64 protein-coding genes (1 of these 64 running past the window's edge) are annotated in these 54,604 nt (G+C 69.5%); 13 read left to right on the forward strand and 51 right to left on the reverse strand.

The genetic code is table 11. The features are described from left to right. A partial coding sequence (locus ABD366_RS02555; protein ID WP_344440997.1) for a class I SAM-dependent methyltransferase occupies window positions 1–399 on the forward strand: 399 nt, incomplete at its 5' end. 22 nt (window positions 400–421) lie between these two features. On the opposite strand, the gene ABD366_RS02560 is transcribed toward ABD366_RS02555, so the two are convergent. The 5 genes from ABD366_RS02560 to tsaB all read right to left on the reverse strand — a co-directional run bounded on the left by ABD366_RS02560 (window position 422) and on the right by tsaB (window position 4,123). Next, the gene (locus tag ABD366_RS02560; RefSeq protein ID WP_411293740.1) at window positions 422–1,450 is read right to left on the reverse strand and encodes an LCP family protein; all 1,029 of its coding nucleotides are present in this window, start codon (window positions 1,448–1,450) and stop codon (window positions 422–424) included. A 121-nt stretch (window positions 1,451–1,571) separates the two neighbouring features. Then, window positions 1,572–1,826, reverse strand: coding sequence for a hypothetical protein (locus ABD366_RS02565; RefSeq protein ID WP_324770199.1), 255 nt, complete (start codon window positions 1,824–1,826; stop codon window positions 1,572–1,574). Beyond that, window positions 1,823–2,926: a tRNA (adenosine(37)-N6)-threonylcarbamoyltransferase complex transferase subunit TsaD gene (gene tsaD, locus ABD366_RS02570; protein WP_324770198.1), complete on the reverse strand. Its 1,104-nt coding sequence runs from the start codon at window positions 2,924–2,926 to the stop codon at window positions 1,823–1,825. The genes ABD366_RS02565 and tsaD overlap by 4 nt, the downstream gene beginning before the upstream one ends. Beyond that, window positions 2,919–3,443, reverse strand: coding sequence for a ribosomal protein S18-alanine N-acetyltransferase (gene rimI / locus ABD366_RS02575; RefSeq protein ID WP_324770201.1), 525 nt, complete (start codon window positions 3,441–3,443; stop codon window positions 2,919–2,921). Before rimI ends, tsaD begins: the two co-directional genes overlap by 8 nt. A 23-nt stretch (window positions 3,444–3,466) precedes the next feature. Beyond that, entirely contained in the window at window positions 3,467–4,123 is a 657-nt protein-coding gene (gene tsaB, locus ABD366_RS02580; protein WP_324770197.1) for a tRNA (adenosine(37)-N6)-threonylcarbamoyltransferase complex dimerization subunit type 1 TsaB, read from the reverse strand. A 130-nt stretch (window positions 4,124–4,253) separates the two neighbouring features. Here tsaB and ABD366_RS02585 point away from each other — a divergent pair, with 130 nt between their 5' ends. After that, the gene (locus tag ABD366_RS02585; protein ID WP_324770196.1) at window positions 4,254–4,838 is read left to right on the forward strand and encodes a hypothetical protein; all 585 of its coding nucleotides are present in this window, start codon (window positions 4,254–4,256) and stop codon (window positions 4,836–4,838) included. A gap of 21 nt (window positions 4,839–4,859) precedes the next feature. Here the strand turns inward: ABD366_RS02585 and ABD366_RS02590 are convergent, their stop codons facing one another. From ABD366_RS02590 to alr, 4 genes are all read right to left on the reverse strand, one after another. Continuing rightward, a complete protein-coding gene (locus tag ABD366_RS02590; RefSeq protein WP_324770195.1) occupies window positions 4,860–5,066 on the reverse strand; it encodes a hypothetical protein in 207 nt (68 codons plus the stop codon). Window positions 5,067–5,273: 207 nt separating this feature from the next. Next, complete coding sequence (gene tsaE / locus ABD366_RS02595) at window positions 5,274–5,810, reverse strand: tRNA (adenosine(37)-N6)-threonylcarbamoyltransferase complex ATPase subunit type 1 TsaE (RefSeq protein WP_324770193.1); 537 nt, start codon at window positions 5,808–5,810, stop codon at window positions 5,274–5,276. Then, on the reverse strand, window positions 5,773–7,023 hold the full coding sequence (locus ABD366_RS02600) for an alpha/beta fold hydrolase (RefSeq protein ID WP_344441002.1): 1,251 nt from the start codon (window positions 7,021–7,023) through the stop codon (window positions 5,773–5,775). The genes tsaE and ABD366_RS02600 overlap by 38 nt, the downstream gene beginning before the upstream one ends. A 151-nt stretch (window positions 7,024–7,174) precedes the next feature. Further along, window positions 7,175–8,335, reverse strand: coding sequence for an alanine racemase (alr, locus tag ABD366_RS02605; protein WP_324767597.1), 1,161 nt, complete (start codon window positions 8,333–8,335; stop codon window positions 7,175–7,177). Between the two features lie 122 nt (window positions 8,336–8,457). Between alr and ABD366_RS02610 the strand changes: the two genes are divergently transcribed. The 3 genes from ABD366_RS02610 to ABD366_RS02620 are packed head-to-tail and all read left to right on the forward strand — an operon-like array spanning window position 8,458 to window position 11,355. Further along, a complete protein-coding gene (locus ABD366_RS02610) occupies window positions 8,458–9,039 on the forward strand; it encodes a TetR-like C-terminal domain-containing protein (protein WP_324767614.1) in 582 nt (193 codons plus the stop codon). Then, window positions 9,036–9,881, forward strand: a complete 846-nt coding sequence (locus tag ABD366_RS02615; protein ID WP_324767598.1) for an alpha/beta fold hydrolase — start codon at window positions 9,036–9,038, stop codon at window positions 9,879–9,881. Before ABD366_RS02610 ends, ABD366_RS02615 begins: the two co-directional genes overlap by 4 nt. 1 nt (window position 9,882) lies before the next feature. Further along, complete coding sequence (locus ABD366_RS02620; protein WP_324767599.1) at window positions 9,883–11,355, forward strand: NAD(P)H-hydrate dehydratase; 1,473 nt, start codon at window positions 9,883–9,885, stop codon at window positions 11,353–11,355. A gap of 302 nt (window positions 11,356–11,657) precedes the next feature. Here the strand turns inward: ABD366_RS02620 and ABD366_RS02625 are convergent, their stop codons facing one another. The 3 genes from ABD366_RS02625 to ABD366_RS02635 are packed head-to-tail and all read right to left on the reverse strand — an operon-like array spanning window position 11,658 to window position 14,183. Continuing rightward, window positions 11,658–12,029 carry a holo-ACP synthase gene (locus ABD366_RS02625; protein WP_324767600.1) on the reverse strand — a complete coding sequence of 124 codons (372 nt, stop codon included), beginning with the start codon at window positions 12,027–12,029 and terminating at the stop codon, window positions 11,658–11,660. Between the two features lie 35 nt (window positions 12,030–12,064). Beyond that, the gene (gene glmS, locus ABD366_RS02630) at window positions 12,065–13,918 is read right to left on the reverse strand and encodes a glutamine--fructose-6-phosphate transaminase (isomerizing) (protein ID WP_324767601.1); all 1,854 of its coding nucleotides are present in this window, start codon (window positions 13,916–13,918) and stop codon (window positions 12,065–12,067) included. Between the two features lie 10 nt (window positions 13,919–13,928). Further along, window positions 13,929–14,183, reverse strand: coding sequence for a hypothetical protein (locus ABD366_RS02635; RefSeq protein WP_324767602.1), 255 nt, complete (start codon window positions 14,181–14,183; stop codon window positions 13,929–13,931). Between the two features lie 195 nt (window positions 14,184–14,378). Between ABD366_RS02635 and coaA the strand changes: the two genes are divergently transcribed. Next, window positions 14,379–15,389: a type I pantothenate kinase gene (gene coaA / locus ABD366_RS02640; RefSeq protein ID WP_324767604.1), complete on the forward strand. Its 1,011-nt coding sequence runs from the start codon at window positions 14,379–14,381 to the stop codon at window positions 15,387–15,389. A 19-nt stretch (window positions 15,390–15,408) separates the two neighbouring features. Then, on the forward strand, window positions 15,409–16,359 hold the full coding sequence (locus ABD366_RS02645) for a DUF389 domain-containing protein (RefSeq protein WP_324767605.1): 951 nt from the start codon (window positions 15,409–15,411) through the stop codon (window positions 16,357–16,359). Here ABD366_RS02645 and glmM read toward each other — a convergent pair. From glmM to rplM, 3 genes are all read right to left on the reverse strand, one after another. After that, window positions 16,356–17,714, reverse strand: coding sequence for a phosphoglucosamine mutase (glmM, locus tag ABD366_RS02650; RefSeq protein WP_324767607.1), 1,359 nt, complete (start codon window positions 17,712–17,714; stop codon window positions 16,356–16,358). The two genes, ABD366_RS02645 and glmM, sit on opposite strands and share 4 nt — an antisense overlap. A 100-nt stretch (window positions 17,715–17,814) precedes the next feature. Continuing rightward, window positions 17,815–18,336: a 30S ribosomal protein S9 gene (gene rpsI, locus ABD366_RS02655; protein WP_018528376.1), complete on the reverse strand. Its 522-nt coding sequence runs from the start codon at window positions 18,334–18,336 to the stop codon at window positions 17,815–17,817. 42 nt (window positions 18,337–18,378) lie between these two features. Beyond that, window positions 18,379–18,822 carry a 50S ribosomal protein L13 gene (rplM, locus tag ABD366_RS02660; RefSeq protein WP_324767608.1) on the reverse strand — a complete coding sequence of 148 codons (444 nt, stop codon included), beginning with the start codon at window positions 18,820–18,822 and terminating at the stop codon, window positions 18,379–18,381. Window positions 18,823–19,092: 270 nt separating this feature from the next. On the opposite strand from rplM, the gene ABD366_RS02665 reads away from it, so the two are divergent. Continuing rightward, on the forward strand, window positions 19,093–19,938 hold the full coding sequence (locus tag ABD366_RS02665; RefSeq protein ID WP_324767609.1) for a hypothetical protein: 846 nt from the start codon (window positions 19,093–19,095) through the stop codon (window positions 19,936–19,938). 21 nt (window positions 19,939–19,959) lie between these two features. Here the strand turns inward: ABD366_RS02665 and ABD366_RS02670 are convergent, their stop codons facing one another. Beyond that, window positions 19,960–21,411: a cellulose binding domain-containing protein gene (locus tag ABD366_RS02670; RefSeq protein WP_324767610.1), complete on the reverse strand. Its 1,452-nt coding sequence runs from the start codon at window positions 21,409–21,411 to the stop codon at window positions 19,960–19,962. Window positions 21,412–21,652: 241 nt separating this feature from the next. Here ABD366_RS02670 and ABD366_RS02675 point away from each other — a divergent pair, with 241 nt between their 5' ends. Together ABD366_RS02675 and ABD366_RS02680 are read left to right on the forward strand one after the other, a co-directional pair. After that, complete coding sequence (locus ABD366_RS02675; protein WP_324767611.1) at window positions 21,653–22,924, forward strand: nucleotide sugar dehydrogenase; 1,272 nt, start codon at window positions 21,653–21,655, stop codon at window positions 22,922–22,924. Beyond that, window positions 22,921–24,837 carry a glycosyltransferase family 2 protein gene (locus ABD366_RS02680; protein WP_324767612.1) on the forward strand — a complete coding sequence of 639 codons (1,917 nt, stop codon included), beginning with the start codon at window positions 22,921–22,923 and terminating at the stop codon, window positions 24,835–24,837. The genes ABD366_RS02675 and ABD366_RS02680 overlap by 4 nt, the downstream gene beginning before the upstream one ends. 86 nt (window positions 24,838–24,923) lie before the next feature. Here the strand turns inward: ABD366_RS02680 and ABD366_RS02685 are convergent, their stop codons facing one another. Further along, entirely contained in the window at window positions 24,924–26,402 is a 1,479-nt protein-coding gene (locus ABD366_RS02685) for a polysaccharide deacetylase family protein (protein ID WP_324767613.1), read from the reverse strand. Between the two features lie 196 nt (window positions 26,403–26,598). Here ABD366_RS02685 and ABD366_RS02690 point away from each other — a divergent pair, with 196 nt between their 5' ends. Beyond that, window positions 26,599–28,395 (forward strand): Ig-like domain-containing protein, encoded by a 1,797-nt coding sequence (locus ABD366_RS02690; protein WP_344441010.1) that lies wholly within the window; start codon window positions 26,599–26,601, stop codon window positions 28,393–28,395. A gap of 83 nt (window positions 28,396–28,478) precedes the next feature. Here ABD366_RS02690 and truA read toward each other — a convergent pair whose 3' ends face one another. The 31 genes from truA to rpsJ form a co-directional block, all read right to left on the reverse strand. Next, window positions 28,479–29,330 carry a tRNA pseudouridine(38-40) synthase TruA gene (gene truA, locus ABD366_RS02695; RefSeq protein WP_324771120.1) on the reverse strand — a complete coding sequence of 284 codons (852 nt, stop codon included), beginning with the start codon at window positions 29,328–29,330 and terminating at the stop codon, window positions 28,479–28,481. 139 nt (window positions 29,331–29,469) lie between these two features. Continuing rightward, a complete protein-coding gene (rplQ, locus tag ABD366_RS02700) occupies window positions 29,470–29,964 on the reverse strand; it encodes a 50S ribosomal protein L17 (protein WP_324771121.1) in 495 nt (164 codons plus the stop codon). A gap of 134 nt (window positions 29,965–30,098) precedes the next feature. Further along, window positions 30,099–31,121 carry a DNA-directed RNA polymerase subunit alpha gene (locus ABD366_RS02705; RefSeq protein WP_344441013.1) on the reverse strand — a complete coding sequence of 341 codons (1,023 nt, stop codon included), beginning with the start codon at window positions 31,119–31,121 and terminating at the stop codon, window positions 30,099–30,101. 160 nt (window positions 31,122–31,281) lie between these two features. Next, a complete protein-coding gene (gene rpsK, locus ABD366_RS02710; protein WP_003948617.1) occupies window positions 31,282–31,686 on the reverse strand; it encodes a 30S ribosomal protein S11 in 405 nt (134 codons plus the stop codon). A 64-nt stretch (window positions 31,687–31,750) separates the two neighbouring features. Then, window positions 31,751–32,131 carry a 30S ribosomal protein S13 gene (rpsM, locus tag ABD366_RS02715; RefSeq protein WP_324772703.1) on the reverse strand — a complete coding sequence of 127 codons (381 nt, stop codon included), beginning with the start codon at window positions 32,129–32,131 and terminating at the stop codon, window positions 31,751–31,753. A 210-nt stretch (window positions 32,132–32,341) separates the two neighbouring features. Beyond that, window positions 32,342–32,455 carry a 50S ribosomal protein L36 gene (gene rpmJ / locus ABD366_RS02720; protein ID WP_003974245.1) on the reverse strand — a complete coding sequence of 38 codons (114 nt, stop codon included), beginning with the start codon at window positions 32,453–32,455 and terminating at the stop codon, window positions 32,342–32,344. A gap of 58 nt (window positions 32,456–32,513) precedes the next feature. Next, entirely contained in the window at window positions 32,514–32,735 is a 222-nt protein-coding gene (gene infA / locus ABD366_RS02725; protein ID WP_004927214.1) for a translation initiation factor IF-1, read from the reverse strand. 288 nt (window positions 32,736–33,023) lie between these two features. Then, window positions 33,024–33,860, reverse strand: a complete 837-nt coding sequence (map, locus tag ABD366_RS02730; protein WP_324772706.1) for a type I methionyl aminopeptidase — start codon at window positions 33,858–33,860, stop codon at window positions 33,024–33,026. 115 nt (window positions 33,861–33,975) lie between these two features. After that, the gene (locus ABD366_RS02735) at window positions 33,976–34,623 is read right to left on the reverse strand and encodes an adenylate kinase (RefSeq protein ID WP_324772708.1); all 648 of its coding nucleotides are present in this window, start codon (window positions 34,621–34,623) and stop codon (window positions 33,976–33,978) included. Beyond that, window positions 34,623–35,936: a preprotein translocase subunit SecY gene (gene secY, locus ABD366_RS02740; RefSeq protein WP_324772710.1), complete on the reverse strand. Its 1,314-nt coding sequence runs from the start codon at window positions 35,934–35,936 to the stop codon at window positions 34,623–34,625. The genes ABD366_RS02735 and secY overlap by 1 nt, the downstream gene beginning before the upstream one ends. 236 nt (window positions 35,937–36,172) lie before the next feature. After that, window positions 36,173–36,628: a 50S ribosomal protein L15 gene (gene rplO / locus ABD366_RS02745; RefSeq protein ID WP_324772712.1), complete on the reverse strand. Its 456-nt coding sequence runs from the start codon at window positions 36,626–36,628 to the stop codon at window positions 36,173–36,175. 2 nt (window positions 36,629–36,630) lie between these two features. Further along, a complete protein-coding gene (rpmD, locus tag ABD366_RS02750) occupies window positions 36,631–36,810 on the reverse strand; it encodes a 50S ribosomal protein L30 (RefSeq protein WP_013001408.1) in 180 nt (59 codons plus the stop codon). Next, window positions 36,810–37,418, reverse strand: a complete 609-nt coding sequence (gene rpsE, locus ABD366_RS02755; RefSeq protein ID WP_324772715.1) for a 30S ribosomal protein S5 — start codon at window positions 37,416–37,418, stop codon at window positions 36,810–36,812. The genes rpmD and rpsE overlap by 1 nt, the downstream gene beginning before the upstream one ends. Before the next feature lie 63 nt (window positions 37,419–37,481). Further along, window positions 37,482–37,865, reverse strand: a complete 384-nt coding sequence (gene rplR / locus ABD366_RS02760; RefSeq protein WP_018528362.1) for a 50S ribosomal protein L18 — start codon at window positions 37,863–37,865, stop codon at window positions 37,482–37,484. Between the two features lie 3 nt (window positions 37,866–37,868). Further along, window positions 37,869–38,408, reverse strand: a complete 540-nt coding sequence (gene rplF / locus ABD366_RS02765) for a 50S ribosomal protein L6 (protein ID WP_324772718.1) — start codon at window positions 38,406–38,408, stop codon at window positions 37,869–37,871. 24 nt (window positions 38,409–38,432) lie between these two features. Next, the gene (gene rpsH, locus ABD366_RS02770) at window positions 38,433–38,831 is read right to left on the reverse strand and encodes a 30S ribosomal protein S8 (RefSeq protein WP_266713091.1); all 399 of its coding nucleotides are present in this window, start codon (window positions 38,829–38,831) and stop codon (window positions 38,433–38,435) included. A 212-nt stretch (window positions 38,832–39,043) separates the two neighbouring features. Further along, on the reverse strand, window positions 39,044–39,229 hold the full coding sequence (locus ABD366_RS02775; protein WP_003956452.1) for a type Z 30S ribosomal protein S14: 186 nt from the start codon (window positions 39,227–39,229) through the stop codon (window positions 39,044–39,046). 5 nt (window positions 39,230–39,234) lie between these two features. Beyond that, the gene (gene rplE, locus ABD366_RS02780; RefSeq protein ID WP_324772721.1) at window positions 39,235–39,792 is read right to left on the reverse strand and encodes a 50S ribosomal protein L5; all 558 of its coding nucleotides are present in this window, start codon (window positions 39,790–39,792) and stop codon (window positions 39,235–39,237) included. Then, window positions 39,792–40,115 carry a 50S ribosomal protein L24 gene (gene rplX / locus ABD366_RS02785; protein WP_324772723.1) on the reverse strand — a complete coding sequence of 108 codons (324 nt, stop codon included), beginning with the start codon at window positions 40,113–40,115 and terminating at the stop codon, window positions 39,792–39,794. Before rplX ends, rplE begins: the two co-directional genes overlap by 1 nt. Before the next feature lie 2 nt (window positions 40,116–40,117). Continuing rightward, window positions 40,118–40,486, reverse strand: coding sequence for a 50S ribosomal protein L14 (rplN, locus tag ABD366_RS02790; RefSeq protein ID WP_003974257.1), 369 nt, complete (start codon window positions 40,484–40,486; stop codon window positions 40,118–40,120). A 106-nt stretch (window positions 40,487–40,592) separates the two neighbouring features. Next, window positions 40,593–40,877: a 30S ribosomal protein S17 gene (gene rpsQ / locus ABD366_RS02795; RefSeq protein WP_018528358.1), complete on the reverse strand. Its 285-nt coding sequence runs from the start codon at window positions 40,875–40,877 to the stop codon at window positions 40,593–40,595. Beyond that, the gene (rpmC, locus tag ABD366_RS02800; RefSeq protein ID WP_018528357.1) at window positions 40,877–41,101 is read right to left on the reverse strand and encodes a 50S ribosomal protein L29; all 225 of its coding nucleotides are present in this window, start codon (window positions 41,099–41,101) and stop codon (window positions 40,877–40,879) included. Before rpmC ends, rpsQ begins: the two co-directional genes overlap by 1 nt. Further along, complete coding sequence (gene rplP / locus ABD366_RS02805) at window positions 41,101–41,520, reverse strand: 50S ribosomal protein L16 (RefSeq protein WP_018528356.1); 420 nt, start codon at window positions 41,518–41,520, stop codon at window positions 41,101–41,103. The genes rpmC and rplP overlap by 1 nt, the downstream gene beginning before the upstream one ends. 5 nt (window positions 41,521–41,525) lie before the next feature. Continuing rightward, the gene (gene rpsC, locus ABD366_RS02810) at window positions 41,526–42,365 is read right to left on the reverse strand and encodes a 30S ribosomal protein S3 (protein ID WP_324772728.1); all 840 of its coding nucleotides are present in this window, start codon (window positions 42,363–42,365) and stop codon (window positions 41,526–41,528) included. After that, window positions 42,365–42,712: a 50S ribosomal protein L22 gene (gene rplV / locus ABD366_RS02815; protein ID WP_026290933.1), complete on the reverse strand. Its 348-nt coding sequence runs from the start codon at window positions 42,710–42,712 to the stop codon at window positions 42,365–42,367. Before rplV ends, rpsC begins: the two co-directional genes overlap by 1 nt. A 42-nt stretch (window positions 42,713–42,754) precedes the next feature. Beyond that, window positions 42,755–43,036, reverse strand: a complete 282-nt coding sequence (gene rpsS, locus ABD366_RS02820) for a 30S ribosomal protein S19 (RefSeq protein ID WP_018528354.1) — start codon at window positions 43,034–43,036, stop codon at window positions 42,755–42,757. Between the two features lie 12 nt (window positions 43,037–43,048). Then, window positions 43,049–43,885, reverse strand: coding sequence for a 50S ribosomal protein L2 (gene rplB / locus ABD366_RS02825; RefSeq protein WP_164304030.1), 837 nt, complete (start codon window positions 43,883–43,885; stop codon window positions 43,049–43,051). 39 nt (window positions 43,886–43,924) lie between these two features. Beyond that, on the reverse strand, window positions 43,925–44,341 hold the full coding sequence (rplW, locus tag ABD366_RS02830) for a 50S ribosomal protein L23 (RefSeq protein ID WP_324772733.1): 417 nt from the start codon (window positions 44,339–44,341) through the stop codon (window positions 43,925–43,927). Continuing rightward, window positions 44,341–44,994 carry a 50S ribosomal protein L4 gene (gene rplD, locus ABD366_RS02835; protein WP_324772736.1) on the reverse strand — a complete coding sequence of 218 codons (654 nt, stop codon included), beginning with the start codon at window positions 44,992–44,994 and terminating at the stop codon, window positions 44,341–44,343. Before rplD ends, rplW begins: the two co-directional genes overlap by 1 nt. A 5-nt stretch (window positions 44,995–44,999) precedes the next feature. Further along, on the reverse strand, window positions 45,000–45,644 hold the full coding sequence (rplC, locus tag ABD366_RS02840; RefSeq protein ID WP_324772738.1) for a 50S ribosomal protein L3: 645 nt from the start codon (window positions 45,642–45,644) through the stop codon (window positions 45,000–45,002). Window positions 45,645–45,661: 17 nt separating this feature from the next. Beyond that, window positions 45,662–45,970 carry a 30S ribosomal protein S10 gene (gene rpsJ, locus ABD366_RS02845; RefSeq protein WP_003948644.1) on the reverse strand — a complete coding sequence of 103 codons (309 nt, stop codon included), beginning with the start codon at window positions 45,968–45,970 and terminating at the stop codon, window positions 45,662–45,664. 463 nt (window positions 45,971–46,433) lie between these two features. Between rpsJ and ABD366_RS02850 the strand changes: the two genes are divergently transcribed. Then, window positions 46,434–47,948 (forward strand): ADP-ribosylglycohydrolase family protein, encoded by a 1,515-nt coding sequence (locus ABD366_RS02850; protein WP_324772740.1) that lies wholly within the window; start codon window positions 46,434–46,436, stop codon window positions 47,946–47,948. A gap of 108 nt (window positions 47,949–48,056) precedes the next feature. Here ABD366_RS02850 and ABD366_RS02855 read toward each other — a convergent pair whose 3' ends face one another. Continuing rightward, on the reverse strand, window positions 48,057–49,244 hold the full coding sequence (locus ABD366_RS02855; protein ID WP_324772742.1) for an SEC-C domain-containing protein: 1,188 nt from the start codon (window positions 49,242–49,244) through the stop codon (window positions 48,057–48,059). Window positions 49,245–49,548: 304 nt separating this feature from the next. Between ABD366_RS02855 and ABD366_RS02860 the strand changes: the two genes are divergently transcribed. Then, complete coding sequence (locus ABD366_RS02860; RefSeq protein WP_324772744.1) at window positions 49,549–51,588, forward strand: PIG-L family deacetylase; 2,040 nt, start codon at window positions 49,549–49,551, stop codon at window positions 51,586–51,588. 115 nt (window positions 51,589–51,703) lie between these two features. Here the strand turns inward: ABD366_RS02860 and tuf are convergent, their stop codons facing one another. Next, complete coding sequence (tuf, locus tag ABD366_RS02865; RefSeq protein WP_324772746.1) at window positions 51,704–52,897, reverse strand: elongation factor Tu; 1,194 nt, start codon at window positions 52,895–52,897, stop codon at window positions 51,704–51,706. A gap of 144 nt (window positions 52,898–53,041) precedes the next feature. Continuing rightward, window positions 53,042–54,604 carry the 3' portion of an elongation factor G gene (fusA, locus tag ABD366_RS02870; RefSeq protein WP_324772748.1) on the reverse strand. 564 nt of this gene lie beyond the right edge of the window, so 1,563 of the gene's 2,127 nt are visible here — the last part of the coding sequence; the start codon falls outside the window, past its right edge — the gene reads right to left on this strand; its stop codon occupies window positions 53,042–53,044.

Genomic DNA, 54,604 nt, shown 5'->3' on the forward strand with positions numbered 1-54,604 from the left:
GGCGGCCCGCGCTACCGCCTCGCGGACGCCGCCGGGGTCGAGCTCCCGGCCGCGCACTACGACGTCATCACCTGCCTGGCCAGCCTGCACCACATGCCGTTCGCCACGCTGACCCGCTTCCGCGACGCGCTCGCGCCGGGCGGCCGTCTCCTCGTCCTCGGCTGCTACGCGGGCCACACATACCGGGATTTGGCCGCGGTACCGGTGAACGCGGTGGCCCGCGTGGCGGTGTACGGCACCGAGCGCGCCCGCGGCATCCGTACGCCGCCGCGCAAGGCGCCCGTCCGGCAGCCGGAGATGACGCTGCCGCGGCTCCGCGCGGAGTCGGCGCGGCTGCTGCCCGGCAGCGAGCTGCGTCAACTGCTGTTCTGGCGCTACCTGTTGACGTACACGAAGTGACGAGCGGCGCCCGCGCCCGCGGTCACCGCAGCGACTCCCACAGCTTCCCCGCCTCCGGCTCGTCCGCCACCACCCGGTTCGCGTCGGAGGGCGCCTGCACCACCGGCATCACCACGGTCTTCACGGCGTCCGCGGGCAGCTCGTCCACGCTCCGCGCCAGGCCGGTCAGTTCGGAGAGCGAGTCGAGTCCGGTGTCGGCGACGAGGCTGCCGGTGGCCGCGTCGGCGACCTTGTAGAGGCGGGCCGGGTCGGTCAGCAGGCCGTCGGCCGAGACCTTGCCCATCAGCGCCTTCACCAGCTGCTGCTGGAGCTTGATGCGGCCCAGGTCGCTGCCGTCGCCGACGCCGTGCCGGGTACGGGCGAAGGCGAGGGCGCCCTCACCGTCGAGGTGGTGCTCGCCTGCCTTCAGGTGCAGGTGGCTGAGGTCGTCGTCGATGTCCTCGGCCGTGGTGACGTCCACGCCGCCGAGCGCGTCCACGAGCTTCGCGAAGCCCGCGAAGTCGACCTCCAGGTAGTGGTCCATACGGACCCCGGTGAGCTGCTCGACCGTCTTCACCGCGCAGACCGGACCGCCCAGCGCATAGGCGCTGTTGAACATCACGTTGTACGCGACCGCGGTCGTGCCGCCGGACTCCGTCGGGCAGGAGGGGCGTTCGACGAGGGTGTCCCGGGGGATGCTCACCACCGTCGCCCCGGTGCGGCCCGCGTCGAGGTGCACGACCATCGCGGTGTCCGAGCGGGCCCCGCCGCTGTCACCGCCGCCGAGCGCCTTGTTCTCCTTGCCGGAGCGTGAATCGGAGCCCAGGACAAGGAGGTTGAGGACGCCCTTGTCGACCGGCTCCGAGGGCGGCGAGGCCGAGGGCGAGGCGGCCGCCACCGGCCGGGCCGGGCGGTCGTCGCCGAGGGCGCTGTCGATGTCGACGCTGCGTATGTTGTGGTCGAGGTGCCAGTAGAGCCAGCCGGCCCCCGCCCCTCCGAGCACGAGGACGCAGCCGAAGACGATCGCCACCGCCTTCACCGCACGTGTCCGGAAACGTTTCTGCTCAGTCACAGAGGGAACATAAGTCCGAATTATTACAACGGTAAACCACTTGGCGGATGATTTTCGGAAATCTCAGTCGGTTCTCACTCGACCATCGGTTCTCAGCCGGCCATCGGTTCCCAGCCGGCCATCAGTTCTCGGCCGACTCGAAACGCCACCTGTGCACGGTCCGCGTCACCAACTCGGCCCCTGGCTCGGGCAATTCGGGCAGCACGGCGTCGAACTCCGCGTCCCACCATGTGATCACGAGAACCCGGTCCTGCGGGGCGCGGAGCGTCTCGCGGCGTACCGGCTCCCGCTCCAGGACCTGCGCCCGCACCCAGTCCAGCAGGTCCGCGCCGCGGCCCTCGACGGCCCGGGCCTCCCACATCAGCGCGACGCTCACGAGTACAGGTTCTCCTTGCTGACCTCGTGCACATGGTCGTGGCCATGATGACCGTCGTGGCCGGGCACGTGCGGCTCCGTCACAGGCAGCGAGGAGTCCGCGGAGAGGTCCCAGGACGAGGGCCGGCGGTTCCTGGCCACCATCTCGGCGCCGAGCGCGGCGACCATCGCGCCGTTGTCCGTGCACAGCTTGGGGCGCGGCACACGCAGCCGGATCCCGGCCCGCTCGCAGCGCTCCTGGGCCAGCGCCCGCAGCCGCGAGTTGGCGGCCACACCGCCGCCGATCATGAGGTGGTCGACGCCCTCGTCCTTGCAGGCGCGTACCGCCTTGCGGGTCAGCACGTCGACGACCGCCTCCTGGAAGGACGCCGACACGTCACGCACCGGCACCTCCTCGCCGGCCGCCCGCTTGGCCTCGATCCAGCGGGCCACGGCCGTCTTGAGGCCGGAGAAGGAGAAGTCGTACGCCGCGTCGCGCGGGCCCGTCAGTCCGCGCGGGAAGGCGATCGCCTTCGGGTCGCCCTCCTTCGCGTACCGGTCGATGACGGGGCCGCCGGGGAAGCCGAGGTTCAGCACGCGCGCGATCTTGTCGAACGCCTCGCCCGCCGCGTCGTCGATGGTCGCGCCGAGCGGCCGTACGTCGGAGGTGATGTCACTGGAGAGCAGCAGCGAGGAGTGGCCGCCGGAGACGAGGAGCGCCATCGTCGGCTCGGGGAGCGCGCCGTGCTCCAGCTGGTCGACGCAGATGTGCGAGGCCAGGTGGTTGACGCCGTAGAGCGGCTTGCCGAGGGCGTACGCGTACGCCTTCGCGGCGCTCACTCCGACGAGCAGGGCGCCCGCGAGGCCGGGGCCCGCGGTGACGGCGATCCCGTCGAGGTCCTTCGCGGTGACGCCCGCGTCCTTCAGGGCCCGCCGGATCGTCGGGACCATCGCCTCGAGGTGCGCGCGGGAGGCGACCTCGGGCACGACGCCGCCGAAGCGGGCGTGCTCGTCGACGCTGGAGGCGACGGCGTCGGCGAGCAGGGTGGTGCCGCGGACGATGCCGACGCCGGTCTCGTCGCAGGAGGTCTCGATGCCGAGGACGAGCGGTTCGTCAGCCATGGTTCTGGTTCTTCTCTTCGCTCACTGGTACGGGGGTTGCCGGTACGGGCTCTTGGGTGGTGGTCAGGCGCATCACGAGGGCGTCCACGTTGCCCGGCTGGTAGTAGCCGCGGCGGAAGCCGATCGGCTCGAAGCCGAAACGCTCGTAGAGCTTCTGCGCCCGCGTGTTGTCGACGCGCACCTCGAGCATCACCTCGGCGACCTCGAAGGCGGTGGCGTGCCGCAGCAGTTCGGTGAGGAGCCGGGCGCCGAGCCCGGTGCCCCAGTGGTCGCGGGCGACGGCGATGGTCTGCACGTCGGCGCCGTCGGCGGAGCCGCCGTCGGAGGAGGTTCCGGAGGCGGCGAGCCCGCCGTAGCCGACGAGCCGGTCGCCCTCGTACGCGACGACGTAGCGCCGCGTCGAACCGACTCCGCGCGCGTGGGCGAGCTCGGACCAGAACATGCCGCGCGACCAGGCGTCGTCCGGGAAGAGCTCCTTCTCCAGGACGAGCACGGGATCGATGTCCCACCAGCGCATCTCGCGCAGTTCCGCCGTCGGAGTCACTTCGGGGTGACCACCTTGTAGTTCTTGGGGACCTGGGCGTCCGGGCGGCGCAGGTAGAGGGGCCGCGGCTCCGGGAGTTCCTCGCCGGCGGCGAGCTTCTCCGCGGCGAGGGCGGCGAGCGCGGCGGCGGACACGTGCTGCGGACCGCGCGGGTCCGTGAACGTCTCGGGGTAGAGCAGCGCGCCCGCCCCGACCGCGGGCAGACCGGCGACGGCCTCGGCGATGTCCGCGGGCCGGTCGACGGCGGCTTCGGTGACCCGGGTGCGCGGGTCCGCGTAGCGCGCCCAGTAGACCTCCTTGCGCCGCGCGTCGGTGGCCACCACGAAGGGGCCCTCGATGCCTTCGGCGGCGTACGCGAGGCCGTCCAGCGTGCACACCCCGTGCACGGGGACGTCGAGCGCGAGCCCGAAGGTGTCGGCGGTCATCAGGCCGACGCGCAGTCCGGTGTACGGTCCCGGGCCGATGCCCACGACGATCCCGGTGACGGCGTCGAGTGCCAGGCCGGCCTCGGCGAGCACCCGGTCGACGGCGGGGAGCAGCAGCTCTCCGTGTCTGCGGGCGTCGACCTGACTCGACTCGGCGACGGTGGCCGTCCCGTCGTGCAGGGCGACGGTGACGGCGGGGGTGGCGGTATCCACGGCGAGCAACAGCACGCAAACAGCCTACGGCTCCGACAGTGCGGACATGTCCCACTGTCGGCATCGGGGGCCGCGGTGCCCCGGCTGCTAACGTCACTCAGAGCCGTCACTGGCGTCGTACAGGCGTACATAAGTACATGCGTACATGAGAGGCAGGCACCTGGTGGCACGGAGCAGCACCGGATTCGTGACCGCGCTGACCGCGGGCGCGCTCGCCGCGGTCGGCTTCCTCGCGTACCAGGCTTCGGCGAGCGCACCGGCGGACCTCGGCAAGCCGAACGCCGACGCCTCTCCCTCCGCCTCCTCGTCCCGCTCCCCCAAGGACAAGGGCAAGGACAAGACGGAAGAGGCGGGGCTGCCCGCGCAGTCCGGCGCGGGCGAGCGCGTCGTCTACGCCCTGGGCGCCGACCGGGTCTGGCTGGTCGGGGCGGACGGCAAGACGCAGCGGACGTTCGAGGTGACGCCGGGCACGGTGGACCCGACGCCGGGCAAGTACGCGGTGACCACACGCTCCGGTGCCATCACGGGAACCGACGGGGTGCCGATCGAGCACGTCGTGCTGTTCGCGAGCTCGGGCGGGGTGCCGGTCGGGTTCAGCGCGGCGGTCGACGGCTCCACGCCGTCGCCGGACGCGTCGAAGAAGACCGGCGGTATCCGGGAGTCGCGGGCCGACGGTACGGCGATGTGGCAGTTCGCGACGCACGGCCAGAAGGTCGTCGTCGTTCCCTGATCCGCACCTGCCGATGTGGCGCTACGCGCAGCGCGGACCCGCTTCTTCCTCGTAGCCGTGAACCGTCGTACGTGGGTGCTCGCGCTCGGCGCCGCCCTGCCGGGGCGGGGTCGAAACCGCCCGCGCCGCCGCGCAGGACGCCAGCAGATCTCCCATCGACACCCCGTGGGCCACGTCCTGCCCCGAAGAGGGCTCAGCACGCCGCACGACACGTTCCGAAGCCGACATGAGCGCCTCCCGAGCAGGCGTGGTTAGGTAGACCTAACTAAGTCCGGTCTCCATGTGAACACGCCGAACGTGCGCCGCGCAACATTTTGCCGACGCGTTGTCGGGATACGGGGGCGACACGTGCGGCGCGGCCTGGATCCGGGTGGATCCGGGTGGATCCGGGTGGATCCGGGTGGATCCGGGTGGATCCGGGTGGATCCGGATGTCTCAGCCGGTCAGGGACCCCAGGTCGGCCCGGCTCCAGCGCTCCCCGATGCCGTTCAGCGTCACGACGCGCACCTCGTCCGTGGTGTCGCCGGTCGCCCGGTCGATCAGCACGTGCAGCCGGTCGTCGGAGAGCTCCTCGACCTTGCCGTCGCCCCACTCCACGACGACGACCGAGTCCGGCAGGGACACGTCGAGGTCGAGGTCCTCCATCTCGTCGAGGCCCCCGCCGAGCCGGTACGCGTCGACGTGCACCAGGGCCGGGCCGTCGGCGAGGGGCGGGTGCACGCGGGCGATCACGAAGGTCGGCGAGGTCACGGCGCCGCGCACGCCGAGCCCCTCGCCGAGCCCGCGGGTCAGCGTCGTCTTGCCCGCGCCCAGCTCCCCGGTGAGCATCACGAGGTCGCCCGGGCGCAGTTGCTTGGCCAGGGCGAGTCCCAACTCCCGCATCAGATCCGGGGAGTTGACCGTGACGGTGACGGTCGTGACGAGGGTGGCGGGATCAGCCGCCGGGCTGTGCGGTGCTGCCGGTGTCTCCATGAATCCCCACGGTAGCGGCTGCCGGACCCACTCCCGCGCGGGCCAGCAGGTCCGCGAGGCGGTCCGTGACGACCTCGGGGTGCTCCAGCATCACCAGGTGCCCGGCGTCCGGCACGAGCACGAACTCGGCGTCGGGGAGCAGCGCCGCGATCGCCTCGCTGTGCTCGCTCGGCGTCACCAGGTCCTGCTCCCCGGCGAGCACCAGGACGGGCAGCTCCACGAAGCGCGTCAGGGCGACCGTCTTGTCGTGCTCCTGGAACGCCGGATAGAACTCGGCGACCACGTCGATCGGCGTGCCCTCGATCATCCGCTCGGCGAACCGGGCGATCGCCGGGTCCACGTCCCGCGTCGCGAACGAGTACCGCTTGATGATCCCGGCGAACAGATCCGCCGTCGCGCGCCGCCCGCGCTCGACGAGGTCGGCCCGCTGCCCGAGCGCTTTGAGCAGGCCGGGCAGCACCCGGCGCACCGCGTTCATCCCGGCCACCGGCAGCCCGTAGTTCACCTCGCCGAGCTTCCCCGACGACGTGCCCACCAGCGCCACGCCCACGACGCGGTCACGGATCAGCTCGGGGCACCGGTCGGCCAGCGCCATCACGGTCATGCCGCCCATCGAGTGGCCGACAAGGACGATCGGGCCCTCGGGCGCGGCCGCGTCGATGACCGCCTTGAGGTCGTCGCCGAGCCGGTCGATGGAGACGGGCGTGCCGTCCCCGGTCTCCGGGTTCTGCTCCTGGCCGCGCTCGGACCGGCCGTGGCTGCGCTGGTCCCAGTACACGCAGCGCACGACACCGCGCAGGGCCGCGCGCTGGAAGTGCCAGGAGTCCTGGTTGAGGCAGTAGCCGTGGCTGAAGACGACGGTGACGGGGGCCGGGGCCCTGCGGCCGAACAGCCTGCGTCTGCGCGTGCCGTCGCCGCTGTCCGGCTCGGCCTCGTCGACCTCGTAGTACAGCTCGGTGCCGTCGGCCGCGCGGGCCCGGCCGGGGACGCCGCGCAGCGAGCCGTAGGGGCCGGAGGCGTCGAGCGCCAGGCGGGCCCTGCGGCGCATGCCGCGCCCCACGGTGAGGCGCTCGACGGCGACACCGGCGGCGGCACCCGCGGCCACCACGCCTATCGCGGCCCCGGCGAGACCGGCACGCCGCCAGCTCCCCGCGGCGGCCTCACCGGCCGCCTCGGCGACCGCCGCCGTGGCCTGTGCGCTTCTCTCGCTCACGTGCCCGCTCCTCCTGGTCCCGCGTGTCCTGTCCGATGCCGCGTGTTCCTGTCCGGCCCTGCCCCGTGCCGCCCGGTCCTGCCCGGTGCCGCTCGGTCCCGCCCTGTCCGTCCACCCGGCCGTACCCGACGCCGCCCGGCGCCGCCCGCGTCTACGTAGACGCGGACCCTTCCTCCACGTAGACACGCGGTACCCGGGAACCGATCCGCGTCACGATCTCGTACGCGATCGTGCCCGCCGCCGCCGCCCAGTCCTGGGCGGTCGGCTCGCCCGCGTCGCCCGGCCCGAACAGCACCGCCTCGTCGCCCGCGGCCGGCTCGTCACCGCCGAGGTCGACGACGAACTGGTCCATCGCGATCCGCCCCGCGACCGTGCGCCGCTTGCCGCCGATCAGGACCGGGCCCGTACCGGAGGCGTGCCGCGGGATGCCGTCCCCGTAACCGAGCGGTACGAGACCGAGGGTCGTCTCGCCCGGTGTGACGTAGTGATGCCCGTAACTGACGCCGAGTCCACCCGGCGCGTGCTTCACGAGCGCGAGGTTCGCCTTGAGCGTCATCACGGGGCGCAGTCCGAAGTCGGCGGGCGTGCCGAGCTCGGGGCCGGGCGAGATGCCGTACATGGCGATGCCGGGGCGGACGAGGTCGAAGTGGGTCTCGGGGAGCGTGAGCGTGCCCGGCGAGTTCGCGATGTGGCGCACCTCCGGGGTGACGCCCTGCCCTTCCGCGTACGCGACCATCTCGCGGAAGCACTCCAGCTGCGGCGCGATGGAGGGGTGCCCCGGCTCGTCGGCGCAGGCGAAGTGCGACCACAGGCCGGTGACCGTGACGAGGCCCGCCTCCTGCGCCGCGAGGGCTTCGCGCACCAGCTCGGGCCAGTCGGCGGGCAGGCATCCGTTACGCCCGAGGCCGGTGTCGGCCTTCAGCTGGATCCGGGCCGTGCGGCCCAGCGACCGCGCCGCCGCGGTGACTTCGCGCAGGGCCCACAGCCCGCTCACCGACATGTCCAGATCGGCCTCGACGCCCTCGCGCCAGGGCCCGCCGGGCACCCACAGCCAGCACATGATGCGCCCGGGCAGGCCCGCGGCCCGCAGCTCCAGGGCCTCCTCGGCGGTGGCGGCGCCGATCCACTCGGCGCCCGCCTCCTTGGCCGCGCGGGCCACCGGGATCATGCCGTGCCCGTACGCGTCCGCCTTCACGACGGCCATGAACGCGGCCCCCGGCGCGTGGGCGCGCAGGGACCGCACATTGGCCTTCAGGGCGCCGAGGTCGATCTCGGCGCGGGCCCGGAGCGGGGCTGTCACGTTCTCGTTCATCGTGCGCCCAGTCTCTCAGAGCGGTCCGACAAGCCTTCGGCTTCGTTGATCACCCGCCCGAACCTAGGTACCCTAGGCAAACACCTAATGGCCCTATAGAGGGAAGGGAGGGAGTGCTCATGATGGCCAGAGCGGGCCTGACCACGGAGCGGGTGGTGGCGGCCGCGGCCGACCTCGCGGACTCCGTCGGCTTCGAGCACATCACCGTCGCGGCGCTCGCCCGCGGCTTCGGCGTGAAGGACGCGAGCCTGTACGCGCACGTCAAGAACCTGTCCGAACTGCGCGTGCGGGTCGCGATCCTGGCCGGTCTCGACCTCGCCGACCGGATCGCGGACGCGCTCGCGGGCCGGGCCGGCCGCGACGCGCTCGTCGCCTTCGCCGACGCCTACCGCGGCTTCGCGCTCGCCCACCCCGGCCGGTACGCGGCGACCCAGCAGCAGGAACTCGACCCGTCCGTCTACGACGACCACCCGGCCCTGCGCCGCAATCTCACCTGTACGTACGCGCTGCTCCAGGGCTACGACCTGGCCGAACCGGAGCTGACCGACGCGGGCCGGCTGCTCCGCAGTACGTTCCACGGCTTCGTCAGCATCGAACTCGCGGGAGGCTTCCGCCACCAGCGGGAGGCGGGAGCGAGCTGGGCGGGCGCGGTACAGGCCCTGCACATGGCTCTCACCAACTGGCCCAAGGAGGCGAACCGTTGATCGTCGCGAACCGGCTCCGCGTTCCGGGCGCGACGCTCCACCACGAGACCAGGGGCGAGGGCCCGCCCCTCCTCCTGCTGCCCGGCGCGGGCGGTGACGCGGCGGTCCTCGACGCGGTCGCCGACGCGCTGGCCGACACGTTCACGGTGCTCACGCACGATCCGCGCGGCTACTCGCGCAGCACCCTGGACGGCCCTCCCGGCGAGCAGCGGGTCGACGTCCACGCGGACGACGCCCTGCGCCTGCTTGACGCGGTCGCACCCGGCGAACCGGCGTACGTGGCCGGGGCGTCCAGCGGCGCGATCGTCACCCTCGACCTGCTGGCCCGCCACCCGGATCGGCTGCGCGGGGCGCTGGCGCACGAGCCGCCGTCGTGGAGCGTGCTGCCGGACGCCGCGGAGCAGCTGGCGTTCTTCCAGGACGTCCACGACACGTTCCTGGCCGAGGGACTGGCGGCGGCGGGCGAGCGTTTCCTGCGGGGTGTCGGACCGGTGCTGCTGCCGGCGCCGGAACCGGTGGCGCCCGGGGACCCGCTCCCGGAACACACCCGGGCCATGCGCGCGCGGCTGCTCGCCAACGCGCCCCTCGCCCTCCGGTACGAGCACCGCAGCTTCGCGGCGTACGTCCCTGATCTCGACGCCCTCGCGACGGTTTCCGGCCGTCTGACCCTGGCGGCCGGCACGGGCACGCGGGGCCATCTCCCCTGCCGCCCGGCAGCGCTCATCGCCGACCGTCTCGGGCTGCCCCTGGTGGCGTTCCCCGGCGCGCACAACGGCTGGTCCACGCACCCCGCCGAGACGGCCGAGCTGCTGCGCACCCACCTCCTGGGGGACACTCGATGACATGCGCACTGCTTACGACGTGGAGACCATCCGGGCCGCCGAACGCGCGCTGATGGCGCGGCTGCCCGACGGAGCACTGATGCAGCGGGCCGCGGCGGGGCTCGCCGCCTCCTGCGCCGATCTGCTCGGCAAGGTCTACGGGAAGCGGGTCGCCCTGCTGACCGGCTCCGGGGACAACGGCGGCGACGCCCTGTACGCGGGCGCCCGGCTGGCGCGGCGCGGCGCGGGCGTGACGGCGCTGCTCCTGTCGCCGGAGCGGACCCACGCGGGGGGCCTCGCGGCGTTGCGGGCGGCGGGCGGCACGGTCCTCGACGCGGAGTCAGATGCGGAGTCCGAGGCCGGGTCCGACGCCGCCGAGCGCGCCGTCGCCCGGGCCGATCTCGTCCTCGACGGCATCGTGGGCATCGGCGGCAAGGGCGGCCTGCGCCCGCGCGCGGCCCGGCTGGCGTCGCTGGCAGCGGAGTCGGGGTGCCGGGTCGTCGCCGTGGACCTGCCCAGCGGGGTCGACGCGGACACCGGCGAGGTGCACGGCGACGCCGTACGGGCGGACGCGACGGTCACGTTCGGCGCGTACAAGCCGGGGCTGCTCGTCGACCCGGCGCACGAGTACGCGGGGGCGCTCCGCCTGGTCGACATCGGCCTCGAATCGGCCTCTCCCCGCCCGGAGTTGGAGGCGCTGCAACACGACGATGTGGCGGCGCTGCTGCCGCGGCCCACCGGCGAGAGCGACAAGTATCAGCGCGGTGTGGTCGGCGTCGTCGCGGGCTCCGCGCGCTACCCGGGCGCGGCGGTCCTCGCCACGGCCGGAGCGCTGCACGGCGGCGCGGGAGCGGTCCGCTACGTCGGCCCGGCCGCGGACTCCGTGCTGGCCCGTTTCCCGGAGACGCTGGTGTCGGCGGGCCCGCCCTCGAAGGCGGGCCGCGTCCAGGCGTGGGTGATCGGCCCCGGCCTGGGCGACGACGCGGCGGGTCTCTCGGACGTCCTGGCGTCGGACGTCCCGGTCCTCATCGACGCGGACGGTCTGCGGCTCGCGGACGTGGAGGCGGTACGGGGGCGTACGGCGCCCACGGTTCTCACCCCGCACGCCGGGGAGGCGGCGGCGCTGCTCGGTTGCGACCGGGCCCGCGTCGAGGCCGAACGGCTCGCCTCTGTACGGGAGTTGGCGGCGCGGTACGGGGCGACTGTGCTGCTCAAGGGTTCGACGACCCTGGTGGCGTCGCCGGACGGGGACGGTGCCCCGGTCCGCGTGAACCCCACGGGTACGCCCTGGCTCGCCACGGCCGGCAGCGGTGACGTTTTGTCGGGCCTGACCGGTTCCCTGCTGGCCGCGGGACTCCGGCCGGTGGACGCGGCATCGGTGGGCGCCTACGTCCACGGCCTGGCGGCCCGGCACGCGTCCCGGTCCGCCCCGGTCTCGGCCCAGGACGTAGCCGCGGCGATCCGCTCCGCGTGGCACACCATCACCACCACGTAGCCGGCGGCTGCGGGCCCGGTGGGGGCCGGCCGCGCAGTTCCCCGCCCGCGCGCCGGTGAGGCTTCTCGCGCAGTTCCCCGCGCCCCTGAGATGCGCACTACGTGCGCCATCTCATGGGGCAGCGGCGAAGCCGCACGCTCCAGGGGCGCGGGGAACTGCGCGACCAGCCACGACGGCGCCGCACCCAGCAACGCACCCGCGAAGCTACGGCGCGTACCTGAGGGGCGCGGGGAACTGCGCGACCAGCCCCCACCGGGCCGCACCCGACAACGCCCCGAACCCCCGCCCCACCCCACCCCGGCCTACCCCTCCGCCACCACCACAGCGGAAGCGACCCCCGCATCGTGGCTGAGCGACACATGAAACCCCCGCACCCCCAACTCCGCAGCCCGCGCAGCAACCGTCCCGGTGACCCGCATCCGCGGCTGCCCACTCTCCTCGACAAAAACCTCCGCATCGGTCCACCGCAGCCCGGCCGGCGCGCCCAGCGCCTTGGCGATCGCCTCCTTGGCCGCGAACCGGGCGGCGAGCGAGGCGACCCCGCGCCGCTCGCCCCCGGGCAGCAGCAACTCGCCCTCCAGGAACAGCCGCTCGGCCAGCCCGGGCGTACGCTCCAGCGACGCCGCGAACCGCTCGATCTCGGCCACGTCGATACCGACCCCGATGATGCTCATGCGGGCACCCTACGGCGCGGCCCCGGGACGCCAGGTCACTCCACCGTCACCGACTTCGCCAGGTTCCGCGGCTGGTCCACCTCGTTGCCGCGCGCCGTCGCCAGCTCGCACGCGAAGACCTGCAGCGGCACCGTCGCGACCAGCGGCTGCAACAGCGTGGGCGTGGCCGGCACCAGGATCAGATGGTCGGCGTAGGGGACGACGGCCCGGTCCCCCTCCTCGGCGATCACGATGGTCAGCGCCCCGCGCGCCCGGATCTCCTGGATGTTGGAGACCATCTTGTCGTGCAGGACGGAGCGGCCCCGCGGTGACGGGACGACGACCACCACCGGCACGCCCTCCTCGATCAGCGCGATCGGCCCGTGCTTCAGCTCCCCGGCGGCGAACCCCTCCGCGTGCATGTACGCCAGTTCCTTGAGCTTCAGCGCGCCCTCCAGGGCCACCGGGTAGCCGACGTGCCGGCCCAGGAACAGCACCGTGTCGTGCCCGGCCAGCGAACGGGCCAGCTCCCGCACCGGCTCCATCGTCTCCAGGACCCGTTCGACCTCCTCGCCGATCCGCGCGAGGTCCCGTACGACCGGGAGGATCTCGTCGGCCCATTTGGTGCCGCGCACCTGTCCCAGGTACAGCGCCACCAGATAGCAGGCGACGAGCTGCGTCAGGAACGCCTTGGTCGAGGCGACCGCGACCTCCGGACCCGCGTGCGTGTACAGGACGGCGTCGGACTCGCGCGGGATCGTCGAACCGTTCGTGTTGCAGATCGCGAGGACGGTCGCGCCCTGCTCGCGCGCGTGGCGCAGCGCCATCAGGGTGTCCATGGTCTCGCCGGACTGCGAGATCGCGACGACCAGCGAACGGGCGTCCAGGATCGGGTCCCGGTAGCGGAACTCGCTCGCCAGCTCCACCTCGCACGGGATCCGCGTCCAGTGCTCGATGGCGTACTTGGCGATCAGACCGGCGTGGAACGCCGTGCCGCACGCCACGATGACGACCTTGTCGACCATCTTCAGGACCTGCGCGGGAATCCGCAGCTCGTCCAGGGTCAGCTGCCCCTCGGCGCCGATCCGCCCGAGGAGTGTGTCCGCGACGGCCTTCGGCTGCTCCGCGATCTCCTTGAGCATGAAGTAGTCGTAGCCGCCCTTCTCTGCGGCGGACGCGTCCCAGTCGACGTGGTAGTGGCGTACGTCGTCGTCGGCGGGCCGCCCCTCGAAGTCGGTCACCGTCACCCCGTCCCAGCGCACCTCGACGACCTGGTCCTGGCCGAGCTCGATCGCGGAGCGGGTGTGCGCGATGAACGCCGCGACGTCCGAGGCGAGGAACGCCTCGTCCTCGCCGACGCCGACCACGAGCGGCGAGTTCCGGCGCGCCCCCACGACCAGGTCGGGGACGTCCGCATGCGCCGCGACCAGCGTGAACGCGCCCTCCAGGCGGCGGCACACGGCGCGCATCGAGGAGGCCAGGTCCGCGCAGACGGCGAACTCGTCGGCGAGCAGGTGCGCCACGACCTCGGTGTCCGTCTCCGAGGCGAGCTCGTGCCCGCTGTCGGCCAGCTCGGCGCGCAGGGCGGCGAAGTTCTCGATGATGCCGTTGTGGACGATGGCGACCCGGCCGGCGTTGTCCAGATGCGGGTGCGCGTTCGCGTCCGTGGGCCCGCCGTGGGTGGCCCAGCGGGTGTGTCCGATACCGGTGGAGCCGGCCGGCAATGGCCGGTCCACCAGCGCCTTCTCCAGATTGGCCAGCTTGCCGGCCTTCTTCACGGCGGCCAGCGACCCGTCCGCGATCACGGCCACGCCGGCCGAGTCGTACCCCCGGTACTCCAGCCGCTTGAGCCCGGCGAGCACGACGTCGAGGGCGGACTGAGAACCTACGTATCCCACGATTCCACACATAGGCGGCAGCCTAGGACCGGGATTGACGCCCCCACAGGAGCCGGTCCCGCGCGTCCCGGACGAGCCCCAGGTACTCGACCTCCTCGCAGCGCGGCTTGCTGCCCATCTCGTAGAAGTCGAGGCAGTCGTCGAGGTCCTCGCCGATGTCCTCGTCGGGCAGCTCGAGCGCCAGCTCGCTGCGGACGTGACCGGCCCAGTCGTCGTCGGAGGCCCGCGCGCCGCCGGCCCGCCGTCGCACGAAGCCCGGTACGCGTAGTACGGCCATGACGCTTCCCTCCCGCCGCTGCCCTCCCGTCCCGTGCGGCAGCCGAACCCCACAGGTCTGGGGAACGTATCGCCCCCTTCACCTCAGGTCCATACCTGTGCACCATCTGTGTTGATCGGCGGGAGGCAGTGCGCTCGCTCGTCCGGGTGACGCACCCCACCCCCCGCGCCGTCCATACAGCCGTAACAATGGACTGTGATCTCACCGGTCTCCGAGCCCCTGCACTCGACCTCCCGGAGCGCCCACCGGCCCAGGCCGGAGGCGACTCCCTACGTCGACCTCACCCGAACCGAGTGGAGTGCCCTGCGTGACAAGACGCCCCTGCCGCTGACCGCCTACGAGGTGGAGCGGCTGCGCGGTCTCGGCGACGTGATCGACCTCGACGAGGTCCGCGACATCTATCTGCCGCTCTCCCGCCTCCTGAACCTGTACGTCGGTGCCACCGACGGCCTGCGCTCCGCCGTGAACACCTTCCTCGGCGACACCGGCGAGAAGGCCTCCCAGTCCGGCACGCCCTTCGTCATAGGCGTCGCGGGATCCGTGGCGGTCGGCAAGTCGACCGTCGCCCGCCTCCTCCAGGCGCTGCTCTCGCGCTGGCCCGAGCACCCGCGCGTGGAGCGCGTCACCACGGACGGCTTCCTGCTGCCCACCAAGGAGCTCCAGGCCCGCGGCCTCATGGCGCGCAAGGGTTTCCCCGAGTCCTACGACCGGCGCGCGCTGACCCGGTTCGTCGCCGACATCAAGGCGGGCAAGGACGAGGTGACGGCCCCCGTCTACTCGCACCTGATCTACGACATCGTGCCTGATCAGAAGCTCACCGTGCGCCGCCCCGACATCCTCATCGTCGAGGGCATCAACGTGCTGCAGCCCGCCCTGCCCGGCAAGGACGGCCGCACCCGGGTCGGCCTCGCCGACTACTTCGACTTCAGCGTGTACGTGGACGCGCGTGCCGAGGACATCGAGCGCTGGTACCTCAACCGGTTCCGCACACTGCGCGCGACCGCCTTCCAGGACCCGTCGTCGTACTTCCGCAAGTACACGCAGGTCTCGGAGGAGGAGGCGCTGGACTACGCGCGCACGATCTGGAGCACCATCAACCAGGTCAACCTCCTGGAGAACGTGGCCCCCACCCGCGCCCGCGCCGGCCTCGTCATCCGCAAGGGAGCCGACCACAAGGTCCAGCGGCTGCGGCTGCGCAAGCTCTGAGCCCGGTTACGGTACGCGCATGCTGCATCTGCGACTCATCACGCCGCCCGAGCGGACGGACGCCGTGGTGCGCCTGATCGAGAGCACCGTCGGCACCGCTCATCTCGCGGTGCTGCCGGGCGCCGCCCGTGATCCGGCGGGCGACCTCGTCCTGTGCGACGTCGCCCGTGAGGCCGGTGACGAGCTCATCGGCGGACTGCGGAAGCTGGAGATCGACAGGACGGGTTCGATCGCCGTCGACTCCGTCGGCCTGTCGCTGTCCCGGCACGCCGACCGGGCGGAGCGGGAGGCGCCGGGCGAGGGCGCGGACGCGGTGCTGTGGGAGCAGCTGACGGACGTCACGCACGAGGAGTCGACACTCACCGTCACATACGTGGCGTTCCTGGTCATCGCCACGATGATCGCGGCGTGCGGCGTCGTCCTGGACAACGCCATCCTGATCGTGGGCGCGATGGCGGTCGGCCCGGAGTTCGGCCCGCTCGCGGGTGTCTGCACGGCGCTCGTACAGCGTGCCCCGCGTCTCGCGCTGCGTTCCCTGATCGCGCTGCTCGTCGGTTTCGGCGCGGCGATGGTCGTGACGGTGGGCTTCAGCGTCTTCATGGACGCGGTCGGCCTGTTCACCGAGGGCCGCCTGGAGGCCGACCGCCCCAACACCGGCTTCGTCTACGCGCCCGACTGGTTCTCGTTCGTGGTCGCCGTGCTCGCGGGCGCGGCCGGCACGCTCTCCCTCACCTCGGCGAAGTCGGGCGCACTGGTCGGGGTCGCCATCTCGGTGACCACGGTGCCCGCGGCGGCCAACGCGGCGGTGGCCCTCGGCTACGGCGACATGGAGCAGACCTGGGGCTCCACGCAGCAGCTCCTGCTGAACCTGCTGGGCATCCTCCTCGCCGGTACGCTCACGCTCCTCGCCCAGAAGGCGTTCTGGGCGAGACAGCGGGAACGTACCGCCGCGAAGATCGCGGAGCGTTAGCCCAGCGCCGACTTCACGACGTCGGCGAGGCGGCCGGCGACGGCCCGCGCCTGCTCGATGTCGGCGGCCTCGACCATCACGCGCACCAGCGGCTCGGTGCCGGAGGAGCGCAGCAGCACCCGCCCGGTGGCGCCCAGCTCGCGCTCGGCGTCGGCGACGGCCGTGGTCAGCTCGGTGGAGGTGGTCACGCGGGACTTGTCGACGTCCGGCACGTTGATGAGGACCTGCGGGAGGCGCTCCATGACGGAGGCGAGCTCCTGGAGGCTGCGGCCGGTCTGCGCGACCCGTGCCGCGAGCAGCAGCCCGGTCAGCGTGCCGTCGCCGGTCGTCGCGTGGTCGAGCACGATGACGTGGCCGGACTGCTCGCCGCCCAGCGCGTACCCGTGGCTCTTCATGGACTCCAGGACGTACCGGTCACCGACCGCGGTCTGCACGCAGGTGATGCCCTCGCGCTCCATGGCCAGCTTGAAGCCGAGGTTCGACATGACGGTCGCGACGACGGTGTCCTCGCGCAGGGCGCCGCGCTCGCGCATCGCGAGGGCGATGACGGCCATGATCTGGTCGCCGTCGACCTCGGAGCCGGTGTGGTCCACGGCGAGGCAGCGGTCGGCGTCGCCGTCGTGCGCGATGCCGAAGTCGGCGCCGTGCTCGACGACGGCGGCCTTCAGCAGGTCGAGGTGGGTCGAGCCGCAGCCGTCGTTGATGTTGAGCCCGTCGGGCTCGGCGCCGATCGTGACGACCTCGGCGCCGGCGCTCTTGAACGCCTCGGGCGAGACGCGGGACGCGGCGCCGTGCGCCTCGTCGAGGACGATCTTCAGCCCGTCGAGCCGGTTCGGCAGGACCCCGAGGAGGTGGGCGACGTACTGGTCGGAGCCTTCTTCGTACGTCTTCACGCGGCCGACGCCGGAACCGGTCGGGCGGTCCCAGGGGGCGCCGGTGCGGTGCTGCTCGTAGACGTCCTCGATGCGGTCCTCCAGGGCGTCGTCCAGCTTGTGGCCGCCGCGCGCGAGGAACTTGATGCCGTTGTCCGGCATGGCGTTGTGGCTCGCGGAGAGCATCACGCCGAGGTCGGCTCCCAGCGCCCCGGTGAGATACGCCACCGCGGGGGTGGGCAGCACACCGACGCGCAGTACATCGACACCGGCGCTCGCAAGCCCCGCGACGACCGCGGCCTCCAGGAACTCGCCCGAGGCCCGCGGGTCACGGCCCACGACCGCGACCGGGCGGTGACCCGCGAAGGTGCCCGCCTCACCGAGTACGTGCGCCGCGGCCACGGAGAGTCCGAGCGCGAGCTCGGCCGTCAGATCCGCGTTGGCCACACCGCGCACGCCGTCGGTGCCGAAGAGTCGTCCCACTTGATGTCCTCCGAAACTTCACGTCATCCATAGCCGAACGCCCCGGCGGCACGAAACGTGCCGCCGGGGCGAACAGGAAAAGACAAGCAGGCAGCGAGATTTAGCGCTTGCTGTACTGCGGGGCCTTGCGGGCCTTCTTGAGACCGGCCTTCTTGCGCTCGACCGCACGGTCGTCACGCTTGAGGTAACCGGCCTTCTTCAGCGCCGGGCGGTTGTTGTCCACGTCGGCCTCGTTCAGCGCGCGGGCCACGCCGAGGCGCAGGGCACCGGCCTGACCGGAGACGCCGCCACCCGAGATGCGGGCGATGACGTCGTAGCGGCCGTCGAGCTCGAGCACCTTGAAGGGCTCGTTGACTTCCTGCTGGTGGACCTTGTTCGGGAAGTAGTCCTCGAGCGTGCGCCCGTTGACCTTCCACTTGCCGGTGCCGGGCACGATGCGAACGCGCGCGATGGCGTTCTTACGGCGGCCCAGGCCGGCGGCCGGCTGCGGGTCACCGAAGCGGGCGGGGTTGGACTCCGAGGTGTACTCGCCCTCGACAGGCGCGTCCGACTCGGTGGTGTAGCTCTCGACGTCGACGATCTCGGTCTCTTCGACCGGCGTCTCGGCAGTGGTCTCGGCCACGATTCTCCTCAGATTCTTTTCTGTCTTAGGGGGTGGCCGGAACTACTGCGCGACCTGGGTGATCTCGAACGGCACCGGCTGCTGGGCAGCGTGCGGGTGCTGGTCGCCCGAGTAGACCTTCAGCTTCGAGAGCATCTGACGGCCCAGGGTGTTCTTGGGGATCATGCCCTTGATGGCCTTCTCGACGGCCTTCTCCGGGTTGTTCGCCAGGAGGTCGTCGTAGCGCACGGAGCGCAGACCGCCCGGGTAACCGGAGTGGCGGTACGCCATCTTCTGGGTCTTCTTGTTGCCGGACAGGTGAACCTTGTCGGCGTTGATGATGATGACGAAGTCGCCCATGTCCATGTGCGGGGCATAGGTCGGCTTGTGCTTGCCACGGAGGAGGTTCGCGGCAGTGGTGGCCAGACGGCCCAGGACGATGTCCTGCGCGTCAATGACGTGCCACTGGCGAGTCACATCGCCGGGCTTAGGGCTGTACGTACGCACTTCGCAGCCTTCTTCTTCAGTGGATGGGTGCTGAAACATGGCATCACTGAAGCGATCGTGCAGCTGGGGACGACAGTGCCGGGTTCAGCGCCCGTATGCCGCCCACTGGTAACTGCTCCAGGGAACCCGTGTACGGGCCTCTCACATGGGAATGAGCAAACCAATACACATAACGAATAGGCAGACTACCTGTGGCGGCCCGGACGGGTCAAAACGTGGGCCGGCACAGCCCCGCACACCTGTGGCAGCGGGCACACTAGGATGCCGCCCATGAGTTTCGGGCAGGGGGGACCCCAGTGGGGTTCAGGTGACAGCGGGGGCGCTCCGGACTGGGCGGCACTGGCCGAGGCCTCCGAGGCGCGCGCACGCAAGAAGCGCTGGATGCTGATCGGCGGCGCGGTCCTCGCCACGGTCGCGGTCGGTTCGGCGGTCGCCTGGGGCATCGTCTCGGCGAACGGCAACAGCGGGACCGCGAACAAACCGTCCGGCCAGGTGCCGACCGCGGACATCCCCAGTACGGGCAGGACGCCGGGCCCCTCCTTCGCGGAGACGTCGGTGGCGCCGCCGCTGAATCCGAACGACTTCATCGACAGCGCGGCCAAGGACAAGGCGCCGCTCAGCGCGGACACCCTGTTCCCCGGCAAGACGCTCCCGTTCAACGGCCGCGAGTACAAGAAGGGCGCGACGGCCCGGACGACGGACTGCGCCTCCGTGGGCACGAAGGGCCTGGCCGGCGTCCTGAAGAAGAACGGCTGCACGGAGGTCATCCGCGCGACGTACTACAAGGACAGCGACGCGGTCACCATCGGCGTCGCGGTGTTCGACACCAAGGCCGCGGCGACCAGGGCCAAGGAGCAGTACGACTTCAACGGCGCGGTCCTGTCGCTGCCCGGCTCCGGCGTGCCGACGTTCTGTCGCACCACGGTCTGCCGCCAGACCGCGAACTCCGTGGGCCGCTACGCGTACTTCACCAATGGCGGCCACACGAACGGCAAGAACGCCACCACGAAGGACACCTCGCTGTACGCCCTCGGCGACGATCTGCAGGAGTTCACGTTCCGGCAGGTCAAGCAGCGCGGCGAGACGCAGGCCTCCGCGGCGGCCGCGGCGGGCTGACCGCCACGGCGCGCCCGGTGGTCAGGAGGCGGGCCGAGTGTCGAAGAAGCTCGTCCCGTCTCCCTGGAAGCCCTTGACGGCCTGCTCCGCCGCCTTCGCCGTGAGCGGCTCTCCGGTCTGGTGGTAGACCCAGTCGATCTGCATGTCCCAGGCCCGCTCGCCGGTGAAGGGCAGGTCGATGAACCAGGTGTTGAAGTTGATCGACATGTCGGCGCGCGGCGCGTAGGCGGCGCCGCTGCGGTAGAGGGTCTTGCCGTCGACGCTGTACGTCACCTCGTTCTCCTCGACCGTGATCAGCATGGTGTGCCAGCCGGCCAGGCTCCTCTCCGTCTTCGACGTGACACGGTCGTTCCTGCCCGCGTGCCGCCAGCTGGTGGTGTCCAGCTTCGGGCCCGGCGCGCCCCAGCCGCCGTTCGGCATGTACTCGTTGTCGAGCTCGCTGTACTGCTCCCCCGAGCCGCCGATGGTGAAGTACGTCTGGTTGACGTGGTCGCCGTTCTTGCCGGTGGTCGGCTTGTCGGTGAAGTGGACGCGGGCCGCGTAGGTGCCGGTGCGGAACGAGGGGTCCTTCGTGCCGAGGGCGGCCTGCCGGGTACCCGCCTTCGTCCCGTCGGTCGAGGCCCGCAGCTGGAGCACCTGCCCGCCGCTCGTCTCCGCGTCGGCGGCGGGGAACGACACGCCCTTTGCCGTCCAGGTGGACTCGATGCCGGGGCCGCCCTTGCTGGTGCGCACCAGCCAGCCGTGCTTGAACAGCGCGGTGTCCTTCGGGCCGCGGTAGTTGAAGTCGTCGAAGAACGCGCCCTCGGGCAGCGGTGCGGCGTCCTTGCCCGCGGCCGCGCCGCTGGAGCCCGAGGCCGGGCCCGACGCGGAGCCGGTGTCCGCGCCGCCCGGCGCCTCGCCCCAGACCAGGACGCCGCGCTTGTAGGCGGGGATCCGCTCCGACTTCTCGTAGGTCTTCTTGGCCGCGTCGAACGACCAGTCGCCGTCCTGGCGCAGCGGCTTGTGATCGGTCCGGTACAGCTGCAACTGCAGTCCGCGGCTGTTGGCGCCGGGCTTCAGCGTGCCCGCCTTCTGCGTGAAGCCGATCTCCAGGTAGTGGTCAGCCCCGTCGCTCGGTGACGGCATCTCCTTGACGGTGCCCGTCATGTTCGAGCAGCCCACCGAGGCCTCGACGCAGTTGTAGGCGTACGAGGCCGCTCCGTCGGCGGTGAAGTAGTAACGCAGGGTCACGTCGCTCAGCCGCACGGTCTTCTCCGAGGTGTTGAAGACCTCCAGCCATGGCTGGGCGGCGTCCGCCGAGGCGGCGGTCTCCGTGCGGTAGCGGACGGTCAGCTCGGGCGGCTCCGGGTGGAAGTGCCGCCAGACGGGCTTCGCGGCCACGACGGCACCGGCCAGCACCGCCACCACGAGCAGGATCTTGAACGCCCGGGCCGTACGGCTACGACCACGGGATCGACGGCGAGAGGTCGCCACGGAGAACTCCTTCGGAGGGCGCGGGGCATGCGCCCGGCGGAACGGTGACGAAGGCACCGACTCACAACGAGGGCCAAAGGTTGCACGTGATGTGAGGTGACAATGGCGACTGTGCGCACAAAGTGGTGAGAAGTGAAGATCTTGTTAGCATCATCCCTCCTTTATTCGATTCTCGAGAATCAGTGCGCCTGCCATCGGGGTAACCAAGGGGACGGCAGACGCCGGGGTGGGATGCATTGCCGTGAACCGAAACACCGCTGTCGACGTAGTGATCGTCGGACTCGGTTACGTAGGCCTGCCGTTGGCCCGTGCCGCGAGCGCCTCCGGGCTCAGAGTCGTCGGGCTCGACCGCAGCGCCGCCGTCATCGACGGTCTCAACAACGGGTCGTCGCACGTCGACGACATCAGCGACACCGACGTACGCACCATGCTCGACGAGGGTTTCCGCGCCGTCGCCACTCCTGAGGTCATCGCGGAGGCCGCCGCCGTCGTCATCTGCGTGCCGACACCGCTGACCGACCACGGCGCGCCCAACCTCGGCGCGGTGAACTCCGCGGTCGAGGACATCGCGAACCACCTCGCGCCGGGCACGCTCGTCGTTCTGGAGTCCACCACGTACCCCGGCACCACCGACGAGGTCGTCCGGCCGCGTCTGGAGGCGGGCGGGCTGCGGGCAGGCGTCGACTTCCACCTCGCCTTCTCGCCCGAGCGCATCGACCCGGGCAACCCGCACTACGGCCTGGAGAACACGCCCAAGGTCGTCGGCGGCATCACCCCGGAATGCACCAAGGCCGCCCGCGCCCTCTACGAGCCCTTCGTGGGCAGCGTCGTGGAGGCCAGGGGCACCCGGGAGGCCGAGATGGCCAAGCTCCTGGAGAACACCTACCGGCACGTGAACATCGCCCTGGTCAACGAGATGGCGATGTTCTGCCGCGAGATCGGTGTCGACCTCTGGGACTCCATCCGCTGCGCGTCCAGCAAGCCGTTCGGCTTCGCGCCGTTCCACCCCGGCCCCGGCGTCGGCGGTCACTGCATCCCGATCGACCCCAACTACCTTTCGTACAAGGTGCGTTCGCTGGGCATCCCGTTCCGCTTCGTGGAGCTGGCCCAGGAGATCAACCAGCGGATGCCGGCCCACGTCGTCTCCCGCGCCGCCGACCTCCTCAACCAGCACGACAAGCCGATCCGCGGCTCGCGCGTCCTGCTGCTCGGCGTGACCTACAAGCCGGACATCTCCGACCAGCGTGAGAGCCCGGCCGTGGACGTCGCCGAACTGCTCCTCGAGCGCGGCGCCGACCTCGTCTACTGCGACCCCCGCGTCGCCGACTGGACCGTCGAGGACACCCCGGTGCCGCGCGTCGACGACTACCTTCAGGGCGCGGCCGGGGCCGATCTGACGATCCTGCTCCAGCACCACAGCGAGTTCGACGTGGACCTCCTCGCCGACCACGCCCGGCTGCTCTTCGACACCCGCGGCAAGTCCGCCGACCACCCCCGGGTGGTCAAGCTGTGAGTGACGTCGACGACTTCGTACCGGACGCGGTCGACGCCGACAGCCGGCGCCGGCACCGCCGCAAGCGGCATCTGCGGGTCTCGTACTTCTTCTTCATCGCCATCGCCGCGGTCATCTTCACCAAGCTCGACCCGAACTCGCTGCACTACTACTCGTTCGGGGCGATGGGGCTGCTCGCCCTGAAGATGTTCGGCGCCCTCTTCTACCGGCCCGCCAAGGCCGACCGCGACGAACTGCTGCTGCTCGACAACTCCTGGGTCACCGCGGTCATCCCGATCTACAACGAGGACCCGGTCATGTTCGAGCAGGGCATGCGCAGCCTCCTCGCGCAGAGCCGGCTCCCGAACGAGATCCACATCATCGACGACTGCAGCGCCGACGCGTCCGGCATCAGGACCGCGAAGAAGCTGCGCCGCGAGTTCGAGGCCCGGGGCGTCAAGTACACGGTGAGCGTCCAGCCGGAGAACAAGGGCAAGCGCGAGGCGCTCGCCCTCGGCTTCCAGGCGGCTCCGTACTCGGACCTGTTCCTGTGCGTGGACTCCGACACGGTGCTCTCCCGGGACACCGTCCGTGAGCTGCTGCTTCCGATGGCCGACGAGAAGATCATGGCCTCGACGGGCATGGTCCTCGCGCTCAACCACGACAGCAACATCTTCACGCGCCTCCAGGACCTGCGGTACGGCAACTCGTTCCTGTTCGAGCGGGCCGCGTACTCCCGCCTGAAGGCCGTCCTGTGCTGCTGCGGCGCGCTCTCCGTCTACCGCGGCACGCTGGTGCGCAAGTACCTGCCGGACTTCCTGAACCAGCAGTTCCTGGGCAAGCCCGCCGTCTTCGGCGACGACCGCCGCATGACGAACTACTGCCTGATGGAGGGCCAGGTCGTCTTCCAGGAGACGGCCGTCGGCTACACCGCCGTCCCCGAGAAGCTGCCACATTTCCTGCGCCAGCAGGTCCGCTGGAACAAGTCCTTCTTCCGTGAGTCCCTGTGGGCGTTCACGCACCAGAAGAAGTACCGGCCCGCGTTCTGGCTGACCTGCATGGAACTCGCGCTGTGGCTGGTCTTCGGCTCGGCGATGTTCTACTCCATGGTCATCCTGCCGATCATGCACCCGTCGCGGTTCGTCAACCACATCGGTGACTACCTCGTCTTCATGGTCCTCATGGGGTACCTGCGCAACGTCCGCTACCTGGACTTCCCGCGCCGCGGCATGGGCTTCATCAAGCGGTTCGGCATGTTCCTGCTGGCTCCGCTGTACGGCGTCATCCAGCTGCTCCTGCTGACACCGCTGCGCTTCTACGCCCTGCTCACCCTGCACAAGGGAAGCTGGGGCACCCGCCAGGGCGGCGTCGAGGTCTCGGTCGCGGGACACGAGGAAGAGCTCGCCGCGGTCTGGGAGGAGGAGGACGAGTACTCCTCGCCGCAGGTCTCCTCCACCATCGAGATGATGCGCCTGGAGGGCATCGCCCTGGCCCGGACGTCGCCGCACCTGTCCGCCCGCACCCCGAGCGGCGCGCCCGCGTACCACGACGACTACTCGCAGGGCGAGCTGCGCGACCTCGGCCGCAACGTCCCGCAGCAGCCCGTGGCGTGGAGCAACCCGCCGCAGGCCGCCCCGTTCCACGGCCGGCCGACGATCAGCCCGCTGCAGCCCGTCCCGCCGCAGGGGCAGTACCAGCAGCAGCAACACCCGCAACAACAGCAGCAGCAATGGCAGGGCCAGCAGTGGCAGGGCCAGGGCCAGGGTCAGGAGTACGGCCAGAACCACGGCCAGGTCCCGTACATCCCGCAGCAGCCGCAGGGCCCGTACCAGCAACAGCCGCAACCACAGCAGCCGATGCAGCCGCAGCAGCAGTGGTCCCAGCAGGACGACGAGGCGCAGCAGAACGACGACTGGTTCCACAACGGCCGCTAACGGCCGCTAACGGCATCGCTGCTGGAGCACGTGAAAGGGGGGGGTGGGGCCCGGCCGATCCGGCCGGGCCCCACCCCCCTTTCACGTCAGGCGTAGTACTCCATCGCCTCCTGGACGGTGAGCACCTCGATGCCGCGCTTCTCGATCTCCTTGACCAGCGTCCCGAGCCCGGCCTGGCTGATCTCGGTGCTCGCCCCGGGTGTCCCCGCCACCAGCTTGTGCAGGCACAGGATCAGCCAGTCGCCGCTGCGCGCACAGCGGTCCAGCGGGCCGCCCGCGCCGATCACCTTGGCCAGGGTCGTACCGCCGATGCCCGAGCCGTCGTTGACGCCGGTCAGCGCCTTGAGCCGGTAGGGCATGGCCGGCGCGAAGCTCTCGATCGTCTCGGAGACGATGGAGCGGGCCGTGGTGAAGTGCCGGGCGGCCAGCAGATCGACGGGCACCCCGTCCGTGGTCTTCTGGAACGAGCCGTGCGGATACGCGAAGTGCTCGCTGGTGAAGCCGTTGCCGACCAGCCACTCGCGCAGGGTCCGCAGATCGTCGTCGACCTGCTGCGCGCTGAGCTTCTCGTAGCTCGCCGTGTGCGCGGAGGTGGCGTACGAGTGCCCGGCCATCTCCCAGCCGGAGGAGTCCTGGAGCGAGCGCATCTGCGCGATGGAGAGGAAGGAACCCGTGCCGATGGCGTCCGCGATGTTGTAGATCGTGCCCGGCATCCCGGCCGGGTCCATGACCGGGCGCGCCAGGTCGTGGATCGACTTGTGCGAGTCGTCGAACGTGATCGAGACGACGCCCTTGGGGAAGACGGACGTGGTGTCGGGGACCAGCTCCACCGCCTGGAGCCGGTAGGTGACGGCGCCGCCCGCGTCGTCGTAGACCGCGAAGGAGAAGTCCGTGAAGCCGGTCTTCACCGACGGCTCCCCGTTGGCGGAGAGCGTGTACGTGCCGGCCGCGGACGCCACGTCGGCCCACTGCAGGTGGACGGTGACCCACTCGCCGGACTGTACGTAGTTGGCGCCGGTCTTCGCGTGGTTGTGCACGCGCCAGGTGAAGGTGTTCTTCAGGCCGCCGCTGCCCAGGTAGAGGACGATCTTGCCCAGGTGCGTGACGTCGTCGACGCGGAAGATGAGCCGGATCATCTTGCCCGTCAGGTTCATCGGGGCGAGGCCGGTCCTGCGCAGGGACGACTGGACGCCGTTGCCCTGCGTGGTCACGCGGGTGGCCTGGCTGCCCCGGGTGAAGACCGTGGTGTCGTTCAGGTTCGACGAGGCCGTGCCCGCGCCGTCGGCCTTCCAGCCGTGCCCCGACTGGAACTGCTGGGTCCAGCTGGCCCGCCGGTACTTCGGACGTCGCCCGCCGGGTGCGAACGAGGGCACGCCCAGGCCCTCGACCGCCTTCCCCGAGGTCAGGCTCAGATGTCCGTCGGCCGCGCTCGCGGAGGCGGGCGCGATCAGGTCCTTGGCGACGACGCCGGCACCGACACCGCCCGCGGTGAGCACACCCCCGAGGCCCATGAACCGCAGCGCGGACCGCCGCCCCACCCCCGAGTGCTTGCTGCTCCTGCTCAAACCGACCCCTCCCCCACACGCTCCACGAGAAAGAATCGACCTTTTGTTCGAGTTCTGCTGCTCTTGGGGCTGCGGTGACAGTAATGTTTCCGCTTATACGGTTGTGACGTGCGACGCGCCCTCAAGGTTGTGCGACGCGGGCGGGATTGGGGAATCCCACGGCACGTCCAATTTTCCCGGACCTGTGGGGGGTTCCATGAACAAGGGTTCTGTCGCGCTGCGCCGCGGCGGCCTGAGCGTCGGTGCGGCCGCGATGGTGGTGGCGAGCCTCGGCTCGTCCGGCGTCGCGGCGGCCGACACCAAGGAGTGCGCTCCGACGGCCGGTTTCAACAAGTGCCAGATCTTCACGGCCACGGGCTCCGCCCAGGACTTCCAAGTCCCCTCTGGAATACAGCAGTTGGAGGTGCGCGCCTGGGGGCAGGGCGGCGTCGGCACCACCATGGCCAGCGGCGGCGCCGGCGCGTTCGTCACCGGCAAGGTGGCCGTGACGCCGGGCGAGCACCTGTCGGTGCGAGTCGCCGGCCTGGGATACGGCGACGCGCTCGGCGGCAAGGGCTCCTACCCGGGCAGCAGCGGCGGTGCCAGCTCCGCGATCCGCACCGCCGACTCCACCCCGCTGGTGGTCGCCGCGGGCGGCGGCGGTGGCGGCTTCACCCTCTATGAGGGCGCTCAGGCCGGAGCCGGCGGCGCCCCGGACGGCCTGGACGCCTCGACCGGCGCCAAGGGCGCGCACGGCGCCGAGGGCGGTGCCGCGAGCGGCACGGACGCCGCCGCGGGCGAGGACCACGCCAAGGGCGGCGCGGGCGGCGCCGCGGCACCCTCGGGCGGCGGCGGAGGAGGCGGTTACGCGGGCGGCGGAGGCGGCGGCGCCTTCGAACCGTCCAGCGGCGGCAGCGGAGGCGGCGGCTCCAGCTACGCCGACAAGGAACGCCTCAGCGACGTGAAGATGCTGGGCAGCGAGCGGTACCAGCCCCCGGCCAAGGACGACCCGTTCTGGCAGGGCGTCGACAACCCGGTCGACGACGGCACCGCCACGGGCGGCAGCAACAGCCTGGGCGGCTACGGCCTCGTCGTCCTGCAGTGGAAGGGCCCCGACAAGCAGGCCCCCGCCGAGCTGACACACGCCTCCGGCGACGGCCAGACGGTCAAGGTCGGCCGCGACTTCGATCCGCTGGCGGTCGTCGTCCGCGACAAGAACGGCGCTCCGGTCACCGACCAGAAGGTCGTCTTCACCCTCGTCGACCCCGACCGCTCCAAGCTGCACTTCTCGCCCAGCGACGTCGAGGACGGCGACGAACTGCCGACGGTGACCGTCAAGAGCGATGCCCAGGGCGTGGCCACCTCGTCCCCTGTGCTGACCGGCACGGGCGTCGGCGACTTCACCGTACGGGCGGACGCCGGGGACGCCTCGACCACGTTCAGCCTGCGGGTGACGCCCCGCTCCCGCGTCCTGAAGATCGTCAGCGGCGACGGTCAGAAGGCGGACCCCGGTGAGGAGTTCGCCAAGCCGCTGAAGGTGGAGCTCACCGAGGAGGACTCCCAGTTCGCCAACACCGGCGTCACCTTCGAGGTGCAGGGCGACACCGAGGGAGCCCCGACCTTCAAGGGCGGCGAGAGCTCCGCCGAGACGTGGACCAACCCGAACGCGGTGGCGACGGCCCCCGACCTGACGGCCGGCAAGACCCCGGGCACGTACAAGATCGTGGCGACCTCCGAGGAAACCACCGCGACCTTCGAGGTCACGGTCGTCGGCTCCGCCTCGGCCTCGCCGACGCCGTCCGCGTCCACATCCGCGTCACCGTCCGCAGGTGCCTCGACCTCGGGGGGCAGCGGTCCGGGCTCCGCGCAGGGCGGCAGCGGCGGCGGCCACCTGGCGCTGACCGGCGCCGCCGGCATCGGCACCCTCGCCGCCGCGGCGGCGACCCTGGCCGCGCTCGGCTGGGCAGCCATGCGGTTCGGCCCGCGCCTGCGCACCCGCCGCACGCGCGGTTGACACCCGGCTGCCGCACAAGGGGCGCCGCGCCCAGGTCAGTCGACCTGGGCGCGGCGCCCCTCGGCATACGGCACAGCGCGAGGTCAGCAACAACCCCCGGGCAGCGTCCGCTTGTTGCGCGCTTCCTTGTTCCGGGCGGCCAGCAACTCATCGGCCGGATAGCCGACTTCCTCCAGCGTCAGCCCGTGCGGCCGCACCACGTGCACGGCGGAGTCCCGCACCCCGGCGGCCAGCACCTTCCCCGGCCACTCGGGCCCGCGGTGCCCGTCCCCCACGAACAGCAGCGCGCCGATCAGCGACCGCACCATGTTGTGGCAGAACGCGTCGGCCCGCACGGTCGCCGTGACGACCCCGTCGTCCCCGCGTACGAGGCTCAGCTCCTGCAGCGTACGAATGGTCGTGGCACCCTCACGCCGCTTGCAGTACGCGGCGAAGTCGTGCTCCCCGAGCAGCCGCTCGGCCGCCGCGTTCATGGCGTCGACGTCCAACGGCCAGTCGTGCCACAGCACATGACCCCGCAGCAGCGGGTCGACCCCGCCCGGATGGTCCGTCACCCGGTACGCGTACCGCCGCCACACCGCCGAGAACCGGGCGTTGAACCCGCTGGGCGCCTCCCCCACCGACCACACCCGGACATCCTTGGACAGCCGCCCGGCGAGCCGCTTCAGCAGCTTCTCCCGGTGCTCGTCCCACACGCCCCGCGGCAGATCCACATGCGCCACCTGCCCCCGCGCATGCACTCCGGAGTCGGTCCGCCCGGCCACGGTCAGCTCGTACGTCTGCTCGGACCGGGTCACGGTCCGCAGCGCGTCCTCGATCTCCCCCTGCACGGTCCGCCGCCCGCCGGCCTGCTTGGCCCACCCGGAGAAGTCCTTGCCGTCGTACGACAGATCGAGCCGTACGCGCACGAACCCGTCGGCTGCTTCATCACTCACCCATAGATCCTCTCACCCACGCGAAAGCGGGCCCGCCCCATAGAAGGGCGGACCCGCTCAACGCCCCCAAGGGGCGCGGGGAACTGCGCGACCAGCCACGACGTAGCCGCAGCCGCGAGACACAGCACCCGAGGGACGACTAGGCGTCCTTCGACTCCTCGGCGGCAGCCGGCTTCGCGTCCTCGACGACCTCGGCGGCCGGAGCGGCAGCCTCGGCGTCCTTGGCGGAACGCTTGGTGGCGGCCTCGGCCTCACCGGTGGCCTGCTGCGCGACCGTCAGCGCCTCGACCAGCTCGATGACAGCCATGGGCGCGTTGTCGCCACGACGGTTACCGATCTTGGTGATACGGGTGTAACCACCCGGACGGTTCTCGTAGCGCGGGGCGATCTCGGTGAAGAGCGTGTGGACGACGCTCTTGTCCGTGATGACCGTGAGCACCTGACGGCGGTTGTGAAGGTCGCCCTTCTTCGCCTTGGTGACCAGACGCTCCGCGTACGGGCGCAGACGACGGGCCTTGGCCTCGGTCGTCGTGATCTTGCCGTGCTCGAAGAGCGACTTCGCGAGGTTCGCGAGAAGCAGCTTCTCGTGCGCGGCGCTGCCGCCCAGACGGGCACCCTTGGTGGGCTTCGGCATGATGTTTCTCCTTGTTGTCTGCCCCGGCCGTGTCAGGTACCGGGGTCAGTGGACCGCGCCCCGAAGGGGCGCGGGGAACTGCGCGACCAGCCACAACGGTCCCACAGCCAAATCTCTGCCGCTTCGCGGAGCGACTAGTACTGCTCAGTCTCCACGAACCCGGCGTCCGCGTCATCGTCGGCACCGAAGGCGTCGGCGGCGGCGGTCGGGTCGAACCCGGGAGGCGAGTCCTTGAGCGCGAGGCCCATACCGACCAGCTTCGCCTTGACCTCGTCGATCGACTTCGCACCGAAGTTGCGGATGTCGAGCAGATCGGCCTCGGAACGGGCCACGAGCTCACCCACGGAGTGGATGCCCTCGCGCTTGAGGCAGTTGTACGACCGGACGGTGAGCTCCAGCTCCTCGATCGGCAGCGCCAGATCGGCAGCCAGGGCGGCATCCGTCGGGGACGGACCCATGTCGATGCCCTCGGCGTCGACATTCAGCTCGCGGGCCAGACCGAACAGCTCCACCAGCGTCTTGCCGGCGGACGCCATGGCGTCACGGGGACGCATGGCCTGCTTGGTCTCGACGTCGACGATCAGCTTGTCGAAGTCGGTGCGCTGCTCGACACGCGTGGCCTCGACCTTGTACGTCACCTTGAGAACCGGCGAGTAGATCGAGTCGACCGGGATGCGCCCGATCTCCTGACCGACCTGCTTGTTCTGCACGGCCGAGACGTAGCCGCGACCGCGCTCGACGGTCAGCTCCATCTCCAGCTTGCCCTTGCCGTTGAGCGTGGCGAGGACGAGGTCGGGGTTGTGCACCTCGACACCGGCCGGGGGCGCGATGTCGGCGGCGGTGACCAGACCCGGGCCCTGCTTGCGCAGGTACATCACGACCGGCTCGTCGTGCTCACTGCTCACGACAAGCTGCTTGATGTTGAGGATGAGGTCGGTGACGTCTTCCTTGACGCCCGGCACGGTGGTGAACTCGTGCAGGACACCGTCGATACGGATGGACGTGACCGCCGCACCCGGGATCGAGGAGAGCAGGGTCCGCCGGAGCGAGTTGCCGAGGGTGTAGCCGAAGCCCGGCTCCAGCGGCTCGATCACGAACCGGGAGCGGAATTCGTCGACGACCTCTTCGGTCAACGAGGGGCGCTGAGCGATCAGCATGAAATGAGTCCTTCAGTTCAGGGGCACCCACTATTTGATGCCCTGAGCCACCGGGCGGTAGCCCGATGTTTTCTACAGTTCAAGGGTACGGGCGGCACCGCCCCGAAGAGCCGTACCGCCCGAAGACCTCAGACCAAGCGGCCTGCGTTACTGACCGAGATCAGACGCGGCGACGCTTCGGCGGACGGCAGCCGTTGTGCGGGGTCGGCGTGACGTCCTGGATGGAGCCGACCTCGAGGCCGGTCGCCTGCAGGGAGCGGATGGCGGTCTCGCGACCGGAACCCGGGCCCTTGACGAAGACGTCGACCTTGCGCATGCCGTGCTCCTGGGCGCGACGGGCAGCCGACTCGGCGGCCATCTGCGCGGCGAACGGCGTGGACTTGCGGGAGCCCTTGAAGCCGACGTGGCCGGCGGAGGCCCACGAGATCACGTTGCCGGTCGGGTCCGTGATGGACACGATCGTGTTGTTGAACGTGCTCTTGATGTGCGCGTGGCCGTGAGCGACGTTCTTCTTTTCCTTGCGGCGCACCTTCTTGGCAGCGCCCTGACGTCCCTTGGGGGGCATGTCGTTCTCCTACGGGAGGTGGTCGGTCCTACAGCGAAGACCGCTGAAAAGCGTCCGCTGAGGACTACTTCTTGCCCGGCTTCTTCTTACCGGCGATGGCGCGACGCGGGCCCTTGCGGGTGCGGGCGTTCGTGCTGGTGCGCTGACCGCGGACCGGCAGACCACGACGGTGGCGCAGACCCTGGTAGCAGCCGATCTCGACCTTGCGGCGGATGTCGGCCTGGATCTCGCGACGGAGGTCACCCTCGGTCTGGAAGTTCTGGTCCACGTACTCGCGGATCTTGACGAGGTCTTCCTCGCTCAGGTCGCGAACGCGGGTGTTGCGGTCCACACCGACGGTGTCCAGCGTGAGCTGGGCGCGCGTACGGCCGATGCCGAACACGTAGGTGAGGGCAACCTCGATGCGCTTTTCGCGCGGGAGGTCAACGCCTTCAACGCGTGCCATTCATGGCTCCTGTTGATTTTCGGAGGTCTGCAGCAGAGCCACTCCCCGACGCCGTCCCCGCTGCCTGAGCGGTTCGGTACGACTGGGTCCCCGGCCTCCGACCGAAGGTGTCGCCACAGTGGTGTCCACTGCCGGCGGGCCCTGCATATGTACTCAATGTGTTGCGTGCGTCGCGCGAAACTCTGCGAACGAACTGCAGTAAGTCGTGCGTCAGCCCTGGCGCTGCTTGTGGCGCGGGTTGTCGCAGATCACCATGACCCGACCGTGACGGCGGATCACCCTGCACTTGTCGCAGATCTTCTTGACGCTCGGCTTGACCTTCATGGGTGAGGTTCTCCGGGTCAGTTGCCGGCGTCCCGCCAGAAGCGGGAACAGGCAAGATCTACTTGTACCGGTAGACGATCCGGCCACGCGTCAGGTCGTACGGAGACAGCTCCACCACGACCCGGTCGTCAGGGAGGATGCGGATGTAGTGCATACGCATCTTGCCGCTGATGTGTGCCAGGACCTGGTGGCCGTTCTGGAGCTCCACCCTGAACATGGCGTTCGGAAGAGACTCGACGACAGTGCCTTCGATCTCGATGGCACCTTGCTTCTTGGCCACGCTTCGCCCTTCGAATCGACTACCTTGATCGACTCTCGCCACGCATGCGGACATGCAGATACACGAGAGCCGACGAGTCAGTCTACGTCAGCGCCCCCGGAAAGACGAATCCGAGAATCCTGCCCTACCACAGAGATCACTAAGCCCCCGCACGCCACCTCTACGCCAACGGATCCGGCGCCGCCGACCCATCCCCCACGCCCCGCTCGCGGGATCGGCGCCGGGGCGCCTCACAAGCTTCGCGCGGCTGCGCCGGCCTCCGACCGGCGGACGGCGCTCAGGCCCAACTCACGCCAACGGATCCGGCGCCGCAGTCACACCCATCTCCGCCAGCTTCGCCTTGCCGCCATCAGGAGCGGTGAGAACCAGCGGGCCCTCCTCCGTCAGCGCCACCGAGTGCTCCCAGTGCGAGGACCACGTGCCGTCCGTAGTGATGACGGTCCAGTCGTCCTCGAGGACCTCCGTGCGCGGGGTGCCGAGGGAGACCATGGGCTCGATGGCGAGGCAGAAGCCGGGGACCAGCTTGGGGCCCTTGCCGCGGCGGCGCTCCACGTAGTTCAGCAGGTGCGGGTCCATGTGCATCTCGGTGCCGATGCCGTGGCCGCCGTAGTCCTCGACGATGCCGTACTTGCCGCCGCCAGGCTTGGGCTGGCGGCGGATGTACGTCTCGATCGCGCGGGAGATGTCGACGAGGCGGTTCCCGGCCTTCATGGCGGCGATACCGGCCCACATCGACTCCTCGGTCACCCGCGAGAGCTCGAGCAACTCCTGGGAGTGACCCGATCCGACGAAGGCGGTGTACGCGGCGTCGCCGTGCCAGCCGTCGATGATCGCGCCGCAGTCGATGGAGATGATGTCGCCGTCCTCCAGGACGACCTTGTCGCTCGGGATGCCGTGGACCACCACCTCGTTCTTCGAGGTGCAGATGGTCGCGGGGAACCCGCCGTACCCGAGAAAGTTCGGCTTCGCGCCGTGCTCGGCGATGACCTTGCGGGCCACCTCGTCCAGATCCTTGGTGGTCGCGCCCGGCACGGCCGCCTCACGGGTCGCGGCGTGGATCGCCGCGACGACAAGCCCCGCCTCCCGCATCTTGCGAATCTGGTCGGGGGTCTTGATCTGCACCATGGGGGCCTGCGCTCTCCGTCATCCGGTACGAGGTGTACGTACACCACCAACACTAAGGCCGCGGCCCCCGGAGCAGGGAACCGCGGCCTCAGCCACGTACAGAAGGAAGAGCGGACTAGCGGCCCAGGGCCTCCATGGCCCGCGCCGTGACCTCTTCGACCTTGCCGAGCGCGGAGATCGTCTTCACGAGCCCCTGCTCCCGGTAGTAACCGATGATCGGCTCGGTCTGCGTGTGGTAGACCTCGAGCCGCTTGCGCACGGTCTCTTCCTTGTCGTCGTCGCGCTGGTACAGCTCGCCGCCGCAGATGTCACAGACACCCTCGGTCTTGGGCTGCTTGTACGCGACGTGGAACACGTGCGCCGAGTCGTTACGGCAGATGCGGCGGCCGGCGATGCGCTTGACCACCTCGTCCTCGGGGACCTCCAGGTCCAGGACCGCGTCCAGCTTCACATCGTCCGTCTTCAGGGCGACGTCGAGCGCCTCGGCCTGCGAGACGTTGCGAGGGAAGCCGTCGAGCAGGAAGCCGTTCACGGCATCCGGCTGCTCCATGCGGTCCTTGGCCATCCCAATGGTGACCTCGTCCGGTACCAGCTGACCCGCGTCCATGTACGACTTGGCCTGCTTGCCCAGCTCCGTGCCCTGGCTGATGTTGGCACGGAAGAGGTCGCCCGTGGAGATGTGCGGGATCGACAGGTTCTGGGCAAGGAACGCGGCCTGCGTTCCCTTGCCGGCACCAGGCGGCCCGACGAGGACGATTCGCATCAGCGGAGGAACCCTTCGTAATTGCGCTGCTGGAGCTGGCTCTCGATCTGCTTCACCGTCTCCAGACCAACACCCACGATGATCAGGATGCTGGTGCCGCCGAACGGGAAGTTCTGGTTTGCCCCGAAACCAACCAACGCCATCGTCGGTACGAGAGCGATCAGCCCCAAGTACAGCGAACCCGGCCAGGTGATCCGATTGAGCACGTACGAAAGGTACTCAGCGGTCGGTCGGCCAGCCCGGATGCCCGGGATGAAGCCACCATACTTCTTCATGTTGTCCGCGACTTCCTCGGGGTTGAACGAGATCGCCACGTAGAAGAAGGCGAAGAACACGATCAAAAGGAAGTACGTAACGATGTAATACGGGTGGTTTCCCTTGGTCAGGTGGTCGTCGATCCACACCTTCCACTGCGAGTCACCGCCGGCGAACTGGGCGACCAACGCGGGGATGTAGAGCAGCGACGAGGCGAAGATGACAGGGATCACACCCGCCTGGTTCACCTTGAGCGGGATGTACGTAGACGTACCGCCGTAGGAACGGCGCCCGATCATGCGCTTCGCGTACTGCACCGGAATACGGCGCTGGGCCTGCTCGACGAAGACGACCAGGCCGACCATGACGAGCCCGACGAGGATGACGGTGCCGAACTCGATCCAGCCGTCGGCCAGCGAGCCCTGCTTCTTGATGGCCCACAGGGCGGACGGGAAGGTGGCGGCGATCGAGATGAACATCAGGATCGACATGCCGTTGCCGATGCCGCGGTCGGTGATCAGCTCACCGAGCCACATCATCACGCAGGTACCGGCGGTCATCGTGATGACCATCGTGATCGTGATGAAGATCGACTGGTCCGGCACGATTTCACTCGCGACGGGGCACCCTTGGAACAGGGCACCGGTACGGGCGGTGGCGACGAGGCCCGTGCCCTGAAGGATGGCGAGCGCCACGGTCAGGTACCGGGTGTACTGCGTGATCTTCGCGGTACCGGCCTGACCCTCCTTCTTGAGGGCTTCGAGGCGCGGGATCACCACGGTGAGCAGCTGCAGAATGATGCTCGCGGTGATGTACGGCATGATGCCGAGCGCGAAGACCGTGATCTGCAGCAGCGCGCCACCGCTGAACATGTTGACCAGACCGAACAGGCCGGTGCTGGAGTTGGCCACGTCCATGCACGTCTGGACGTTCGTGTAATCGACACCGGGGATCGGGACATGCGCCCCGAGCCGGTAGATCACGACGATGCCCAACGTGAAGAGCAGCTTCTTGCGCAGGTCGGGCGTCTTGAACGCCCGGGCGAACGCGGTGAGCACGGTGCCTCCTGCGACCCCCGCGCGCGTGCGTCAGAGGTGACGGTCTTGAGGATTCGACGAATGGGTAACGGTCAAGATCCGGGATTGGTGCCGGGGACACTCAACTAGCCCGCAAATTAACAGCGGACGCCACCTTACCGGCGTACATGCCCCCCTAGGAACGACCAACCGGGGATACCCCATTTGTGGGGTATCCCCGGTCGGGATCGCTCATGTCATCGAGACGGCGTCTGGGATCAGACGAGCTCGGTGACCGTACCGCCCGCGGCGGTGATCTTCTCCTTGGCGGAGCCGGAGACGGCGTCGACCGTCACCTGCAGCGCCACGGAGATCTCGCCCTGGCCCAGGACCTTGACGAGGCTGTTCTTGCGGACAGCGCCCTTCTCCACCAGACCCGCGACGGTGACTTCGCCACCCTCGGGGTACAGCGAGGTGAGCTTGTCCAGGTTCACGACCTGGAACTCGACCTTGAAGGGGTTCCGGAAGCCCTTGAGCTTCGGAAGACGCATGTGGAGGGGCATCTGGCCACCCTCGAAGCGCTCCGGAACCTGGTAACGGGCCTTCGTGCCCTTGGTACCACGACCGGCCGTCTTACCCTTCGACGCCTCACCACGACCGACACGGGTCTTGGCGGTCTTGGCGCCGGGGGCCGGACGGAGGTTGTGGATCTTCAGCGGGTTGTTCTCCGCCATGATCAGACCTCCTCAACCGTCACGAGGTGGCGGACGGTGTGCACCATGCCGCGGAACTCGGGGCGGTCCTCCTTGACGACCTGCGTGTTGATCCCCTTGAGACCGAGGGAACGCAGGGTGTCACGGTGGTTCTGCTTGCTGCCGATGTACGACTTCGTCTGCGTGATCTTGAGCTGTGCCATTACGCAGCACCGGCCCCGGCACGCGCACGCAGCAGGGCCGCGGGAGCGACGTCCTCGAGGGGCAGACCACGGCGGGCCGCGATCTCCTCGGGACGCTGCAGACCCTTGAGGGCCTCCACGGTCGCGTGCACGATGTTGATCGCGTTCGACGAACCGAGCGACTTCGACAGGATGTCGTGCACGCCGGCGCACTCGAGCACAGCACGCACCGGGCCACCGGCGATAACGCCGGTACCGGGGGAAGCAGGCTTGAGCAGGACGACGCCCGCAGCCTTCTCGCCCGTGATCGGGTGCGGGATGGTGCCCTGGATACGGGGGACCTTGAAGAAGTGCTTCTTGGCCTCCTCAACACCCTTGGCGATGGCGGCCGGCACCTCCTTGGCCTTGCCGTAACCGACACCTACGGTGCCGTCACCATCGCCCACCACGACGAGCGCAGTGAAGCTGAAGCGACGACCACCCTTGACAACCTTGGCGACACGGTTGATCGCGACGACGCGCTCAACGTATGCGGTCTTCTCGGCGGCGGCGTTGCCACCGTCGCGACCCTTCCGGTCCCGCCGCTCGCCGCCACCGGCACCGCTTCCGCGGCGCTGGGGTCCAGCCATTGGATTAACCTCTCTCTTTTTCCGCTAGCTACGCAGTGACATAAGTCGCTGCGCGACGGGGCCTCAGAACTTCAGGCCGGCTTCGCGGGCGGCGTCCGCCAGGGCGGCGATGCGCCCGGCGTACTGGTTGCCACCACGGTCGAACACGACAGCCTCGACACCGGCGGCCTTGGCGCGCTCGGCGACCAGGGCGCCGACCGACTTGGCCTGCGCGGACTTGTCGCCCTCGCCACCGCGGATCGACGTGTCCAGGGTGGACGCCGACGCAAGGGTGTGACCCTTAACGTCGTCGATCACCTGGGCGACGATGTTCCGATTGGAGCGCGTCACGACCAGGCGCGGACGCTCGGCCGTACCCGAGATGTGCTTACGGATACGGATGTGGCGGCGCTTGATGGCCGCGCGCTTGTAAGCGTCGCCCTTAGCGATCTTCTGACCGTATGCCATGGCTTACTTACCCGCCTTTCCGACCTTGCGGCGGATGACTTCGCCTTCGTACTTGACGCCCTTGGCCTTGTACGGGTCGGGCTTGCGCAGCTTGCGGATGTTGGCCGCAACCTCGCCGACCTTCTGCTTGTCGATGCCCTCGACCGAGAACTTGGTCGCCGATTCGACCTTGAAGGAGATGCCCTCGGGCGCCTCGATCAGGATCGGGTGGCTGTAGCCGAGCGAGAACTCCAGGTTGGAGCCCTTCGCCAGGACGCGGTAACCGACACCGCTGATTTCGAGCTTCTTCACGTAACCCGTGGTCACGCCGGTGATCATGTTCGCCACCAGCGTGCGGGACAGGCCGTGCAGGGCCTTGTTCTGACGCTCGTCGTTGGGGCGGGTGACGTTCAGGACGCCGTCCTCACCCTTGGCGATCTCGATAGGCGCGACGATGGTGTGGCTCAGGTTGCCCTTGGGGCCCTTGACCGCGACCGTCTGGCCGTCGATGGTGACGTCCACGCCGGCGGGAACCGTGATGGGGAGCTTGCCAATACGCGACATAGCTGTTTCCTCCGTTCCCTTCCGCTACCAGACGTAGGCGAGGACTTCCCCACCCACGCCCTTCTTGCCTGCCTGCTGGCCGGTCAGGAGACCGTGCGACGTGGAGATGATCGCCACGCCGAGGCCGCCGAGGACCTTCGGCAGGTTGGTGGACTTCGCGTAAACGCGCAGACCCGGCTTGGAGATCCGCTTGATGCCGGCGATCGAACGCTCACGGTTCGGGCCGAACTTCAGCTCCAGGACGAGGGACTTGCCGACCTCGGCGTCCTCGACCTTCCAGCCGGTGATGAAACCCTCCTGCTGGAGGATCTCGGCGATGTGCGACTTGATCTTGCTGTGCGGCATAGCCACGGAGTCGTGGTACGCCGAGTTCGCGTTCCGCAGACGCGTAAGCATGTCTGCGATCGGATCAGTCATGGTCATGAATTGGCCTTCGGCCTCTCTCGCCGGGGTTTCCTGTATGCGCCATCCCTCTCCCCACACAGGGGCGGGACGGGTGCGGCGCGGGGACCTACGGCGTAGTAAGTCGGTGAGGGCGGCAGAGCGCCCAACCCTCCTAGCCTAAGCCATGAGAGCAGGAGTCTCTGCCGACCCCTTACTTACCGAGAGATCCAAGCAGTCCCGAAAAGCGGGAACTACCAGGAGCTCTTGGTCACGCCCGGCAGCTCGCCACGGTGAGCCATCTCACGAAGGCACACGCGGCAGAGGCCGAACTTGCGGTACACGGAGTGCGGGCGGCCACAACGCTGGCAGCGGGTGTAGGCACGCACACCGAACTTGGGCTTACGAGCAGCCTTGGCAATAAGAGCCTTCTTCGCCATCTCGCTTACGCCTCCTTGAACGGGAAGCCGAGGTGACGAAGGAGGGCGCGGCCCTCGTCGTCGTTGGTCGCCGTGGTGACCACGGTGATGTCCATACCCCGGACGCGGTCGATCTTGTCCTGGTCGATCTCGTGGAACATGACCTGCTCCGTGAGACCGAAGGTGTAGTTGCCACGGCCGTCGAACTGCTTGGGGGACAGACCACGGAAGTCGCGGATGCGCGGCAGCGCGAGCGACAGGGTGCGGTCCAGGAACTCCCACATGCGGTCGCCACGGAGCGTGACGTGGGCACCGATCGGCTGACCCTCACGCAGCTTGAACTGCGCGATGGACTTGCGGGCCTTGGTGATGGCCGGCTTCTGACCGGTGATGGTGGTCAGGTCACGGACGGCACCGTCCATGAGCTTGGAGTCACGCGCGGCGTCACCCACACCCATGTTGACCACGATCTTGACGAGGCCGGGGATCTGCATGACGTTCTCGTACGAGAACTCTTCCTGCAGCTTGCCCTTGATCTCGTCGCGGTACTTCTGCTTCAGACGCGGGTTCGTGGTGGTAGTCATCAGATGTCCTCACCCGTCCGCTTGGCAACGCGGATCTTGTTGCCCTCGTCGTCGAAGCGGTAACCGACGCGCGTGACGACCTTGTTGCCGTCCTTCTCCACGACCAGCGAGACGTTGGAAACGTGGATCGGGGCCTCGGTGGTCACAATGCCGCCGGCCTGCGAGCCGGAAGCCGTGGGACCGGCCTTGGTGTGCTTCTTGACCCGGTTGACACCCTCGACCAGGACGCGCTCGTCGCGCGGGTAAGCGGCAATGACCTTGCCCTGCTTGCCCTTGTCCTTGCCGGTGATGACCTGAACCAGATCACCCTTCTTGATCTTCATGCTTACAGCACCTCCGGCGCGAGCGAGATGATCTTCATGAACTTCTTCTCGCGCAGCTCACGGCCGACGGGGCCGAAGATACGGGTGCCGCGAGGGTCGCCGTCGTTCTTCAGAATGACGGCGGCGTTCTCGTCGAAGCGGATGTACGAGCCGTCGGGACGGCGGCGCTCCTTGACGGTGCGAACGATGACCGCCTTGACGACGTCACCCTTCTTCACGTTGCCACCGGGGATCGCGTCCTTGACGGTGGCGACGATGACGTCACCGATGCCCGCGTAGCGGCGACCCGAGCCACCGAGAACACGGATGGTGAGAATTTCCTTCGCACCCGTGTTGTCGGCGACGCGCAGTCGCGACTCCTGCTGGATCACGTCTATCTCCTGTTTGTCTGCCGGTTCCCGGCAGGGGCTTCTCTCTTACGAGGTCGGCCCCTGCCGAGCCTGGCGGAACGAACCCTGAGGGATACCCCTCAGAGAATTACTTGGCCTTCTCGAGGATCTCGACGATGCGCCAGCGCTTGGTGGCGGACAGCGGACGCGTCTCCATCAGGAGGACGCGGTCGCCGACGCCGGCAGCGTTCTGCTCGTCGTGCGCCTTGAGCTTGTTCGTACGGCGGATGACCTTGCCGTACAGGGCGTGCTTGACGCGGTCCTCGACGGCGACGACGACGGTCTTGTCCATCTTGTCGCTGACGACCAGACCCTCACGGGTCTTGCGGAATCCGCGGGCGGCAGTCTCTTCAGTCACAGTCTTCTCGCTCATCAGGCGCTCTCCACCGTCTCGATGCCCAGCTCGCGCTCACGCATGAGGGTGTAGATCCGCGCGATGTCCTTGCGGACGGCCTTGAGCCGACCGTGGTTCTCGAGCTGACCCGTCGCCGCCTGGAAGCGGAGGTTGAACAGCTCTTCCTTGGCCTCGCGGAGCTTGTTGAGGAGCTCCTCGTTGCCCAGCTCGCGCAGCTCCGACGCCTTGGTACCGGTCGACATCACGCTTCACCTGCCTCGCGCTTGACGATCTTGCACTTCATCGGCAGCTTGTGGGCCGCACGAGTCAGCGCCTCACGCGCGGTCTTCTCGTTGGGGTACGACAGCTCGAACATCACGCGTCCGGGCTTGACGTTGGCGACCCACCACTCCGGAGAACCCTTACCGGAACCCATGCGGGTCTCGGCGGGCTTCTTGGTGAGGGGACGGTCCGGGTAGATGTTGATCCAGACCTTGCCGCCACGCTTGATGTGACGCGTCATCGCGATACGAGCGGCTTCGATCTGCCGGTTCGTCACGTACGCCGGGGTGAGGGCCTGAATGCCGTACTCACCGAACGCAACCTGCGTGCCACCCTTGGACATACCGCTGCGCTTCGGGTGGTGCTGCTTGCGGTGCTTGACCCTACGGGGGATCAGCATTTCGGTCAGGCCTCCGTTCCGGTGCTCTCAGCAGCCGGAGCGGCAGCGGCGGGAGCGTCGGCCTTGGGGGCCTCGGCAGCCGGCGCGGCCTGCTGCGGCTTACGACCGCGACCGCCACGCTCGCCACCACGGCCACCACCACGGGCCGGGCGGTCGTTACCGCCACGGGCCGGACGGTTACCGGCGCGGGCCGCGGCGTTCTCGGCGCGAACCTCGGCGATGTTCTTGACGTCGCCCTTGTAGATCCAGACCTTCACGCCGATACGGCCGAAGGTCGTCTTGGCCTCGAAGAAGCCGTAGTCCACGTTGGCGCGGAGCGTGTGCAGGGGCACGCGGCCCTCGCGGTAGAACTCCGAACGGGACATCTCGGCACCGCCGAGACGACCGCCACACTGGATCTTGATGCCCTTGGCGCCCGCCTTCATCGCCGACTGCATGCTCTTACGCATGGCGCGACGGAAGGAGACGCGGGAGGACAGCTGCTCCGCGACGGCCTGGGCCACGAGCTGAGCGTCGACCTCGGGGTTCTTGACCTCTAGGATGTTCAGCTGGACCTGCTTGCCCGTGAGCTTCTCGAGGTCACCGCGGATGCGGTCGGCCTCGGCGCCACGGCGGCCGATGACGATGCCGGGACGAGCGGTGTGGATGTCCACCCGCACGCGGTCACGGGTGCGCTCGATCTCAACCTTCGAGATGCCGGCGCGCTCCATGCCGGACGTCATCATCCGACGGATGGCGACGTCTTCCTTGACGTAGTCCTTGTACAGCTTGTCGGCGTACCAACGCGACTTGAAGTCGGTCGTGACACCGAGCCGGAACCCGTGCGGGTTTACCTTCTGGCCCATTACCGGGTTCCTTCCTTGCTGCTGACGACCACGGTGATGTGGCTGGTCCGCTTACGGATCCGGTAGGCACGGCCCTGAGCACGCGGACGGAACCGCTTCAGGGTCGGGCCCTCGTCCACATACGCCTCGCTGATGACCAGCGAAGAGGCGTCGGGGTGGTCGTAGTTGTGTGCAGCGTTGGCGATGGCGCTGTCCAGCACCTTGCCAACCGGCACGCTCGCGGCCTGCGGGGCGAAACGCAGGACCGCCTGAGCCTCCGTGGCATCCATGCCACGGATGAGGTCCACCACGCGGCGGGCCTTCATGGGCGTGACGCGGATGTACCGCGCCTGGGCCCTGGCTTCCATGGTTGTCCCTTCGGTGTTTGTCATAGTCGATTCCACCCCGCCTTAGCGGCGCTTCGACTTCCGGTCGTCCTTGACGTGACCCCGGAAGGTGCGCGTCGGCGAGAACTCGCCGAGCTTGTGGCCGACCATCGACTCGGTGACGAACACCGGGATGTGGGTCTTGCCGTTGTGCACCGCGATCGTGTGGCCCAGCATGCTGGGGATGATCATCGAGCGGCGGGACCAGGTCTTGATGACGTTCTTGGAACCTGCTTCGTTCTGAGCGTCCACCTTCTTCACGAGGTGGCCGTCAACGAAGGGTCCCTTCTTGAGACTGCGCGGCATCTAAACCCGCTCCTAGCGCTTCTTGTTCGTCTTGCGGCGGCGGACGATGTACTTGCTCGAAGCCTTCTTCGGCGAGCGAGTACGACCCTCCTTCTGACCCCACGGGGAGACCGGGTGGCGACCACCGGAGGTCTTGCCCTCACCACCACCGTGCGGGTGGTCGACCGGGTTCATCGCCACACCGCGAACGGTCGGGCGAACGCCCAGCCAGCGCTTACGGCCGGCCTTGCCCCAGTTGATGTTCGACTGCTCGGCGTTGCCGACCTCGCCGATCGTCGCGCGGCAGCGCACGTCGACCAGACGGATCTCACCGGACGGCATACGAAGGTGGGCCATCGAGCCCTCCTTCGCGAGCAGCTGCACGGAGGCACCGGCGGAGCGGGCGAACTTGGCGCCGCCGCCCGGACGGAGCTCGATCGCGTGGATCGTGGTACCGACCGGGATGTTGCGCAGCGCAAGGTTGTTGCCGGGCTTGATGTCGGCCGCGGGGCCGTTCTCAACCCGGTCACCCTGCGACAGGCCACGCGGAGCGATGATGTAGCGCTTCTCGCCGTCTGCGTAGTGCAGAAGCGCGATGCGCGCAGTGCGGTTCGGGTCGTACTCGATGTGCGCGACCTTTGCCGGCACGCCGTCCTTGTCGTGACGACGGAAGTCGATCACGCGGTAGGCGCGCTTGTGGCCACCACCCTGGTGGCGAACGGTCACACGACCGGCGTTGTTACGGCCGCCCTTGCTGTGCAGCGGGCGGACCAGCGACTTCTCCGGCGTGGACCGCGTGACCTCGACGAAGTCGGCAACGCTGGAGCCACGACGCCCCGGCGTAGTCGGCTTGTACTTGCGGATTCCCATTTCTCAGTCCTCGTCCGATATTCGGACCAGGGCGCTCCGTTAGGAGGCCTGGCCGAAGATGTCGATACGGTCGCCCTCAACGAGGGTCACGATCGCGCGCTTGGTGTTCGCACGCTGGCCGAAGCCGGTGCGGGTCCGCTTGCGCTTGCCCTGCCGGTTGATCGTGTTGACCCCGGAGACCTTGACCGAGAAGACCGCCTCGACGGCCTGCTTGATCTGGGTCTTGTTGGCACGCGGGTCGACGATGAAGGTGTACTTGCCCTCGTCGAGGAGCGCGTAGCTCTTCTCCGAGACGACCGGCTTGACGAGGACATCACGGTGGTCCGTGAAGCTCTTGCTCAGCGGCGTCTCAACGGTGTTCTTGCCCTCTGTGGCGTGGCGCTTCGCCTTGGCGACGCGCGCTACCTTCTTGGCCTTGGCGGCCTTCGAGGCGATGCTCGGGTGACGCGTAGCCATCAGGCTTCGCTCCCTTCGGTGTCATTGGCCTTCGGGCCAGACACGAAGGACTCGAAAGCGGCCTGGGTGAAGACCACGTCGTCCGAGACGAGAACGTCGTACGTGTTCAGCTGGCCCGGCTCCAGGATGTGGACCTGGGGCAGGTTGCGAGCGGAGAGCAGCGCGACCTCGTCGGCACGGTCGAGGACCAGGAGCACGTTCTTGCGCTCACTGATCTTGCCGAGCAGCGACTTGGCGGCCTTGGTGGAGACCTCGCCGTCGACCACGCCGGTGACGACGTGGATGCGAGCGTTGCGGGCCCGGTCGGTGAGGGCGTGGCGCAGGGCCGCGGCCTTCATCTTCTTCGGGGTCCGCTGCGAGTAGTCACGCGGCGTGGGGCCGTGGACGACGCCACCACCGGCGAACTGCGGCGCACGGGTCGAACCCTGGCGCGCGCGGCCGGTGCCCTTCTGGCGGTAAGGCTTCTTACCGCCACCACGGACCTCGCCACGACGCTTGACCTTGTGCGTGCCCTGACGGGCGGCGGCCAGCTGCGCGACGACAACCTGGTGGAGCAGCGGAATGCTGATCTTCTCTACATCGAAGATCTCGGCCGGGAGCTCAACGGTCCCGGTCTTGTCGCCGGAGGGCGACAGAATGTCAATGGTGCTCATAGTCCTCAGGCCCCCTTGGCCGCGGTGCGGACCAAGACCAGGCCGCCGTTCGGACCAGGAACCGCGCCCTTGATGAGGAGCAGGCCCTTCTCCGCGTCAACGGCGTGAACGGTCAGGTTCTGGGTGGTGACCCGCTCGTTGCCCATACGGCCCGCCATGCGGAGGCCCTTGAACACACGACCCGGGGTGGCGCAGCCACCGATCGAGCCCGGCGAGCGGTGCTTGCGCTGGGTGCCGTGACCGGCGCCGAGGCCCTTGAAGTTGTGACGCTTCATGACACCGGCGAAGCCCTTGCCCTTGCTCTTGCCGGTCACGTCCACCTTGACGCCGGACTCGAAGGTCTCAGCGGTGATCTCCTGGCCGAGGGTGTACTCGCTGGCACCAGCGGTACGGATCTCGACGAGGTGACGACGGGGGGTGACGTCGGCCTTGGCGAAGTGGCCCTTGAGGGGCTTGTTCACCTTGCGCGGGTCGATCTCGCCGAACGCGATCTGGACGGACTCGTAGCCGTCCGTGTCGTTCGTGCGGACCTGGGTCACGACGTTCGGGCCGGCCTTGACGACGGTGACCGGAACAACGCGGTTGTTCTCGTCCCACACCTGCGTCATGCCGAGCTTCTCGCCCAGGATGCCCTTGATCTGCTTAGTCATCTTCAGATCACCGGCCCTCAGAGCTTGATCTCGATGTCGACGCCGGCCGGAAGGTCGAGTCGCATGAGGGAGTCAACGGTCTTGGGCGTCGGGTCGAGGATGTCGATCAGGCGCTTGTGCGTGCGCATCTCGAAGTGCTCGCGCGAGTCCTTGTACTTGTGCGGCGACTTGATGACGCAGTACACGTTCTTCTCGGTAGGCAGCGGCACCGGGCCCGCGACCGACGCACCAGTACGCGTCACCGTCTCGACGATCTTCTTCGCCGAGGAGTCGATGACCTCGTGGTCGTAGGCCTTGAGCCGGATGCGGATCTTCTGTCCCGCCATGGCTACTTAGTAGTCCTGTCTCTTGTGACGCTCTGGAACCCGAGAGGCCCTGTTTCACACTTCCTCCGACCCACGCGGTCGGGCGTGTCGCAGTCCCGCTGACAGAAATATCCGTACGGATTTCCCTGCTAAGGGGGCTGCGGCCCAAGGCCGCGGGTCCGGGGGAAGAAACCCACCGGGTGCCTGGTTCAGACACCGCACCGCACTTCCCGAAAGATTCCCGTACGTCCGCCCCAGCGCTGCCGCAAGCGACAGATAAGGCGACGAGTACTGTGGGACTCGCTTTCAGTCCTCCCGGCGGGAGGCGCGCAGCATCGGCACTCAACCGAGCAACCCCGACAGTCTGCCACACGGGGCACGTCGGGGGCCAATCGAAGCTGTAGAGGTTACCCCGTGTGTGACGGAGGTCAAACCGCGGGTGCGGCCGGGGCGCGGCGTCCCGCCGGTTGTGATGATGGGCCGCATGTCTGAGCTCCCCGCCCCCCGGTTCGTAGAGCGCGAGTACATAAATCCTCGCTTCGAGGAGGACCTGCGGTTCAACTCCGTGAGCGGACCCGAGCGGTACGCGTCCGGGACCGGGCTGCCCGTCCAGTACATCGCCGTGGCCGACCAGCGCGGCACCGTCACCGGCTACGTGTGGGCGACCGACGAGGAGGACGCGGGCGGTGCGGCCGGCCAGATCGACCGCCGGGACGCCGGGAACAAGGCCGTCGACCTGCGCTCCCGCCTCGACGACGCCAAGGCCCGCGGACTCGCCCCGTCCGCCGCGCTCCAGGAGCTGATCGCCGCCGCCTCCGCCGGGGGCTCGCCCTTCTCGGTAGCCGGTCCGCTCGCCACCGCGCCGCACCTCGACGCCCTGGACGAGCTGGCGGACCGCCCGGCCCGGGGGCGCGTACGGCGCGCCGCCCGGGGGACGCTCTTCGGACTCGCCATCGGCGACGCGATGGGCCGCCCCCTCGCGCCTCTTTCCATGGCCCGGATCACGGCGGAGTACGGCAACTGGGCCACGATGGAACTTCCCCTGTACGACGGCGGCGACGCGGTGCGCGTCTCCGACACCACACAGCTGGCGCTCGCCCTCGCCGAGGCACTCGCGGAGACCGCCGTCCGGGCACCCCTGACCGAGGCCGAGGCCCGGCACAGCCTCACCACGCGCGGCGCGCTCCCGGCGCCGCCGTGGATCACGCCGCGCGCCGTAACCCACGCCCTCCGTTCCCACCTCGTCCGCTGGCGGCACTCCCCCGACAACGACCGCGCCCCCGGCCGCACCACCCTCGACGCCTGCGCCGCCCTGGAGGGACAGATCCCCTGGCAGGCGGCGTCCGCCCCGACGTCCAAGGGATGCGCGGCCGTCGTCCGTGCCGCGGCGGTCGGGCTGGTCCCGTACGTGAGTGCCGAGCAGCGTTCGGGCATCGCCCAGCTCCAGGCCGCGCTCACCCACGGCCACCCCACGGCACTGGCCGCGAGCGACCTGGCCGCCCATGCCGTGCACCTCCTCGTGCACCGCTGCGAGCCGGCCGCACTCCTCGGGAAGCTGCGCGCCCACGCGGCCGCGTCCCGCCGGACCTACCGCACCGACTGGCTCGGCGACCTCGCCGACCGGGCCGGCGCCGAGAGCCCCGCGTCCTACATCGCGGCCGGCTGGGACGAGTGCCTGGCCGCCCTGGACTCCGTCGCCGAGGCCCTGCGCGCCAAGGACCCGAACCGGGAACCCGGCGCGGCGGCCGGCACCGACTGGACCGCCGACCACGTCCTCGCGGGCGCCCTCTACGCCTACCTGGTCACCGACGGCCGCCCCCGCGACACCGTCCGCCGGGCCGCCCACACCTCCGGCGCCTCCGCCGCTACGGCCGCCCTGGCCGGAGCCTTCGCAGGCGCCCACCGGGGCACGGCGAACTGGCCGCGGGAGTGGGTACAGGCCATGGAGTACCGGGAGCGGATCGAGGCGCTGGGGGCGGGGTGGGACCGAACCGGCTGAGGGTTCGTGTCCCGCAGGCGTACGCCACGAAAGTCACGCCCCGCTCCGCCGGCACGGACGCACCGGACAGCCCCCGGATCGACACCGCACATACGCCGAGGCCCTCCCTCACACCGCCCCCGGCGCCCCGTGGCACTTCTTGTACTTGCGCTCCGACGCGCACCAGCAGGGCAGATTGCGGGCCGGCGGCCAGGGCAGGGCCGGCCCCCGGGCGGCGAGGTCGTCGCCGTAGCGGGCGCGGGTCTCCCCGTCCGAGGGGTCCGCGTGCTGCTCGTCCAGCCAGTGGTCGAAGTCGTCGGCGTCGCCCAGGCTGACGCCCAGATGGAGGGCGCCTTGGTCGGACAGGTCGCGCAGGGCCTTCTCCACCTCGCGGGAACGCTCCGCGTCGGTGTCGTGATAGGCGCCCGCAAGGGCCGGACGGCGTGCGCACAGGGCGGCGAACTGATCGGGCGGCCAGTACAGGACAGTCGTCATGCGCGGCTGCGACAGGGCGCCCCGGCGGGCGGCCACCTCCCTGCCGAGCCGCTCGCTCTGCTCCCCAAGGATCCGCGCGTACTCGCGCTCCTCGTCCTCCGTCCGCTCCCGGTCCGGGTCGAGGAGGTCCTGGCGGCGGGGGTCGTGCAGGAGGTCGAGGTCCTCGGCGTCGCCAATGAGGACGTTGTAGAGCGAGTTCTTGTGCACCTGGTGCGCGAGGTCGTCCACCTCGTCATGGGGCACCCCGAGGCGGCGGCGGACGCGGTGGCGCCCAGTGATCAGGGAGTCGATCGCGAAACCGCCCGGCCGGTCGCGCGCGGCTTCCACGACCTTCTCGTCCAGTGCGGTGGAACCGAGGAAGTGGCTGAGCCCGGCGGTGAACCAGGCCGCGGACTTCTCGTACTCCTCGCGCCCCTCAAGGAACTCGGCGAGCATTTCCCAGGTGGCCGTCGACCTGGGGTGGGCGGCACGGATGCGCAGCGCCTCCCGGTACGCCTCCTCGCCCCGGCCCACCCGCTCCAGGGCGAACATACGGTCGGCACCGATCTCCAGCTCCGTCTCGCGGCCGGCATCGAGATCCAGCTCCGTCTCGCGGCCGGCACTCGCACGCGCCGCGGACAGCGCCTCGTCGAACAGGTGCAGGGCCTCGGCGTCATGCCCCTCGTCGACGAGCCAGGTCGCCTCCTCGCGCAGGATCGCGAGGGCGTCGGCCGGATGGCGAGAGGCCAGCTCCAGGGCCTGTTGCACCAGCTCGGCCGGGGTGGGCTCGCGACGTGACAGTCCGGTCGAGCCGCTCTTCCGGGCCTTCTTGCGCTTCGCCATACGTCGACGCTACTGGCCGCGGCCGGGCGGACAGGACGGTTCGGCCGATTCCGCCACCGGGCAGGAGCGCCCGCGGACACAACGCACTCCCCCTGGCGCCCCTGAAGTCCCCACTGTGCGAACAGAACATGTACGCGCATGGAACCCGAATCCCCTTTCCCCCCTCTATCCAGGTGAAACATCAGAACACCGGAACATCAGAACACCGGAACACCAGAACACCGGAACCCCGGATCTGAGCACCTGAACAGAGGCGAGCGCACCACCGACCGCTGCCTCGCCAGCGGACGGAGTGAGCGTCACCGTGCGGAAGCGACCTGCGATATTTGGGTCCGAAAAGCCCCTTAAGCGTGGAAAGCCGCAGGGGTTCCCCCTGGGCGTCTCGCGCCGCGGCCTCCTCGCCGGCGGCGCCGCGCTCGCCGCCGCGGGATCGCTCGGCGCCTGCTCCCGCACCGGCACCGCTCCCCCGCCGCACACCACCGCCCCCTCCCCCGCGACCGGCCGCGCCGCCGCCCAGGCGGAGCGCGCCCTGCTGCTCCAGGTCCTCGCCCACCCCGACGACGACCTGTACTTCATGAACCCGGACACGCAGCACTCACTCGACGCCGGCACCCCGCTGGTCTGCGTCTACGTCACGGCCGGCGAGGCCAACGGCATGAACAAGACGCCGACCGACCGCACCCCCGCCCCCAACAAAGCGGCCTACTCCTCGGCCCGCCACCAGGGCCTGCGCCAGTCGTACGCCACCCAGCTCGGCCTGCCCGTCTTCACCCGCTGGAACAACAGCGTCCTGCGCCTGCGCAATGGATTCCAGGCCGAGGTCAGCACCCTCGAACACCGGGGCCGCCGCGTCGAGTTGATCCACCTCGACCTAGCGATGCACACCCCGGCCGGACACATGGGCCTGCCCGCCCTCTGGCGCGACCGCGGCCTGCTCCTGCGCACCCTCGTCCCGGAGGGCTCCCCGCTGCGCACGGTCCAGACGTACGACTACGACTCCCTGATCGACGTCCTCGTAGCCCTCTTCGAACGCTACCGGCCGACGCTCGTGCAGACCCTCGACCCGGACCCCGACATCCAGGTCAGCGACCGGATCACCCAGCTCCGCGACAGCGAGCAGATCGGCTACTCCGACCACGCCGACCACACCGCGGTGGCCTGCTTCAGCTGGGCCGCGCTCATCCGCTGGGCCCAGGAGGCCAAGGGCGGGCCGCCCGCGTTCCTGGCCACCGCCTTCCGCGGCTACTACAACCACCACTGGCCCAAGAACCTCCCGCCGCAGGTCCTGGAGGAGAAGGCCGCGCATCTGGTCCCGTACGGCGCCGCCCCCGACTGGCAGTGCGGCAACCCCTCGGGCTGCGGCGACTACAACGTCGGCGGCGACCGCCCCCTCACCAACCGCAAGGGCTGGGTCCGCGCCACCCACTACCGCTATCCGGGGCCGCGCCTCGCCCTCCAGCAGAACTCCGGCGGCGCCCTCACCGCGTACGGCGTCCTCGGACTGCGCGCGGTCCGCTACGACGAGAAGGGCGGCGCGTTCGGCGACCCGGTCGATCTCGGCGGCGGCCCGCTCGCACCGATGCTGAGCAGCACCGCACTTCAGGACGGCCGCCATCTGGTGAGCGGCCTGCGCCTCTCCGCGATCGAGGGCAGGGGCGCGACCCATCTGCGCGAGATCGTCGTCCTGGAACAGCGCGGACCGCGCACGTACGGCTCCTGGAGCAGCCTCGGCAACCCGGAGGACGACCCGGATCGCGGCCGCCGCATCGGCGTCCCGGTGACGGTCACCGCTCCCGACGGCCGCGTCCACCTCTTCGTACGCAACGCCGATCAGGGCATCAGTACCCGCGTCCGTGCCACCTCCGGTACGTGGTCGCCCTGGCGCGACCTCGGCGGCGGCCCCGTCCAGGACGGCCTGACCGCCGTGGTCGGCGACGACCGCCAGGTGCACGTGTACGCCCCCGGCCGCTACACCGTCCACCACTGGACCCCGGACGGCCCGGACCCGCTCCCCGGTCTGCCCGCCCCGGCGGACGCCATAGCCGCGGCGGGCGGCCGCCTCTACTACCGCCCGCCGGCCTCCGACCGTCTGCTGTCCCCGGGCGGCCCGACCGTGCGTTTCCCCGGCTACGGCCCGGTGAGCGCCGCGGGCCCCTACCTCCTCGGCCGCTCCGCCTCGGGCCGCGTCCAGCTCCTGCGCGACGGCCGCATCACGCGCCCGGCCACCGCCCCGCTCTCCCTGGACGGCCCGGCGCTGAGCGCGGGCAGGCGCGGCCCCACCGTGGCCGGCCTCTCCCCGGACGCCCGCCCGTGGCTGTGGCGCCCGGCGCAGACCCAGGCATAACCCCCGTAGCAGCGCACGCAAAAGGGCCCGTACGACCGAAGTCGTACGGGCCCTTTCAGAGCTCGCAGGAGCTACCAGGCATCAAGCCCCGAAGGGACTCGACAAGTAAGCGGACTTACTTGTTGATCTTGGTGACCTGGCCGGCGCCGACGGTCCGGCCACCCTCACGGATGGCGAACTTGAGGCCCTCTTCCATGGCGACGGGCTGGATGAGCGCAACGGTCATCTCAGTGTTGTCACCCGGCATGACCATCTCGGTGCCCTCGGGGAGGGTCACGACGCCGGTCACGTCCGTGGTACGGAAGTAGAACTGCGGGCGGTAGTTGTTGAAGAAGGGGGTGTGACGGCCACCCTCGTCCTTCGACAGGATGTAGGCCTGGGCCTCGAACTCGGTGTGCGGCGTGACCGAACCGGGCTTGATGATGACCTGGCCGCGCTCGACGTCCTCGCGCTTGATGCCACGGAGGAGCAGACCGACGTTCTCACCGGCCTGGCCCTCGTCGAGCAGCTTGCGGAACATCTCGATGCCGGTGACCGTGGTGGTGGTCTTCTCCTGCTTGATACCCACGATGTCAACGGTCTCGTTGACCTTGAGGATACCGCGCTCGATACGACCGGTGACGACCGTGCCACGACCGGTGATCGTGAAGACGTCCTCGATCGGCATGAGGAACGGCTTGTCGACGTCGCGCTCGGGCTGCGGGATGTTCTCGTCCACGGCCTTCATGAGCTCGAGGACCGAGTTGCCCCACTCCTTGTCGCCCTCGAGGGCCTTCAGAGCGGAGACCTTGACGACCGGAAGGTCGTCGCCCGGGAACTCGTACTCGGAGAGGAGCTCACGCACCTCGAGCTCGACGAGCTCCAGGATCTCCTCGTCGTCCACCATGTCGGCCTTGTTCAGGGCGACGACGATGTAGGGAACGCCGACCTGGCGGGCCAGGAGGACGTGCTCCTTCGTCTGCGGCATCGGGCCGTCGGTGGCGGCGACCACGAGGATGGCGCCGTCCATCTGCGCGGCACCCGTGATCATGTTCTTGATGTAGTCCGCGTGACCGGGGCAGTCGACGTGCGCGTAGTGACGCGTCTCCGTCTGGTACTCGACGTGCGCGATCGAGATGGTGATACCGCGCTGGCGCTCCTCGGGAGCCTTGTCGATCTGGTCGAACGCCGAGGCCTCGTTGAGGTCCGGGTACGCGTCGTGCAGCACCTTGGTAATGGCGGCCGTGAGGGTCGTCTTACCGTGGTCGATGTGACCGATGGTGCCGATGTTGACGTGCGGCTTAGTCCGCTCGAACTTTGCCTTCGCCACTGAATCCTCCTGCGGAGTGGTTCTGTACGCCTTGCTTCATCGGCGCCAGGTGATCTTTGCTGGGAAGCCAGCCGCCGGGGATCTTGCCTTATGGGGTCGAGCCCCGGCGGATGGTGTCAAGCCTAAAGCGTGAACTCGGGTGAGTTACTCGCCCTTGGCCTTCGCGATGATCTCCTCGGCGACGTTCCGCGGAACCTCGGCGTAGGAGTCGAACTGCATTGAGTAGCTTGCGCGACCCGACGTCTTGCTGCGGAGGTCTCCGACGTAGCCGAACATCTCCGAGAGGGGCACGAGGCCCTTCACGACGCGAGCGCCGCTGCGCTCCTCCATGGCCTGGATCTGGCCACGGCGGGAGTTGATGTCACCGATGACATCGCCCATGTAGTCCTCGGGCGTGGTGACCTCGACGGCCATCATCGGCTCGAGCAGCACGGGCTTCGCCTTCCGCGCGGCCTCCTTGAAGGCCTGCGAACCGGCGATCTTGAAGGCCAGCTCGGAGGAGTCGACCTCGTGGTAGGCACCGTCGAGAAGCGTGACGCGGACGCCCGTCATCTCGTAGCCGGCCAGGATGCCGAACTGCATGGCCTCCTGAGCACCGGCGTCCACCGACGGGATGTACTCCCGCGGGATACGGCCACCGGTGACCTTGTTCACGAACTCGTACGACGCCTCGCCGCCCTCGATGGGCTCGATCGCGATCTGCACCTTGGCGAACTGACCGGTACCACCGGTCTGCTTCTTGTGGGTGTAGTCCACGCGCTCGACGGCCTGACGGATCGTCTCGCGGTACGCGACCTGGGGCTTGCCGACGTTCGCCTCGACGCGGAACTCGCGCTTCATGCGGTCGACGAGCACCTCGAGGTGAAGCTCGCCCATACCACCGATGATGGTCTGGCCGGTCTCCTCGTCCGAGTGAACCTGGAAGGAGGGGTCCTCCTCCGAGAGACGCTGGATGGCGACACCCAGCTTCTCCTGGTCACCCTTGGACTTCGGCTCGATGGCGACCTGGATGACAGGCGCCGGGAAGTCCATGGACTCCAGGATGACCTGCTGCTTGTCGTCACAGAGCGTCTCGCCCGTGGTGGTCTGCTTCAGACCCATGACGGCGACGATGTCACCGGCGCCCACCGACTCGATCTCCTCACGCTTGTTCGCGTGCATACGGTAGATCTTGCCGATGCGCTCCTTCTTGCCCTTGACGGGGTTCAGCACCGCGGTGCCGGACTCCAGGCGGCCCGAGTAAACCCGGACGAAGGTGAGCTTGCCGAGGTGCGGGTCGCTCATGATCTTGAAGGCCAGAGCGGCCAGCGGCTCGTCGTCCGACGGCTTGCGCTTGACGACCAGCTCGGGGTCCTTCACGTCGTGGCCCTCGATGGCCTCGACGTCGAGCGGGGTCGGCAGGTAGCGCACGACGGCGTCGAGCAGGGGCTGAACGCCCTTGTTCTTGAACGCGGTGCCGCAGAACACGGGGGTGACGGTGGTGTCGCCGCCCTTGCCGGAGGCGATGGTGATGCGACGCACGGCGGCGTGCAGCTGCTCCACGGTGGGCTCGGTGCCCTCCAGGAACAGCTCCATCATCTCCTCGTCGTTCTCCGCGACGGCCTCGAGCAGCTTGCCGCGGTACTCCTCGGCAGCCTCGACGTGCGTGGCGGGGATGTCGACGATGTCGTAGGCCTCGCCCTTGGCGGCCTCGGCCGACCAGACGAA

Source organism: Streptomyces kunmingensis, assembly GCF_039533535.1.
GTDB lineage: Bacteria > Actinomycetota > Actinomycetes > Streptomycetales > Streptomycetaceae > Streptomyces > Streptomyces kunmingensis.

Bases quoted from the DNA above. Each gene is read 5' to 3' on its own strand.
- rplB (WP_164304030.1), bottom strand. From the start codon at position 43,885: ATGGGAATCCGCAAGTACAAGCCGACTACGCCGGGGCGTCGTGGCTCC.
- rpsC (WP_324772728.1), bottom strand. From the start codon at position 42,365: ATGGGCCAGAAGGTAAACCCGCACGGGTTCCGGCTCGGTGTCACGACC.
- rplE (WP_324772721.1), bottom strand. From the start codon at position 39,792: ATGACTACCACCACGAACCCGCGTCTGAAGCAGAAGTACCGCGACGAG.
- ABD366_RS02635 (WP_324767602.1), bottom strand. From the start codon at position 14,183: ATGGCCGTACTACGCGTACCGGGCTTCGTGCGACGGCGGGCCGGCGGC.
- ABD366_RS02735 (WP_324772708.1), bottom strand. From the start codon at position 34,623: ATGCGAATCGTCCTCGTCGGGCCGCCTGGTGCCGGCAAGGGAACGCAG.
- ABD366_RS02585 (WP_324770196.1), top strand. From the start codon at position 4,254: ATGAGAGGCAGGCACCTGGTGGCACGGAGCAGCACCGGATTCGTGACC.
- rpsS (WP_018528354.1), bottom strand. From the start codon at position 43,036: ATGCCGCGCAGTCTCAAGAAGGGACCCTTCGTTGACGGCCACCTCGTG.
- ABD366_RS02645 (WP_324767605.1), top strand. From the start codon at position 15,409: ATGCTGCATCTGCGACTCATCACGCCGCCCGAGCGGACGGACGCCGTG.
- ABD366_RS02625 (WP_324767600.1), bottom strand. From the start codon at position 12,029: ATGAGCATCATCGGGGTCGGTATCGACGTGGCCGAGATCGAGCGGTTC.
- rpmC (WP_018528357.1), bottom strand. From the start codon at position 41,101: ATGTCGACCGGTACCAAGGCGTCGGAGCTGCGCGAGCTGGGCAACGAG.
- glmS (WP_324767601.1), bottom strand. From the start codon at position 13,918: ATGTGTGGAATCGTGGGATACGTAGGTTCTCAGTCCGCCCTCGACGTC.
- ABD366_RS02855 (WP_324772742.1), bottom strand. From the start codon at position 49,244: ATGGCGAAGCGCAAGAAGGCCCGGAAGAGCGGCTCGACCGGACTGTCA.
- rpmJ (WP_003974245.1), bottom strand. From the start codon at position 32,455: ATGAAGGTCAAGCCGAGCGTCAAGAAGATCTGCGACAAGTGCAGGGTG.
- rplC (WP_324772738.1), bottom strand. From the start codon at position 45,644: ATGACTAAGCAGATCAAGGGCATCCTGGGCGAGAAGCTCGGCATGACG.
- ABD366_RS02610 (WP_324767614.1), top strand. From the start codon at position 8,458: ATGGCCAGAGCGGGCCTGACCACGGAGCGGGTGGTGGCGGCCGCGGCC.
- alr (WP_324767597.1), bottom strand. From the start codon at position 8,335: ATGAACGAGAACGTGACAGCCCCGCTCCGGGCCCGCGCCGAGATCGAC.
- ABD366_RS02850 (WP_324772740.1), top strand. From the start codon at position 46,434: ATGTCTGAGCTCCCCGCCCCCCGGTTCGTAGAGCGCGAGTACATAAAT.
- ABD366_RS02620 (WP_324767599.1), top strand. From the start codon at position 9,883: ATGCGCACTGCTTACGACGTGGAGACCATCCGGGCCGCCGAACGCGCG.
- rpsK (WP_003948617.1), bottom strand. From the start codon at position 31,686: ATGCCCCCCAAGGGACGTCAGGGCGCTGCCAAGAAGGTGCGCCGCAAG.
- tsaD (WP_324770198.1), bottom strand. From the start codon at position 2,926: ATGGCTGACGAACCGCTCGTCCTCGGCATCGAGACCTCCTGCGACGAG.
- rpmD (WP_013001408.1), bottom strand. From the start codon at position 36,810: ATGGCACAGCTCAAGATCACGCAGACGAAGTCGTACATCGGCAGCAAG.
- rplF (WP_324772718.1), bottom strand. From the start codon at position 38,408: ATGTCGCGTATTGGCAAGCTCCCCATCACGGTTCCCGCCGGCGTGGAC.
- ABD366_RS02665 (WP_324767609.1), top strand. From the start codon at position 19,093: ATGAGTTTCGGGCAGGGGGGACCCCAGTGGGGTTCAGGTGACAGCGGG.
- rpsJ (WP_003948644.1), bottom strand. From the start codon at position 45,970: ATGGCGGGACAGAAGATCCGCATCCGGCTCAAGGCCTACGACCACGAG.
- rplR (WP_018528362.1), bottom strand. From the start codon at position 37,865: ATGGCATACGGTCAGAAGATCGCTAAGGGCGACGCTTACAAGCGCGCG.
- rpsQ (WP_018528358.1), bottom strand. From the start codon at position 40,877: ATGAGCGAGAAGACTGTGACTGAAGAGACTGCCGCCCGCGGATTCCGC.
- ABD366_RS02705 (WP_344441013.1), bottom strand. From the start codon at position 31,121: ATGCTGATCGCTCAGCGCCCCTCGTTGACCGAAGAGGTCGTCGACGAA.
- ABD366_RS02775 (WP_003956452.1), bottom strand. From the start codon at position 39,229: ATGGCGAAGAAGGCTCTTATTGCCAAGGCTGCTCGTAAGCCCAAGTTC.
- map (WP_324772706.1), bottom strand. From the start codon at position 33,860: ATGGTGCAGATCAAGACCCCCGACCAGATTCGCAAGATGCGGGAGGCG.
- rplV (WP_026290933.1), bottom strand. From the start codon at position 42,712: ATGGAAGCCAGGGCCCAGGCGCGGTACATCCGCGTCACGCCCATGAAG.
- rpsH (WP_266713091.1), bottom strand. From the start codon at position 38,831: ATGACCATGACTGATCCGATCGCAGACATGCTTACGCGTCTGCGGAAC.
- rimI (WP_324770201.1), bottom strand. From the start codon at position 3,443: ATGCGCTGGTGGGACATCGATCCCGTGCTCGTCCTGGAGAAGGAGCTC.
- rplX (WP_324772723.1), bottom strand. From the start codon at position 40,115: ATGAAGATCAAGAAGGGTGATCTGGTTCAGGTCATCACCGGCAAGGAC.
- rplW (WP_324772733.1), bottom strand. From the start codon at position 44,341: ATGGCTACGCGTCACCCGAGCATCGCCTCGAAGGCCGCCAAGGCCAAG.
- rplO (WP_324772712.1), bottom strand. From the start codon at position 36,628: ATGGCGGAGAACAACCCGCTGAAGATCCACAACCTCCGTCCGGCCCCC.
- rpsE (WP_324772715.1), bottom strand. From the start codon at position 37,418: ATGGCTGGACCCCAGCGCCGCGGAAGCGGTGCCGGTGGCGGCGAGCGG.
- rplP (WP_018528356.1), bottom strand. From the start codon at position 41,520: ATGCTGATCCCCCGTAGGGTCAAGCACCGCAAGCAGCACCACCCGAAG.
- rplQ (WP_324771121.1), bottom strand. From the start codon at position 29,964: ATGCCGAAGCCCACCAAGGGTGCCCGTCTGGGCGGCAGCGCCGCGCAC.
- ABD366_RS02690 (WP_344441010.1), top strand. From the start codon at position 26,599: ATGAACAAGGGTTCTGTCGCGCTGCGCCGCGGCGGCCTGAGCGTCGGT.
- rplD (WP_324772736.1), bottom strand. From the start codon at position 44,994: ATGAGCACCATTGACATTCTGTCGCCCTCCGGCGACAAGACCGGGACC.
- ABD366_RS02590 (WP_324770195.1), bottom strand. From the start codon at position 5,066: ATGTCGGCTTCGGAACGTGTCGTGCGGCGTGCTGAGCCCTCTTCGGGG.
- tsaE (WP_324770193.1), bottom strand. From the start codon at position 5,810: ATGGAGACACCGGCAGCACCGCACAGCCCGGCGGCTGATCCCGCCACC.
- rpsM (WP_324772703.1), bottom strand. From the start codon at position 32,131: ATGGCACGCGTTGAAGGCGTTGACCTCCCGCGCGAAAAGCGCATCGAG.